Genomic DNA, 56,000 nt, shown 5'->3' on the forward strand with positions numbered 1-56,000 from the left:
CCGCGCGCTGGCGCCACGACAGCGCCGCTTCGGCCATGCGGAAGTCTCCGACTACGTGCGCCTGCTCGACGCGCTGCGCGCGCACGAGTCGGCCGACCTGCGCGTGGGCATCGCACTGCATTCGCTGCGCGCGGTGCCGGAAGTCGCCATGCGCACGCTGCTGGCCATCGGCGCGGCGCAGACCGGCCCGATCCACATCCACATCGCCGAGCAGCTCGGCGAAGTGCAGGACTGCCTCGCCGTGCGCGGTGCGCGGCCGGTGGAGTGGCTGCTCGATCACGCCGAGGTGGACGCGCGCTGGTGCCTGGTCCACGCCACCCATCTCACCGGCCACGAAACCTCGCGGCTCGCACGCAGCGGCGCTGTTGCGGGCTTGTGTCCGACCACCGAGGCGAACTTGGGCGACGGCCTGTTTCCGCTGGCCGATTACCTCGATGCCGGCGGCACGCTCGGCGTTGGCTCGGACTCGCACATCTCGGTGTCGCCGGTGGAGGAACTGCGCTGGCTCGAATACGGCCAGCGCCTGCTGACGCGCCATCGCAACATCGCCGCGCGCGGGGCAGGCGAGAGCGTCGGCGAGACCCTGTGGTCGGCCGCCCTGCACGGTGGTGCGCAGGCTGCCGGCCTGCCCATCGGTGCGCTGGAGGCCGGAAAGCGCGCCGACCTGCTGGTGCTGGACGACGAAGCGCCGCTGCTCGCCGCGCGCGACGCGATCTCGGCGATGGACAGCTTCCTGTTCGCCGGCAATGCGCCGCTGGTACGCCACGTGATGTGCGGCGGTCGCTGGGTGGTACGCGACTTCCACCATCACGACGAGGCGCGCATCGCGGCGCGCTATCGCCGGGTGGTCGAGCGGCTCGCGCGGGGCTGAGCCGCTTCGCTGTCTGCGTTCTGAACGCGTTCCCGGGCGCGGTCAGCCGGACATCGCGCGCGGCGTTTCCTGCAGCACCACCCCGCAAGGATTCCCGCCATGTTCCGCTGCTCCCGTCTTCTTCTCGCCGCCGCCCTGATCGGCGGCCTGGGCTCGCTTGCCGGTTGCGTCGTGGTACCCGCGCACGGCCACGCCCGCGTGTGGGTTCCGGGCTACTGGGCGCGGCCGCATGTCTGGGTCGAAGGCCACTGGCGCCATCGCTGAAACCGGCACTTTCGATCGCCGCGGGACTTGCGCCAAGTCATGCGGTGGGGTGGCCCGCCCCGCTAGCGTGAGCTCACCGCCGCCACGGCGCGGCGTTGTGAAGCAGGCACACGGATGGTTTCGGCCCGTCCCGCGGAAACAGCGAGCCCGGTGTTTCGCGCACGTGGACTCACCAAGACCTACCGCATGGGCGAGGTCGAGGTGGCCGCGCTGCGCGGGGTGGACCTGGATCTGTTTCGCGGCGAGTTCGTGGTGCTGCTCGGCCCTTCGGGCAGCGGCAAGTCCACGCTGCTGAACATTCTCGGGGGGCTCGATGCGCCCAGCGGCGGCGAAGTCTGGTACGAGGGCCACCATCTCACCGGTGCCACCTCGCGCGAGCTCACCCAGTTCCGGCGCGAGCACGTGGGCTTCGTGTTCCAGTTCTACAACCTGATCCCCAGCCTCACCGCACGCGAGAACGTCGCCATCGTCACCGAGCTGGCCGACGATCCGATGACGCCGGAGGAGGCGCTTGCGCGCGTCGACCTGGCCGATCGCATGGACCACTTTCCCGCCCAGCTCTCCGGCGGCCAGCAGCAGCGCGTGGCGATCGCCCGCGCCATCGCCAAGCGACCCGCGGTGCTGCTGTGCGACGAACCCACCGGCGCGCTCGATTCGGCCACCGGCGTGCGCGTGCTCGAGGCGCTGGAACGCGTCAACGCGGAGCTCGGCACCACCACCGTGGTGATCACCCACAACGTCGACATCGCGCGCATGGCCGATCGCGTGCTGGTGCTGGGCGACGGCCGCATCGTGCGCGAGGAGCGCCCGGCCAAACGGGTCCCGGCGCGGGAGCTGAGCTGGTGAGCGCGCTCACCCGCAAGGCGCGGCGCGATCTGTGGCACCTGCGCGGACAGGCGCTGGCGATCGCGCTGGTGATCGCCGGTGGCGTCGCCACGCTGGTGATGTCGCAGTCCACCTACGCCTCGCTGATGACCACGCGCGCGCAGTTCTATCGCGAGGGCGCGCTGGCCGACCTGTGGGCGCCGCTGGTGCGCGCGCCCGACACATTGACGCCGCGGCTGGCGGCGATCCCCGGTGTGCAGGCGGTGCAGACGCGCCTGTTGGCGCCGGGCACGCTCGCGCTGCCCGGCTTCGGTGAGCCGGTGCGGGCCGAGGTGGTGTCGCTGCCGATCGAAGGCGGGCAGCCGCGCCTGAATCGCGTGCAGCTGCGCAGCGGCCGGCTGCCGTCGCCGGATACGGACAACGAGGTGGTGGTGGGCGAGGCGTTCGCCTCGGCGCATGCGCTGCGCGTGGGCGACCGCGTGCAACTGACCCTGCGCGGACGCCAGCGCGCGCTGCGCGTGGTCGGCATCGGAAGCTCGCCGGAGTATGTCTACCAGAGCCCGCCCGGCGCGGTGTTTCCCGACTTCAAGCGCTTCGTCGTGCTGTGGATGAACCGCCACGCGATGGAGAAGGCGTTGGGCATGGACGGCGCCTTCAACAACGTGGTGCTGCAACTGGCCGGCGGCGTGTCGGCGGCGCCCACCATCACGGCGCTGGATGCGCTGCTCGCACGCTACGGCGGCGTCGGCGCGTACGGCCGGCACGAGCAGACCTCGGCACGCTATCTGGAAGAGGAGATGCGCCAGCTGCGCACCATGGCGCGGCTGTTCCCGGCGATCTTCCTCGGCGTGGCGGCGTTCCTGCTGCACGTGGTGCTGATGCGCCTGATCGGCACGCAGCGCGAGCAGATCGGCGTGCTCAAGGCGTTCGGCTATCCCGATTACCGCCTTGCCCTGCATTACTTGTCTATCGCCAGCGTCATCGCGCTGGGCGGGGCTTTGCTGGGCATCGGTGGCGGCGCGTTGCTGGGGAGCTGGCTGGCGCATGTCTACCAGGGCATCTACCGCTTTCCGTTTCTCGCCTATGCACTGGACGGGCGCGCAGTGACGGTGGCGTTGGCGGTGAGCCTGTCCGCTGCGGCGGGCGGCGCGCTGATGGCGCTGCGTGCGGCGGCGCGGCTGCCGCCGGCCGAGGCGATGCGCCCGCCGTCGCCGCCGCGGTTCGGGCCCGCGCTGGTGGAGCGGCTGGGCGTGCAGCGCTGGCTGTCGCCGTCCTCGCGCATTGCGCTGCGCGACCTGGCGCGTCGTCCGTGGCGCGCGTTCGCTACCGTGACCGGGCTGGCGCTGGCCTCCGCGGTGATGGCGGTGGGACGTTTCCAGGGCGATGCCATCGACTACATGGTCGATACCCAGCTGAGCCTGGCGCAGCATCAGGATCTCAGTGTCACCTTCATCGAGCCGGCCTCGCGCGCGGCGCTGTTCGAGCTGGCCGCGTTGCCGGGTGTGCGCGTGGCCGAGCCGGTGCGCATCGTGCCGGTGCAGCTGGTGCACGGCGCGCGTCGCTATCGCACGGTGATCGAGGGCCTGCCGCCCGATGCGGTGCTCAGTCGCCCGCGCGACACGCAGCTGCGCCCGCTGGTGCCGCGCGGCGACGGCGTGCTGCTCACCGACTACCTGCGCGACCGCCTCGCCCTGGCACCGGGCGACACCGTGCAGGTGCAGGCGCTGGACGGCCATCGTCGCCATCGCGAGCTGCGCGTCGCCGGCTTCGTGCCCGAGCCGATCGGCGCGCAGGGTTACATGGCGCTGGATGCGCTGAACCGCGCGCTGGGCGACGGCGACGTGATCTCCGGCGTGCTGCTCGGCGTGACCCCGGGGACGGAGCCCGCGCTGTATGCGCGGCTGGATCGGCGGCCGTGGGTGGCGGGCGTCAGTGCGCGCCGCGCCGGCATCCGCAGCTTCTACGCCACCATGGCCGAGAGCATGCGCGCGTTCACCTGGATCGCCGCGCTGCTCGGCGCGCTGATCAACGTGGGGCTGGTCTACAACGCCGCGCGCATCAGCCTGTCCGAACGCGGCCGCGAACTGGCCAGCCTGCGCGTGCTGGGCATGACCGAGGGCGAGGTGAGCGCGCTGCTGCTGGGCGAGCTCGGCGTACTGGTGCTGCTGTCGCTGCCGTTCGGTTTTGCGGCAGGCTGGGGGCTGTGCTGGCTGATGGTGCAGGGCTTCCAGTCCGAGCTGTTCCGCGTGCCGGTGCGGCTGACCACCGCCACCTACGCGTTCGCCGGGCTCACCGTGCTGGGCGCCAGCGTGTTCTCGGCGCTGCTGGTGCGCCGGCGCATCGCGCGGCTGGACATGATCGCCGTGCTCAAGACCCGTGAGTGAGGCCTGCCCGTGAAACGCTCCCATCTCGCCGTCGCCACTATCGTTGCCTGCGCCGCGCTCGCCGCGGTGGCGTGGTGGGCGTTGCAGGCGTCGCCGCGGCCGGTGGAGCTGGCGCGCGTCACGCGCGGCCCGCTGGTGCAGCGTTTCGAGGAGGAAGGCCGCACCCGGCTGCCACGGCGCTGGGTGCTCTCCGCGCCGATCGCCGGCACGCTGCAGCGCATCGACCTGCTGCCCGGCTCGCCGGTGCATGTCGGTCAGGTGTTGGCGGTGATCGAGCCGCTGCCGGCCGCGCTGATCGATCCGGCCAACCGCGTGCGACTGGAAGCCGAGGCGCAGGCCGCCGCGGCGGCTCGGCAGGCGGCAGCGCAGCGCCAGGCCGCCGCGCGCAGCGATGCCGCGCTGGCGCAACGCGACGTGGCGCGCATGCGCACGCTCGGCGCCGGCGGCGTGGTGAGCGTGGCCGCGCTGGACGAGGCCGAAGCGCGTGTGGATCGCGCGCAGGCGATGGCGGCGGCCGCGGCCGCCGAGCAGCAGGCCGCGGCGCAACAGCATGCGGCGCTACTGGCGCTGCTGCAGGGGCAGGGGCGCGCGGGCGGTCATGCCGTCGCGCTGCGCTCGCCGATCGACGGTGTGCTGCTGCGTCGTCATCAGGAAAGCGCGGTGGCCGTCGCCGCCGGCCAGCCGCTGCTGCAGGTGGGCGATCTGCGCACGCTGCAGGTGATGGTGCAGGCGCTGTCGCAGCAGGCGTTGCGGCTGCATCCGGGCACGCCGGCGCGGATCCTGCGCTGGGGCGGCGATGCGCCGCTGGACGCCCGCGTCGCCCGGATCGAGCCCGGCGCCTTCACCAAGATCTCCGCGCTCGGCGTGGAGGAACAGCGCACCGAAGTGTGGCTCGACATCACCTCGCCGCCCGCGCAGTGGGCCGCGCTCGGCGACGACTTCCGCGTGGAGGTGCAGTTCGAGGTGGCGCGCCAGGCGGACGTGCTGCAGGTGGCTTCGAGCGCGCTGTTCCGCGACGGCCGCCGCTGGGCGGTCTATCGCGTGGAAGGCGGGCGCGCGCACCTCGTTGTCGTGACGCCGGGGACCGAGGGTGATGGTGCGATGGCGATCGCCGCCGGCCTGCGCGAGGGCGACCAGGTGGTGGCCTATCCCGACGATCGGCTGGCCGACGGCCAGCGCGTGCGCGTGGTGGAGCCCTGACGCCGCGCACGTGGACGAGGCGTTTGTCCCATCGGGCTCGCGAAGACAAGGAAAGGGCGCCGGCTTGCACCGACGCCCCCGGGTGAGCGGCAGGTCCCTCCGCCGCGGCGGGTGTTACTGCGCCGAGCTGGTCGCGGGCGCCGGATGGCTCTGCTGGAACTCCTTCCACTGCTCGCGGCGGGCCTCGCGCTGGCTGCGCAAGGTGGCCAGCTGGGCCTTCTGCGCCGGGGTCAGCACGGCGTAGATCTGCGCCTCCAGCTTGGCGTGCTGCTCGATGCGGGCCTGGGTGGCCTGGCCTTCGGCCTGCGCCAGGCGGGCGGCCGCTGCCTGGTAGCCGACCTGGTCCGGCGTCATCTGCTCGAACGCCTGGCGCTGCGTGCGCAGGGCCTGCCACTGGTCCTTGTTCTGCGCGCGGGTGGCCTGGGTGATCTGCTTGATGCTGGCCTTCTGCGCGTCGGTGAGGTTGAGCTTGGCGAACGCCTCGTGCATGCCGTGATGGCCGCGGTGACCGTGACCACCGAAGTGGCGGCCGTCGTGGTCGCCGGTGGCGGCATAGGCTGCACCGGTGAGGGCCAGGGCCGAGGCCAGGATGAAACCGAGGGAAGTCGTCTTGCGCATGGTTGGCACCTTTTCGTGGGTGGGGACTCGTGAGCATTGGACGACACCGCCGCGTGTATGTTCTTTGCGCAAACGTAAAGATGGGTAAAGCCCGTGGCGCGCGCGCCGCGGACACACTGGAATGACCGTCATGCCACGCATCCTGATCGCCGACGACGACCGTGCCCTGACCCGCCTGCTGGCCGAGTACCTGCAGCGCGAGGGTTTCACCGTGGACGTGGTGCACGACGGCGAGGGCGCGCTGGCGCATTTGCGCGACAGCGCGCAGCGGCCGGACCTGTTGATCCTCGACGTGATGATGCCCGGCCGCGACGGCCTGGACACCCTGCGCGAGCTGCGCATGCAGCAGCGGCTGCCGGTGATCATGCTGTCCGCCCGCGGCGAACCGGTGGATCGCGTGATCGGGCTGGAACTGGGCGCGGACGACTACCTCGCCAAGCCCTGCCTGCCGCGCGAGCTGCTGGCGCGCGTGCGCGCGCAGCTGCGTCGGCAGAACCCCGAGGCGGCGGCCAACGTGCAGGTCGGCGTGCTGCGGCTGCAGCCGGGCGATCGCCAGGCCTGGGTGGGCGCGCACGAGCTCAACCTCACCGGCGCGGAATTCCAGCTGCTGCTGGCGCTGGCGCAGCGCGCCGGCGAGGTGGTGGACAAGGGCACGCTGACGCGGCTCTCGCTGGGCCGCGAGCTGGAGCGTTTCGACCGCAGCATCGACGTGCACGTGAGCCGCCTGCGCCACAAGCTGGCCGAGGCGTCGGACGCAGCGCCGCGGATCGAATCGGTGCGCGGCTCCGGTTATCTGCTGCTGGCGGGGGCGGCATGAACCCGCTGCGCAGCTCGCTCTACTGGCGCCTGCTGCTGGGCTTCTGCCTGGCCAACCTGGTGGTGCTGCTCGTCGGTGGCGCGCTGGCGCAGCGCTTCATCGAGTACTCCACCACGGTGGAGATCGACTGGCCCGCGCTGGCGCAGGATGCGCGCGACGCCTATCAGACCGGCGGCGAGCCGGGGCTGCAGGCGTGGGTGCAGCAGCAGCGGCACGAGGGCATCGAGGCGACGCTGTTCGAGGGCGGCCGCCCGCTGTCGCCGATGCGCCTGTACGGCCCGATCCAGCGCGACCTGCCGAACCTGCTGGGAGCCGGACACGATCTGCTGATGCAGCCGCGGCCCGGCATGTACCTGGCCGTGCAGGCGGTGGCCGGCGACGACGGCCGCAGCTACCAGCTGGTCGCGCTCAGCCGTTCGCACACGCGGCTGCGTCACCACGCGCGCCAGGGCATCCTGCTCAGCGTCCAGACGGCGCTGTCGCTGCTGCTGGTGGGCGCCATCGGCTGGTGGATCGCGCGCAGCGTGGCGCGGCCGGTGGCCGCACTGCGCGCGGCCACGCAGCGGATGGCGGCGGGCGAGCTGTCCGCGCGCGTCGGCTGGCGCGGCAGTTCGCGCCGCGACGAGCTGGCCCAGCTGGCCGGCGATTTCGACGCCATGGCCGAGCGCATCGAGGCGCTGGTCGCGCACGACCGCGGCGTGCTGCAGGATCTCTCGCACGAGCTGCGCTCGCCGCTGGCGCGGCTGCAGCTGATCCTCGATTTCGCCGAGCGCAGCAGCAGCCCCGCCGAAGCCGCCGGCTACTTCCGCCAGGCCGAGCAGGAGATTGCGCGGCTGGACCGCCTCACCGGCGAGATGCTCGCGCTGTCGCGGCTGGAAGGGGGCTTGCCGGGCATGCAGGCCGAGTCGGTGGATCTCGCCGCGCTGCTGCGCGATGCCGCTGCGCGCGCCACGCTGGAGGCCCGCGCGCGACACATCCAGCTCGACGTGCAGGCCGACGCCGAGGCGCGGGTCACCGGCAACGCGCAACTGCTGGAGCGCGCTATCGACAACGTGCTAGGCAACGCGATCAAGTTCGGCACGCCGGGCACGTCCGTACAGCTGATGCTCGATCGCGTCGATGTCCACCAGGTCGAGCTGACCGTGCGCGACCACGGCCCCGGCGTGCCGGAGGCGGAGCTGGCCATGCTGTTCCGGCCATTCTTCCGCGGCAGCAACGCGGCCCACGCGGACGGGCTCGGACTGGGGCTGGGCATCGTGCAGCGCGTGGTGCAGGTGCACGGCGGCAGCGTGCGTGCCGCGAACGCCGAAGACGGCGGCCTCGCGGTGACGCTGCGCCTGCCGCTGGCCGCTGCGGCGTTAAGCTAGCGCGCGCAGGCGCCCGGCCTGCATCGCCTGGCGATGCCTCCACAATGTCCACCTCGGCAACTCCCGCCGGCCCCGCGGCCGACGCCTCGTCCACCGCGATCCGCCACGGCACGCCGGCGTTCCACCGCACCAACCTTGCGCTGTTCGCCGCCGGCCTGGCCACGTTCGGCCTGCTGTACTGCGTGCAGCCGCTGATGCCGCAGTTCAGCCACGACTACGGTGTGAGCGCGGCAACCAGCGCGCTGTCGCTGTCTCTCACCACCGGCGTGCTCGCCTTCGCCATGCTGTTTGCCGGCGCGCTGTCCGATGCGGTGGGGCGCAAGTCGGTGATGGCCGCCTCGCTGCTGTCCTCGGCGGTGCTGGTGCTGGCCACCGCGCTGGTGCCGGACTGGCACATGCTGCTGGTGCTGCGCACGCTGCTCGGGCTCACCCTGAGCGGCCTGCCCGCGGTGGCGATGACATATCTGAGCGAGGAGATGCACCCCGATTCCATCGGCCTTGGCATGGGCCTGTACATCGCCGGCAACGCGATCGGCGGCATGGGCGGTCGACTGGTGGCCGGCGTGCTGGCCGATTACTTCGGCTGGCGCGTGGGCGTGGCCACGGTGGGCGGCATCGGGCTGGTGTCGGCGCTGCTGTTCTGGGCGAGCCTGCCGCCGTCGCGACATTTCGTGCGCCAGCCGCTGCACCTGCGCAGCCTGCTGGCGCGCTTCGCCGCGATGTTCCGCGACGCCGCGCTGCCGTGGCTGTTCGCCACCGGCTTTTTGCTGCTGGGCGCGTTCGTCACCGTCTACAACTACATCGGCTACCGGCTGCTGGCGCCGCCGTATTCGCTGAGTCAGACGCTGGTCGGCGCGATCTTCAGCGTGTACCTGATCGGCACCTTCAGCTCCGCGTGGATGGGCCACCTGGCTGGCCAGCTGGGACGGCGCAAGGTGCTTTGGACGGCGTTCGCGCTGATGCTCCTTGGCGTGGCGCTGACCGCGCTCACCTCGCTGTGGCTGATCGTGCTGGGCATCGTGGCGATCACCTTCGGCTTCTTCGGCGGCCACTCCATCGCCAGCAGCTGGGTCGGTCGCCGCGCGGGTGCGTCCAAGGCGCAGGCTTCGTCGATGTACCTGTTCTCGTACTACATGGGATCGAGCCTGGCGGGTGCCGGCGGCGGGCTGTTCTACGCGTCGCACGGGTGGCACGGCGTGGCTGCGTTCGTCGGTGCGCTGGTGCTGGCCGGGCTGCTGGTGGCGTGGCGGCTCTACCGTGTGCCGCCATTGGTCAACGTGGCGACGCCGCCCACGCCGACCAGTCAGGGGGCGATGCCCTGAGTGAGCTGTGCCTGCGGCGTGATCGGCGCGTCCACGCCGCGCTTCGCCGACCGCCATAGGCCCACGCTTCTCACCACACGCCACACGCCCTCTTGCCGTCATTCCCGCGAACGCGGGCTCGCGGAGGCAGGAGCCGAAGCGGACGCCGAAGGCGGTCCGAAGGACGACCGCAGGAGCGGTCGCCATCCACCTTGATCTTGACTCTTTTGCGCTAGGCCGGATCAAAAGCGAAGAGCATTTCGTCCTCCTGCGGAGGGCGAGTCACTTCTCTTTGCTTGGCCAAAGAGAAGTAACCAAGAGAAAGGCCACCCCGCTTCCGCGCCTCCCGGGCCGTTGGCCCGGGAGGTTCGCGTCCGGGCTGCGGGGTTTGTCGACAGGGCATCCTGCCCTGACGCCAAACTGGCCAGCATCCATGCCGGCCACCCTTCGGGCTTTTCCTCCGCCCGGCCGCCGCTGCAGAGGGGAGGGAAGGTCAAAAGCAGCGCGCTATGCGCGCCCAGGCTCGGCGATCGCTGACGCGATCACCATCGCTTTTGCCTGGGTCTGCGCCCTCGCCCTCGCCCTCGCGTTCGCGTTCGCTGTTGCCGTAGCCGTAGCCGTAGCCGCAGCCGCAGCCGCAGCTCTCACCTGTGCCCTTGCTGTCGCCTTCGCTTTGGCTTTGCCGTTGCCGTTGCCGTTGCCGTTGCTGTTGCTGTTGCTGTTGCTGTTGCTGTTGCCCCTGCTTTTGATCTCCACCTCCCTTGTGAGGCAGTGAGTCGTGGACGATCAGGCCCGCAGGGGCATCGGCAGGGATGCCGATGCCTTTTCGTCAGTGCATGGATGCACTGTCGAAAAGCCCGGCCGCGGCTCACGGACTTGCCGGGCGTAGCCCGGCAAGTGCCGAGGAGGGTCGCCTTCTCTTTGGTTACTTTCTCTTGGCGACCCAAGAGAAAGTGACTCGGGCGCCGAAGGCGCACGAAAGCCTTTGCTTTTCCCTTGCACGTTTACGAGTGGTGCCAGCGAGTTGTAACTAGAGCCCGCACGTCAAGAGGACCAGAGAGGTGAGCGACCACCTGCCATCACCGCCCGGTCTCGCGCGCCTCACCGCGCCCCCGGCGCCAACATCTCCTCCACCGCCCGGTAGTCCCCATCATTCGGCGCCGGCGTGATGTGCAGCAGGTGGGTCATCAGCGGATAGACGTCCACGTTCGGGAATTCCTGCACCACCAGGTGCTGGCGGAACGCCGGGCCGTGCGCCAGGAACAGTGCGCGCATCGCCGGATCGGCATTGTCGAAGCCGTGTTCGCCGTAGATCGGCTTGCCGTGGTGGAGCATCGTGGTGGTGTTGCTGGTGATCAGCCAGCCGACCTGGGCCAGGCAGAACAGCGGCGGTACGCGCGGGTTGTGTCCGTAGTGCAGGTGGGCGGGAATTTGCGCCTTCTTCCAGCACTGCATGTGCCTGTGCGGCTTGAGCAGGGCGGCCTCGACTTCCGCCTCGCGACCCGGCGCCGGGATGATTCCGGAGATCGCGCCCGTCGATACCACGCGCGCATGGCCCGGGGTGATCAGGTCGTCGAGGAAGATGCGCTGGTTCGGCGGCGTCGAGGCCATGCCGTGGTCGGCGACCACGATCAGGTTGATGCGATCGAACAGGCCGCGCTGCTTCAGCCCGGTGACCAGGCGGCTCAGCGCGCTGTCCACTTCGCCGATGGCGGCGTTGGTTTCCGGCGCATCGGGGCCGTAGTAGTGGCCGGCGGTGTCCACCGCCTCGAAGTACAGCGTGAGCAACTGCGGCCGCCTGGCGGCGGGAAGATCCAGCCAGGACAGCAGCTTGTCCACGCGCGCGTCGTACGGCATGTCGCCGTCGTAGGTGAGCCAGTGCTCGGGGCGTACGCCGTGGATCGCCGCCTCGGAGCCGGGCCAGAACATGGTGGCGGTGTGCAGCCCCTGTTTTTCGGCGGTGACCCAGATCGGCTCGGCCTCGTTCCACCAGCGGCCGTCGCCCACCGCCTGGCGATTGCCCAGGGTGAAGCTGCCCAGCGTCGGGTCATACATCGCGTTGTCGACGATGCCGTGGTTGTCCGGGTAGCGACCGGTGACCAGGGTGTAGTGGTTGGGGAAGGTCAGCGAGGGAAACGAAGGCTCCATCGCCTGCGCCCGCACGCCGTCGCTGGCCAGGGTGGACAGCGTGGGCGAGATGCCGCGATCGAGGTAGTCGGCGCGAAAACCGTCGATCGATATCAGCAGCAGTGGCGCGGGCGGTGCGGCGTCGGCCTGCACGGCCGGATGCTGCGTGGCGCAGCCGGCGAGGAGTGCCAGCGCGGCGCAGGAAATCCATCGGGAGAGCAAGTTCATGGTGGGGCAGGTCGGATGGGGGAGCGGCGCATGATGTGCGAGCACCTGCGCCGCGTCATTAGCCCGATTGGCCTATGGCGCTTCGATGTGCCGATGCGCTGCGCAGGCTTCGAGCCGCCCGCTCAGCGCGCCGCCGGCACCAGCATGTCCTTCACCGCGTCGTAGTCGCCGTCGTTCGCCGCCGGGGTGACGCCCAGCAGGTGCGCCATCAGCGGATAGACATCCACATTCGGGAACACCGCGTGCCGCACGCCGCGCTCGAACGCCGGACCGTGCGCCACGAACAGCGCCTGCATGTGCGGGTCGGCGTTGTCGTAGCCGTGTTCGCCGCGCATGTGGTCGTTCGGATGCCGGGCGAGGTAGTGACGCGTGGTGATCGTCCAGCCCACGTCGGCCAGGCACAGCAGCTGCGGCACGCGCGGGTTGCGGCCGTAGGCGAGGCGGGCCGGCACGCGCGTCTTGTCCCAGCACTGCATGTGCTGCTGCGGCTGCTCCATGCGCGCCTCGATGGCGGCGAAGTCCGCCTCGTGGCCGGCCTTGGGATTGAAGCCGGCGAGCACGCCGGTGGTGACGCGATCCACCCGGTCCAGCGGCAGCAGATCGTCGAGCACCACGGTGTGGCCCACCGGCACGTCGGCCATGCCGTGGTCGGCCAGCACGATCAGGTTCATGCGGTCGAGCAGGCCGCGCCGACGCAGGCCGGCGATCAGTCGGCCCAGCGCCTCGTCGGTGTCGCGCAGCGCCTGGTTCACCTGCGCCGAATCCGGGCCGTGGTCGTGGCCGGCGTGGTCCACCGCGTCGAAGTACAGCGTGAGGAAGGTCGGTCGCTGCCCGGCGGGAAGATCGAGCCAGGCCAGCACCCGGTCCACGCGCTGATCGGGCGTCACGCCGCCGTCGTAGGGCCGCCAGTGATCCGGGTGCATGCCGTGGATGTCGGCCTCGGTGCCGGGCCAGAACATGGTGGCGGTCTTCAGCCCCGCGCGGTCGGCGGTTTCCCACAGCGGCGTGGCCTCGGCCCACCAGCGGCCGTCGCTCACCGCGGCGCGATCCTTCAGCGCGAAGTGGCCCAGCGCGGGGTCTTCCATCGTGTTGTGCACGATGCCGTGGTGGTCCGGGCGCAGGCCGGTCACCAGCGTGTAGTGGTTGGGAAAGGTCAGCGAGGGAAACGAGGGCTGCATGCCGTCGGCCCGCACGCCGTCCTTCGCCAGCGCCGCGAGGGTGGGGCTGAGGCCGCGGTCGAGGTAGTCGTGGCGGTAGCCGTCGATGGAGATCAGCAGCAGCGGAACGTGCGAGGCCGGCATCGCCGCGCGCGGCACCGGCGCCTGGGCGCAGCCTGCGACAACCAGCAGCAGCGAGCTGGCGAGTAGACGGAACAGGAATTTCATGCGTTGGAACCTAGGATCACGAACATGGCAACGCGCCATGATCGCGCATAGGTGTGACGATGACATCTCGCAATCCTTTCATCTGGCCGCTTGCCGCGTCGGTTCTTGCGATCGCCGCCTGCGCACCGGCATGGGCGAGCCAGAACCAGCCCACCACGCCGCCGCCGCGACCGGTGCTGATCCAGCCCACCGCCGCGCAGCAGCGCTTCCGCCAGACGGTGCAGCAGAACCAAGTGCGCGACCAGCTGCGCAAGAACCAGGTGGAGCACCAGCTGCGGCAGGAATCGATTGAGCGCACCCGTCGCCCCGCGTCGAGCAGCAGCACCGCCAACGACCCGCAGGTCGACAAGGCACAGCAGGCCCAGGACCAGCTCTACCAGGCACAGCAGCGCGATCGCGTGCAGCGCTACAGCGACGCGCTGCTGCCGCAACCGGTGCCGCAGGCAACCAAGGCCAGTGCGCCGGCGCACAGCTCCAGCAACGGCGGCGGCTGATCGGCGGTCTACGCAGCCCCTCGCGCACTGGCGTCCCGTTGACGCGACGGCGGGCGAAAGAAGGGTTCAGCCGCCGCTGCGGCTTTCCGTGCGCCGCGGCATCACGGCCAGCACCAGCATCGCCGCCAGCGCGGCCAGATCGGCCCAGACGAACCAGTCGCCCCAGCGGCCATACAGCGTGTGCGTCTCGCGCAGCGGCAGCTCGCCCACCAGGTCGGCGTCGTGCTGCTCGCTCGACGCCTCGGCCATCACGCGGCCGCGGTCGTCGCTCAAGGTGAGGCGGCCGGAGCGCGCCGCGCGCGCGATCGCGAAGCCGCTCTCCACCCCGCGCATGATCGCCATGCGGCTATGCAGCCAGCCGTCGATGCTGAAATCCCACGCCGGCACCAGCAGCAGCTGCGCATCGCGCATCGCATACGCACGGCCGATGTCGTGAAAGTCCATGTCCTTGCAGATCGCCAGGCCGATGCGCGGCGTGCCGTGCAGCAGGCGATAGTCCTCGCCCGGCGTGTACTGCTTCTCGAAGCCCGGGATCAGGTGTTGCTTGCTGTAGGTGAGCGGCATCGCGGCACCCGGCGCGAACGCCATCGCCATGTTGCGTTCGGCGCGTGGATCGCCGGTGAAGTCGATGCCGGCGTCGAGGATGAGGCCGTGGCGCTGCGCGGCGTCGGCGAACGCGGGTACGGTCGCCTCAGCCGTGGCGAATGCGGTCTCGGGGATCACCACTACCTGCGCGCCGGCCGCCCCCAGGCGATCGATCGCCGCCATGTAGCGCGCCTGCAGCGCCTGTCCGTCGGCGTCGTGCAGGGCCGGCCGGATCGGTTTTTCCAATGAGACCAGCCCCACCCGCACGCGCGCCGTGGTCGGGGCCTGCAGCCGCCAACTGCCGAAGCCGAGCGTCGCCACGAGCAGCAGCACGCCAACTGCCGCCACCGCCATGCGCCCGCGCCGCGACACCTGCGGCGCGGCCAGCACCGCCACAGCGGCCGGCACCAGCAACAGCAGAAAGCTGATGCCCCACAGCCCGGTGAGCGCCGCCAGCTGCAGGATCGCCAGCGCATCCATCTGCGTGTACGCGATGCTGCCGAACGTGCCGTGCGGCGAGAGCTGCGTGTTGATGTATTCGATCGTCACCCACAGCGCGGGCGCCGCCAGCGCCGCGGCGATATGTCGACCGCGCGTGAGCAGGCGACGGAACAGCAGCACGCACAGCGCCAGCATCAGCCCCGGCCCGGCGACCGCCGGCACGATCGTCGACATCGGCAGGCCGATATAGCCGTGCAGGTAGCTCCACTGGTTCAGTCCACCCAGCGCGTACGCCGCGAATGCCGCCAGCGCGGCCCAGCGGCGGCGCACGCGCGGTGCCAGCAGCAGCACCGGCAGCGGCGCCAGCCAGGTCAGCCACCACTGCGGCGCCAGGCCGCTGCCGAACCACCAGCCCAGCGCCGACAGCGCTACTGCGGCCAGGCCCAGCGCCAGCCCCTTGCGATCAAGCCTTGATGCCATCGATCACCCTCCGCAGCGATGCGAGATAGAAGGCGCGGAACTGCGCCTCGTCGTAACTGAAGCGGCCGGCGCGATACAGCGCGATCAACCCGTGCGAGTGCGCCCACAGCGTCATCGCCACGTCCCATGGATCGTCCTTGCGCAGCACGCCGCGGCGCATGCCGTCGTCGATCGCATCGGCAATCACGGTGAGCGTGGGCGACTGGCGCTCGCGGAAATCTTCGGGAAATCGGCGCGCGTCGTCGCGGCGCAGCGAGAACGCGTGGTCGAACAGGTGCGGGTTGGCCAGCGCGTAGTCGAGGTAGGGGACGAGCAGCGCCTGCAGCCGCTCCAGCACGTCCGGGTGCGTCGCGTGGGCCGCCCACTCGTGTGCGATCGCCTCGAAGCTGTCGTCGGACAGGCGCTTGAGCAGCGCCTCGCGGCTGGGAAAGTGGCGGTAGATCGCCATCGGCGTGATGCCCACCGCGTCGGCCACGCGGCGCATGCTCACCGCGTCGGCACCGCCGCGCTCGAACAGCTTCAGCGCGGCGCGGCGGATTTTTTCGGCAGTGGTCAGGCGTGGCATGTATACACTGTATACGTGCAATTTCCGGGGCGTCAACGTGCCGTTCGGCACACGGCCGGCGGCGAGTTGCCGTCAACCGCCGAACAGGTCGCCCTGCGCCACGCGCCGTTCCATCGCCAGCAGGTACTGCTTCACCGGCAGGCCGCCGCCGAAACCGGTGAGGCTGCCGTCGGCGCCGATCACCCGATGGCACGGCAGCACGATCGGCAGCGGATTGCGCCCGTTCGCCGCGCCCACCGCGCGCACCGCCTGCGGCTCGCCGATGCGCCGCGCCACCTCGCCGTAGCTCTGCGTGGCGCCATAGGGAATGTCCGCCAGCGCGTGCCACACGGTGAGCTGGAACGGCGTGCCCACCGGATGCAGCGGCAGCTCGAATACCTGCCGCGTGCCGGCGAAGTATTCCTCCAGCTGCTCGCGCGCAAACTGCACCGCCTGCGGCGCGCGTACCCAATGCGGCGCGGCGCGCTTCGGGTGTCGTTCGGTCTCGAACCAGATCTGCCGCAGCCCGTGCTCGTCGGCCACCAGCCGCAGCGGGCCGACCGGCGAGGGCATCTCGTCGAACCAGATCGCGCCGCTCATCGCTTGGCTCCGGCGGCCACGGCGGCCTCGCCCACGCTGCGCCACAAATGCATCACGGCGTAGGCGCGCCACGGCCGCCACGCCTCGGCGCGTTGCTCCAGTGCGCGCGTGCTCAGTTCGTCCGCACCCGGCGCCGCCGCGCGACGCAGGATCAGGTCTGCCGCGGGGAACGCATCGGGGTGGCTCAGCGCGCGCATCGCCATGTAGTGCGCGGTCCACGCACCGATGCCCGGCAGCGCCACCCAGCGCTCCACGAACGTCTCCAACGGTTGCTCCGGGCGAAAGTCGATGCGCCCGTCCAGTAGCGCCTGCGCCACCGCGCGGATCGTTGCGATGCGCGCACCGGTGATGCCCAGCGTGCCCAGGTCCGCCTCGGCCAGTTGCGCCGGGGTGGGGAAGATCCGCTCCAGCCCCGGCAGCGGCGCATCCGCCAGCGGCGTGCCGAAGCGCTGCACCACGCGCGAGGCCAGCGTGCGCGCCGCGGCCACGCTCACCTGCTGGCCGAGGATCGCGCGCACCGCGATCTCGAAACCGTCCCAGCCGCCGGGCAGGCGCTGGCCCGGATGCTTTTTCGCCAGCGGCCCGAGCACCGCATCGCGCTTGAACACCGCGGCGATCGCCTGCGGCGAGGCATCCAGGTCGAACATGCGGCGCAGCCGCGTCACCACGCCGAGCAACTGCGCCGGGGCCACGCCGTGCAGTTCCAGCTTGAGCGCGTGTTCGCCCTGTGGCCACGCACTCAGCCGCAGCCACGACGGCTGTGCGGGGTCGCCGAACACGCGCGCATAGCCGCTGTCGTCCACCGCCTCCACGCCGGGCAGCGCACGGCCGCGCAGAAACGCCAGCAGCGCGGCGAAGTCGTACGGCGGGCGATAGCCCAGCCGCAGCACCAGCGGCGCGCCGAGCGGCGCACGCGGCTGCCGCCGCAGCTCGCGTGGTGCGAGCCGGTTCGCCTGCGCGAACGCCGCGTTGAACCGGCGCAGGCTGCCGAACCCCGCCGCCAGCGCCACCTCGGTCACCGGCATCGCCGTCTCGGTCAGCAGCTGCTTGGCGAACAGCAGGCGCCGCGTGGTGTGCACGCTCAGCGGCGGCACCCCCACGTGCTCCACGAACAGTCGCCGCAACTGCCTTGCGCCCAGCTCCACACGCGCGGCCAGTTCATCCACCGAACCGGTTTCCAGCGCGCCGTGCTCGATCAGCGTCAGCGCCCGCGCCACCACGTGGCCGCCGCGCTGCCAGTCGCCGTTGCCCGGCGCCAGCTCCGGCCGGCAGCGCAGGCACGGCCGGAATCCGTCCGCTTCGGCCGCCGCCGCGCTCGCGTAATAGCGCACGTTTGTCGGCTTCGGCGACGGTGCCGGGCACACCGGCCGGCAATAGATGCGCGTGCTGGTGACGGCGGTGAAGAACAGGCCGTCGAAGCGGGCGTCGCGACTCAGCCGGGCGCGCTCGCAGGTGCGCGCATCGGGCAGTGCAGAGGGCAGGGGAGTGTCCATGCCGCGCAGGCTAGCACCGCGCAGCGGGGCAAACTCGCCGTTTTCGGACATGGATGCTGATGGGCAGGCGGCCGCGGATTTCAGCTCGCTTCACGGCCTGTGGCATCGCACTCCCGGGCGACGCGGCGACACCGCATCATCCGCACCGCCACATCTACGGCGCCGCAGGACATGCCTTGTCCACGCCCTGCGAAAACGCTGCCAGCGCCGCTGCGTCCGCCGGTCGCCCGCCATCCCCGCCGTCGAACTGCACCCGCCACGCGCCGTCGCGTCCGCGCCGCCACACCGTGCTGAAGCGGCCGATCGCGGTCTGCGACTGCCCGGCCTTGTCCGTCGTGGTCAGACGGTACGGGCCGCTGGACAGCGCCAGCCGACCGTCCGCACTCACCACCTCGTTGGCCGGCTGCCAGTCCAGCTGCAGCTCCTTGCCCGCGATGATCGGCGCCCACGCCGCCGCGATTGCCTCGGCGCCGCGCACGGGATGTGCGGTGTTCGCGTCGAACACCGCGTCGGCGGTGAGGAACGTACGGAACGCCACCGAGTCGTGCTCGCGCACGCTGCGAGCGAACGCCTGTTCGCGCTGCCATACCGTGCAGCGCAGTGTGACGGGGGCGGCGGGCGCCGCGGCAGCGGCGAGCAGGGCGGCAAGCACGATCATGGCGGCGGCTCCTCGGTGACGGTGGCCGCAGCCTCCGTCGCACGCCCCTGCGACGCCAGTGCCGCTTGGGCCAGTGCGGGCGCTTCGGTCATCATGCGCCACGGGTCGGCACGGTGCCGGCCAGGAGTGCCCCGCATGATCGATTCCTCCAAACCGCCGTTGCCGCGCGGCATGCTCGCGCTGGGCTGGAGCGGCGTGCTGCCGTTCGCCGGCGCGCTGCTCGCCGCGTTCGTGTGGCCCGCGTGGGCCGGCTTCGCCGCGGCGGTGTTCGTGTCCTACGGCGCGGTGATCCTCAGCTTTCTCGGCGGCGCGCGCTGGGGCCGCGGCCTCGCCGGCGGCGTGTCGCCGCTGCGCTTCGTGGAATCGGTGATGCCCAGCCTGATCGGCTTCTCCGCGCTGCTGCTGCTGCACGCGCCGCTCTACGCGCTGGCGCTGCTCGCCGCGGGCTTTGCGATCTGGCTGGTGATCGACCAGCGCGATCCGTTATGGACGGCCCCCTACCGCCGCATGCGCCTGGGGATCAGCCTCGCGGTGCTGGCGCTGCACGCCGGCTGGCTGCTGGTGTAAGCCGCAGCGTTTCACGCCGCAACGATTTGCGAATCGACGCGGCTCCCGCCCGAACGGCTGGCGTCCCCCTTCGGCCCGGCGTACTTTCGACGCTTCACCAATGTCGAGGGAACGCCATGGGTCGCTGGATGCGATGGGTCGGAATACTGGTGGGGCTGCTCGGCGTGCCGGCCATGGGCATGGCGCAATCCGGGGCCGGATGGATCGTCACCGGCTCGGGTCGCACACACTATGTGGTGCAGGGCACCGGCGATCCGCGTGACGCGCAGGGCGCGAGTGTCACCCTGCGTGGCGACGATCCGCTGCCCGGCCAGTTCGGTGCCTCCGGCCTCGTGCTCAACGCGCTGCCGTATCGCGGCCACCGGCTCACGCTCACCGCGGATCTGTCCACCCGCGACGCCGCCCAGGGCGCGCTGATCTGGCTGCGCGTGGACGGTGGGCGACCTTCGGAGGCGTTCGCCAACTCGCAGCTGCAGCCGGTGTTCGGCACCACCGCCGCGGCGCATCGTGAAGTGCAGGTGGACGTGCCGGACGACGCCGAGAAGATCTTCCTCGGCACCGCGCTCACCGGGGCAGGGGAGGTCAGCACCACCGATCTGCGCCTTACCTCGCGCGTGTCGCCCGCGGTGCACATCACGCCGCTGAGCATGCTGAATGCCGCCATCGAGATCGTGCGCGCCCACGCCCTGCGCGCCGCGCAGGTGGACTGGCCCACGCTGGAACCCAAGCTGCGCGCCATGGTGCACCCCACCGGCGCGGCGGCCGACGCGTACCCCGCCATCCGCCAGTTGCTGGCTGCGCTGGGCGACCACCACAGCCACCTGCAGCCGGCCGCCACCGCACAGAAGCTCGAGCACGGCGGCTTCGCCTCCTCGTCGCCGAAGGTGCAGGCGCTGCCCGGCCAGCTCGGCTACATCGACATGCCCGGCTACAGCGGCATGCAGGGTGCGGCGCGGCGGGCCTTCGTCACCGGCGTCATCGGCGACATCACCCGCGTGCAGCCGCAGGCGCGCTGCGGCTGGGTGGTGGACCTGCGCCACAACCCCGGCGGCAGCATGTTGCCCATGCTCGCCAGCCTGCGTCCGCTGCTGGGCGAGGGCGTGCTCGGCGGGTTCCGCAACGCGCAGGGCCAGGTGTATCCGCTGCACGCCGCCAGCCCGCTCGATCCGGACCTGCCGAAGGGGCCGGCACTGGAGCACGCGCGAGTCGCCTTGCTGCTGGGGCCGCGTACCGCCAGCTCCGGCGAGGTGGTGGCCGTCGCCTTCCGCGGCCGGCCCGGCACGCGCTCGTTCGGCCAGCCCACCGCGGGCCTGAGCACCGGCAACAGCGGTTTCCGCCTGCCCGACGGCAGCGAGATCTTCCTCACCACCTCGGTCGACGTGGATCGCACCGGGCAGGCCTACGGCGAGCGCATCGCGCCCGATCAAACCGTACTGGCCGAGGCCACCGCCGAAGGCGACGCCACGCTCGACGCCGCGCGCCACTGGCTCGCCGGCGCGTGCGGTGCACTTGCACAACAGGTTGCCGCCAGCTCAAACCTATAACGGCGCGCCCCTTGCCGGGTATCGGGCAGGCGTGTCTGAGGCACGCCTGCCAGGGGCAGCGCATCGCAGGTTCTTTCGCCCTCGTGCCAGTGCGTCCCGGTCGCCCAAAACGCCACGCTTCGAAACGGCCGCCCTGCTATGTTCCGTCGCGGGGCCAACAGGGACAGGGGGAGCGCATGGCACGCAGGGGAAGAGTGGCGATGGCCGCGACCGTCGCGGCGACGCTGGCGCTGGCTGGCTGGTGGCTCCACGGAAGCGTGACTGCACCGGCAACACACCCCGCGCTCGCCAGCGCACCCGCTCAGCCACCGGCGGCCGCGTCCGCGGCTCAGCCACCCCCGCTGCGCTTTGAGCCGTTCACGCAGACCCAGGTGGATCAGTTCCTGAGCCAGGCCCGCAAGGTCGAAGCGATCAACGATCCGCTGCAGCGCTGCCTGGCCTACCCGGACCCTCCCGGCAGCCACTGGAACGCCGACGCGGTAAAGGCCTACTGCCACTACCGCTACCAGCCCGGCATCAGCTTCGACGAGGCGCGTCGCCTGATCGAGCGGGGTCACGCCGCGGAGCTGGATCGTCAGCTGGCCGATGCTCTGCACCAGCAGCTCACCGATCCCGCCGCGCGGGGCATGCTCGACCACATCTACCAGAACGCCTTCGACGACGGCTCGTTCGACATCCGCCCCACGCTCGACGCGTGGAAGCGGCAGTCGCCCAATAGCGCCTTTGCCTATGCCGCCAGCGGCATGGCCTATGCGCGGATGGCGGCCACGGCGCGCGGCGAAAAGTTCATCAGCGATACCCCGCCCGACGCGATCCTGTCCATGGATCGCCTGGCCCAGGAGGCCGATACCGATCTTCGCCACGCGATCGCGCTCGACCCGCGCCTCACGCCGGTCTATGCGTCCATGATGGATATCGGCCGCATGACGCTGGGGCGCGACTACGCGCTGCAGGCGCGCGAAGCCGGGCTGAAGATCGCGCCGGCCGACTTCCTTCTGTATGCCACGGCCAATGTGATGGCCGAACCCAAGTGGGGCGGCACACCGGGAGAGCTCGAAGCGTTGCGTCGCCTTGAGCTGTCGCACGCGGCGCAGAACCCACTGCTCTACCTCAACGCCACCGACGTGCGGCTGCGCGAATTCAACTTCTACAGCTGCCGCTGCGACACCCCGCCGGAGCTGGCCCTGATGATGCACACGCTGCAGGACGTGGCCTCGTTCGACCCGCTCGACTCTGCCGGCCAAAGCGCGGACACGGCGCAGCAACACACGCTGGCCGCGGTGTATTACGCCGAGGTGATCCGCTTTGCCAATCGTCCCAATGACCGGCTCAGCCGCGCATTTGCGCTGGTTCCGCTGGGCTACCCAAGCTGGGCGCGCGACGAGATCAGCGCCGTGGCGCCGCAGCTGCCGGGCAAGGGCGCCGTCTATCGCGGCCTGGGCTATGCCGACTTGGAGCTGGAAGAAAACACCCGGGCCACCGGCGAGCTCGAGCAGGCGGTGCGCCTCGACCCCACCGATAAATGGTCGTGGGAATCGCTGGGCCTGATCTATGGCGGCACCGGGCAGTGGGACAACGCCTGGGACGTCGCCGATCAGCTGATCCGTATAGAGCCCGATGCCCCCGATGGTTGGCAACTGCGCGCGCAGGTGCAGATGGAGCAGCCCCGCGCCGGGCTGGCCGACACGGTGCAGGCGTTTGCAGAACGCTTCGGCGATCGGCCCGACCAGCAGGCCGCGCTCAACCGCATGCGCGACGCGCTGGCGCACCTCAAGCACTGAGCCCTTGCCGCACTGCCGCTTTCCGCCCGGGGGAGCGGTGGCCACAATCGAGCTTTCCACCAGTTCCGCGAGCACGCCATGAACGCCCCCACCCGCATCGACACCACCCGCACCATCCGCGCACCGCGCGGCACCGAGCTCAGCTGCAAGAGCTGGCTCACCGAGGCGCCGTTCCGCATGCTGCAGAACAACCTCGACCCCGAGGTGGCGGAGAACCCGGCCGAGCTGGTGGTGTACGGCGGCATCGGTCGCGCCGCGCGCAACTGGGAGTGCTTCGACGCCATCCTCAAATCGCTGCGCGAGTTGAACGACGACGAGACGCTGCTGGTGCAGTCCGGCAAGCCGGTCGGCGTGTTCCGCACCCACGCCGACGCGCCGCGCGTGCTCATCGCCAACTCCAACCTGGTGCCGCACTGGGCCACCTGGGAGCACTTCAACGAGCTCGATAAGAAAGGCCTGATGATGTACGGCCAGATGACGGCCGGCTCGTGGATCTACATCGGCTCGCAGGGCATCGTGCAGGGCACCTACGAAACCTTCGTGGAGATGGGCCGCCAGCACTACGCCGGCAACCTCAAGGGCAAGTGGATTCTCACCGCGGGGCTGGGCGGCATGGGCGGCGCGCAGCCCCTGGCCGCCACCCTGGCCGGCGCCTGCAGCCTCAACATCGAGTGCCAGCAGAAGAGCATCGACTTCCGCCTGAAGACCCGCTACGTGGACGAGCAGGCCAGCGACCTCGACGACGCGCTGGCGCGCATCGCCAAGTACACGGCCGCCGGCGAAGCCAAATCCATCGCGCTGCTGGGCAACGCAGCGGATGTGTTGCCCGAGCTGGTCAAGCGCGGCGTGCGCCCCGATGCCGTCACCGACCAGACCAGCGCGCACGACCCGGTCAACGGCTACCTGCCGCGGGGCTGGACGGTGGAGCAGTGGTTCGAGCGCCGCAAGAGCGACCCGGCCGGCACCGCCAAGGCCGCCAAGCAGTCGATGAAAGTGCACGTGGAGGCGATGCTCGCGTTCCACGCCCAGGGCATCCCCACCTTCGACTACGGCAACAACATCCGTCAGATGGCCAAGGACGAAGGCTGCGCCAACGCCTTCGCCTTCCCCGGCTTCGTACCCGCCTTCGTGCGCCCACTGTTCTGTAAGGGCATCGGCCCGTTCCGCTGGGTGGCACTCAGCGGCGACCCTGAAGACATCTACAAGACCGACCAGAAAGTGAAGGAGCTGATCCCCGACGACGCTCACCTGCACCGCTGGCTGGACATGGCCAGGGAGCGCATCCGCTTCCAGGGCCTGCCCGCGCGCATCTGCTGGGTGGGGCTGGGGCTGCGCGACAAGCTGGGGCTGGCGTTCAACGAGATGGTGCGCAACGGCGAGCTGAAGGCGCCGGTGGTGATTGGGCGCGATCACCTGGATTCGGGGTCGGTGGCGTCACCGAACCGCGAAACCGAGGCGATGAAGGATGGGTCGGATGCGGTGTCGGACTGGCCGTTGCTCAATGCGATGTTGAATGTGGCCGGTGGGGCGACCTGGGTGTCGCTGCATCATGGGGGCGGGGTGGGGATGGGGTATTCGCAGCACTCGGGGGTGGTGATTGTGTGCGATGGGTCCGAGGAAGCCGATAAGCGGATTGGGCGGGTGCTTTGGAATGATCCGGGGACCGGGGTGATGAGGCATGCGGATGCTGGGTATGAGGTGGCGGTGGAGTGTGCCAAGGAGCAGGGTGTGAAGTTGCCGATGGTTTGACGTAGCGGCTTATCCATTGCCGTAGCGAATGCTTGAATGCCATATAACGTCCTGACCATTTCATTTCATCCATAGGTCTCATCAATAAAATGGAAAGTATTTCGATTCGCAATCTCCGGAGTCTCAAGGACACTGGTGACGTTGAGATAAAGCCTCTGACAGTTCTTCTAGGAAAGAATAGCGCAGGGAAAAGCACGTTCTTGCGGTCATTTCCTTTGCTTCGTCAGAGTTCAGAAGAAAAGACTCTGAACGATATTTTATGGTGGGGTGATTATGTTGATTTTGGGACGTTTTGGGAGTCATTGAACAACTCCGCTGGTGATCCAGTAATTGAGTTTTCATTTAGATTCTCTCATCCGCTGAGGCACATGTATTTTTCGATGCCTTCCCAGGCAAGAAGGCCAACCAGGGATCATCTAAATTCCCTGCTCGAATACAGGTTTCATCTTAAGCAGTCGGCCGAAGAGCATGATGTTAATAGCCCAATATTTTCGGAATATACCATTGAGCAAGACGGCAATGTAGCCTATGTATTGGTCGATCGAGAGCTGACTCTTAAAAAGCTGCAGGTAAATGGTGAGGATCTGCTGCCCCTGACACAGGTTCGGCAGGTAATACGTCAGGCGCGCCTGTTGCCGACGATTTTGGTTCACATTGATGACGATGAAATCATTGCGCGTATATTTAATGTCGTTAAATCATTTGCTCATCACAGGGTGGCTGATCAGACAATTCTAGACCTGATAGGTGGTTTAACTTATGGGCCAAGAAGTTCGATCATTACGCAACTAAAGAGCGCTGATCTCGGCGATGTCTGGCGGAGGCGTCTTCGTGCGTTGTCTGCTGATAGTGATGAGATTCGAGAAATTCATCGGGCGCTATTTGCGATAAGTTTTAATAACATATTCGATGTGGTGAACTCGGTTCTCACTGCATCTTTCTCCAACGTAAGATATATAACCCCATTGCGTGCTTCTGCGGAGCGTTACTACAGACAAAGGGCGATTGCCGTAGATGAGATTGCTCCTAATGGCGACAATTTGGCTATGTTTCTAAAAAGCCTGGGTGAGCCCGAGGCTAGGGCGTTTGCAGATTGGACGGCAGACAACATGGGGTTTTCTGTTTTGGTGGAAAGTCATGCTGGCCACGTAAGCATCTTGATTGAGGATGCGGAAAGGAAGACACGAGTCAACCTTGCTGACGTGGGCTTTGGATTCTCTCAGGTTATACCGATTTTGGCGCAGGTGTGGCAGGTGACCAGGCGCCGGCGCCGAAATTCGCCTGTCTTCAGTCAACGTGACTTTGCGGCGCAGGCTCCGGTTATTTTTCTCGTTGAGCAGCCGGAGCTCCATTTGCATCCTCGAATGCAGGGGAGGTTAATGGAGCTATTTTATAAGGTGCTCATCGGTGCTCGGCGGATAGGGGTTGATCTTCGCTTCATAATTGAAACACACAGCGAGACGATGGTCGCTAAAACCGGTCAGCTTCTCTTGGCGGAGGAGGATTTGCCGCTAGAAGATGTTGTGGTGTATTTATTTGAGCGCGATCCGTTATCTCCATCAAACGCAACGATTTCAAAGTCATCATTTGACGGTGAGGGGTTTCTTAGCAATTGGCCGTATGATTTTTTTGATGGGGTGGGGGGCTGAGTCATGCTTGTAATTATGGATGATTCACTCGATGACGTGTTGCGCGATCCCTCTAATTCTTCTCATGACTTGGCTTGCTCTGAGATAAATCGTCTTGCCGATGCGAGGGTTAGGGGAAGGTTGCTCATTTATGTCGACAGCCTCGCTGTTTTGGATTTAATCAGGAATTCTGAAAGATTTTCAAATCGCACAAAGTCGGTTTTCCTCGCTGTATCTCGCGCGAGAGCATTTAAGGGATCGCTGGTCTCCTCTCTAAAAGTAGTTGTTCGGCTTGTTGCTGGCGGTGGGGATGTTTCCGATCGAATGTCTAGTGGTCGCCGGGAGATAATCGTCCCGATTTGTAATGTGCCACATGGATTTTTCGATAATCCCGTGCTTTTGGCTGAAAATATAAATGATGCCAAGGCTTATTTGATTCTGGCGCGAGCGGCGATTGCTAGTGGGGGCTTTCAGCTGCCGCGGGTCCAGCTGAAAGCGGACGTTAGGGGTGGGGGCGGGAGTGCTATCGAGCATGAATACAAGAACATTAAAAGTGCTGCAGATAAATTAGTTCTGTCCATCGTTGACAGTGATGTTAGATATCCAGGTTGTGTTCCGAATGATTGGTCTCGGCGAATGGTCGAGGACGACATTGCTAACTCGTCGAGCTTGGCAAGGACCATCGTGATCGACGTGTATTCGATTGAGAATATTTTTCCGTTGGATCTGCATAAGCACATTTCGTCGTTCAGATCTGATCCGGCTAGGAGATTTTCTCTGGAGAGGGACGAAGGGATTTGGCGTAAGCACGTTGATAAGGATCATTGGAGATTTGTGCCGCTAAAGAGGAGTGTTCCTTGTGCTTTGTTGCGTGGGGCTGGCGATGGTGGTGCCTATTGGCAAGGTTGCGCGCAGCATTTCAACGACTATTCGTCAAAAAGTTGTACTCGCGATATTTATGCGTGTACGCACGGCTGTGAACGTCTCCCGAGGTATCCCGAGGACTACCTTGTGGAGTTTGTGAAAGAATTCGAGAAGGTGCCGAACGACGGCCTTCGAGATCTCTGTAGGTCACTCCCCGCATCTGTTAGGGATATGTTTGCTGAGCTTTCTAAGAGCGTTGTTTCGTGGTTTTGTGTTGGGCGTCCAATCGGTGCAGTTGGACGCGATTGATTTATGAACCGAACAAAACAAGGGTCAGGTTCGACTTTTCGATGAGCTTCGCGCCTTGCGCGGCCGCCCGATCTTGAGCGGGCTGGCCGGGCGCGCGAGTTGGGCTTCTATGGTGGCGCGGAAGCGGTCTGAGCCAAGCGCGTGCAGGCGCTGCAGATGCTGGCGAATCGCTGCGATGTCCTCGTCGGAAAGCGTTTCCCGTGCGATGACGCGATAGGCCGCACAGCGCTCCTCTGGCGATTCGCCAAGGCGCAGGTAAGTGGGGTGCGGGTGCATCAGGGCGTCGTGATGGCCCAGCGCGTTGGCAGCGTGGCTTGACCAGAGGTACTCGGCCGGATCGGCGCACATCATCGCGCGGACCGGGTTGAGTTCGATATAGCGGCAGCAGCGCAGCAGGTAGGTGTCGCGGTCGACCAGGGAGGATTTGTAGCGGCCCTCCCAGAGCGTGCCGGTGCGGCGGTAGCGATCATTGACGTATCGCACGTGGCGGCGTCCCAGCGCCTGCATGACGCGTGCAAGCTGGCCGCTGGCTTCGGGCGTCATCTGTAATAAAGGGGACGTGGCTAATTTAATCCGGCCGTCGTCTGACGTCCTATCCGACCACTAGGCCTCCACGCCACGCCCCGTCCTCCGCAGGATGCTCTAGCGCTTGGTGCGCACTCGCCTCTGCGCCGGAACATCCTGACCTTGCTCCGCCAGCTCGCGAGCAAGTGAAAACACTACGTCCAGGGACACGGACAGCTTGCTCGCCATACGCTGCATGGATTTCAACGAAGGATTGCGGCGGCTTCGCTCGATGCCGCTGACATACGTGCGGTCCAGGCCCGCGCTTAGAGCGAGCTGCTCCTGGCTGAGCGAGTGGCGCTCGCGCAGAAGTCGAAAGGCGGGGCCGACGTAGGGGGTGATGTCCACCGGACAGTCGCGTCCGGTGGACTTCAACGTGTTGCGAGGCGCTTGAGCATGTCGAGGTCTAGTAGATCGCCTAGTGGCACGCCCAGTGCCTGTGCGAGGAGCCCCATGTTGTCGATCGAAATGTTGCGCATCCCGCGCTCGACTTCTGAAACGTAGGTGCGGCTGAGGCCAGCCTGCAAAGCGAGCGCTTCCTGAGACAGATCCTGAAGGCGTCTTGCTCGCCGAAGGTTGCGTGCGAACACGAGGCGAGGCGATGCGTTGGCAGATGCTTTGCTCATTGGGCAAGCATCCGCGTGCATGAGATTGACGGCTACAAACTATAAGACTATAAACAACAACTATAAGTGACATATAGTCTTTTAGTAAGTTAAATTCGACCCGTAGAGAGTGCGGATAGGTTGAGAAATCAACCTGTCCGGCACGTTACCCAGGGAGAGACGCCATGACGCAGGATCGGCTTGCTTTCGGAGTCACAGTCAACCAGTTCGACCAACTCATTCGCTTGCTCCGCACGATCACGGCCAATGGAGACGTGATGACGGTGGGCGGGGCCGAGCCGCTGCATCGGCATACAGTATCGGTGCTGGGAGAGGGCATCTTTGAGGCTGCGCTTGAGGTGCAAGGGGTGCTCGATGAAGTGGAGGAGCAACGCCTGCCCAGAGAGCCGCGTACTGCAAACGCCCGCCCTCACCGCGGAGCCGCGTCGGCCAGTTGACGGGCAAACGCTCGTGCATCGGCGGCAGGCTCAGCAGAGCCGCGGCCCATCATTGCCCGTCGCCGCAAGCGAGGGCGATATTCCAGCAAGGAGACACGACCATGGATCGTGCATCGTCCCGTGAGCAAAGAACCGTCGACACGTCCGGCATTGCGCTCTCTCTGAGCAACTACGAGGCGCTGCGCGATCTCTGTGACGAGTTGCAGTTACTGGTGGCACTGACTGCCACCAGCCATCCGATCGATGACGAGATTCTCCCGGTGAATCTCAAACGCGCCGCGCTGGCTGGCTACCTAAGCGGGGTCGCCGAGCGCATCGTGAATGCACTGGAAGAGGGCGATGGCTCGCCTGAAGCGCATGCCGCGCATCTGGGCGTGCCGAGCTAGCAAATCGGCCTGCTCGTCATGCCGATCGCCCCGTAGAAAAAGGGGGAGGGCACCTGTCTCAGGGGCTGGAAATGAACCCGTCTCCGTTCGGTTGCCGTTGAGCAAGTCGTCGATGAGGCGACCTTTCGCTGGCAAGCCCTCAGCGTCGACACAACGACTCAATGCGCAGGCAGGTGGTCCGGAAAATCCGTTTGCTTCGCGAACGTGTCCACCCGATCTACGGTCAGCAACCCATGCGGATTGCCAGTGGCGGAGGGATCGAACGTCCCAGCCAGAGTCACGGTGAAGATTCGCAGGGACAGATCCATCGGATCGCCGGACAACGCCACATCGAACTGATGCGCCTTCAATGTCGGCGCCAATCCATCGGCAAACCGGAATCCCACGCTCACGCCCTTGCAGCCAGGGTCGATTAGCCTGGCGCCATGGCGCGCATCCATGATCGCTACCGAGGACAGGTGAACCCGATGCGCGCCAGACTCCGAACCGTACAGCTGGCACACGGTAGTTTCCGATGCAGGCGCTTGGGCGCGCACGCCGCACGCGGACACCAGCACCACAGCTAGAACGAGGGCAGGGAGCTTCACCATGCGCAATTGTAGCCACACCCAATAAAGGGGACGTGGCTAATTAAATCGGCTCGCGAAGGCTGGCTTGCCGCGGCCGTCCGCGGTAAGACAGGGGTCAGAGTGCACTTTCTTGAGGGGCACAAGGGAGCGGCGGCAGGTTGTTGTCCCACCGCCGCTGCCGTTACACAGATGGCGGCTTTAGTGCCGTTGCTTCCATCTTCACGCTGAGCCTTGTCTGCCCAAATTGCACACAAACGAAGCAGCTCACCGGAAGGTAGCTGCGCAACCAGCACAGTGCGTAGACCATTGACATGATCGGAGTCTCCAACGAATTACCTGGCTCGCTCCCCTATGCGCGAGATGACAAAGGCAAACAGCGTCATCCCAATCCTTTGGTAGACAACTGTCCTACGTTCCCAACGAAGCGATGCTTGCACGAGGCAACGCATGTTCTTTGGAAAGACCGGCAGGTTTTCGGACTTGCGGACATGGATCTTGCGATCCGCCTACTTGCTCCCGCTTCCCAGCCATTACTAGGCCAGTGCATGTTGGGCGCGTTCGTTTCCGCTTTACCGCTACGGGGTCAGTTCTGGAATTACGCCAGATTCCCTTTTAAGCCTCGTCGACAAAACCGTCTGACTAGGCACCGATGGCTCAACATATCGGTCATTATTGGGTAAGTCAACCCAACATGTTGTGGATAGGTCCATCGGCAATAAAAGGGTCTAAAACAGGGGGCAGAGTGAGGGAAACAGGGGGCAGGTTTGACTTTTCGATCAACGTTGAGCTTTGCGTGGCCGCCCGATCTTGAGCGGCCCGGCCGGCCGCGCGAGCTGGGCCTCGATGGCGGCGCGAAAGCGTCGGATCCGAGCGCATGCTGGCGCTGCAGATGCAGGCGGATCGCTTCGATGTCCTCGTCGGAGAGCGTTTCCAGTGCGATGGCGCGATAGGCAGCACAGCGTTCCCGGTGCGTGTCGCCAAGGCGCTGGTAGGTGGGGTGGGAGTGCACGAGAGCGTTGTGATGACCAAGTGCGTTCGCGCCATGGCTCGACCAAAACGGGGTCGGGTTCACTTTCTGACCATTGATAAGTGAACCTGACCCCGTTCGGTTGGCCTTCGCGAACGGATGATGGGCGTCCGGAGGCAGCGAAACGCTTTCGGGCACGGCCTGCCTGAGGCGATCGCTGCCACGAGGCAGCTTCCATCGGAAGCGGGGAGCAGCGCGCAACCTTCTGAAGCCAAGTGTTGCAGAGGGGTAACGCTGACTCCTCCTCTGGCTTTTCGGCATCTTTCAAGGGACGGATACGATGATTTTCTACAAGGCGGTGAATTCTGGATCGATGAGCGGAATCGTGCATCGCGGTTTGGACCCTAGCCCCAGTTCTGAGGAGCGTGTGCTTGGCTCGACCTCGATAGCGTCGTCCAGCAGTGGTCGATCGCCCTCGGAGGCGGACATCAGTATCCCTGGCCAATGTGTATCTGCGGACCTGTCCTACGCCTGCGACTACGTAACGCTGAACGGAGGCGATTGGATCGTCCTTGCGATTGAAGTGCCTGACGATGACTTTTCAGGTGTGGTCAACTCAAAGACCGGCGCCGCTGTGAGCCCGGAAGAGGCTGCCGAGTCGAAGGAGGTGAAGCTGTCGAAGATCATTCCCACCACCCGCTTGTGGTTCTTATATTCCACGGGAAAGTGGATGTCGGTTCGCGAATACCACAAGAACAGCAGAGCCGTGTGGCGTGAATCAGGCGGCAACAAAGCCAAAGAGTTCAAGGAAAAGAACATTGAGGCAGCCAAGCCGCTCTGGTGAACAAGCCAGGCCTGACCAAAAACAGCTAACGGGGTCAGGTTGGTCAGGTTCACTTATCCCATGTGCTGAAGTGAAGGTGGCCCAGCCTTTTGATCATGTTCTTTTCGGCAACTCAGGGACACATCATGAAAGCAAGGAATAAGGCAGCGGTCTTGACCATCCGCGGGAGCGCCGCTTTGCTGTCCATCGGAGGGGTACTGGGATGCTACGCAGGCGATCTGCCAAGCGATGCCCGTCAATACGGGGATTCTCTCATCTCTTGCTCGGAATGGACCCGCCTCTCTCATGACCCTTCCGTCGCTAGAATACCATGGTCTCAAAACGTCTTTTTCCGCTATGCCAGTTGGACAACAGGTTTCGTGTCCGGTGCGACGGCCATGAACCCACGTTTGCGTACAACGTCCGCTGCCGAGATCATCGAGAACGTGTCGAACTACTGCGTAAAGCATCCCGCAGATACGATTGAGCAGGCGAGTGCGGTGTATGTGGCCGCGCTGAGTCGCAAGTCCAGTTAACGGGGTCAGCTTCACTCATTTCAACGTTTGGACCGAAAATTAAAGGGGACGTGGCCAATTAAATCGGGGAAAAGCGAAACAGAGATCAGGGTGCACTTTCTTGAAGCGATCGCAGCAAAGTCTCGCTTCTGACTCTGGCTCTTGGCAATTTCTCGGCGACCAGCATGGATAAACCTCGCCCGCCAGGCTCACTGCAAAAGTATGTGGCCCGTCCGGACAGGAGGTCGGTGGCATGACCAAAGGAGCGACCCCAGGGCTATGAAATCGAATTGCAGTCTTTTGCCATCGGCCGTGGCGCTGCTGGTGTTGGCCACCGGAGCCCCGCCACAGGCACAGGCACAGGCACAGGCACAGGCACAGGCATACTTCGGCAAGCCGGTAGAGGGCACCTTGTGCCACGCCGGCGAAGCCGTGTTGATCGCTTGCCCTTCGTCACAGAAGCAGATCGCCGTCTGCGCCTCCCCCACGGTAGGCTCGCCGTTTGGTGTGCTTCGCTACCGCTTCGGCAGCAGCAGCCATACGGAGCTGGAGTTCCCCACCCGTCCCAAGCCCGCACGGGAGTACGCCAGCGGAAACAGCCTCGGCGATGGCGGACGGGGAGCCCTGGTCTATCTGCGCCTGAATGATGGCGACACCAGCTATACGGTTTACGCGGAGGCGGTCAGCCCCACCTATCAACGCACCGACGCAAGCGAACGCAGCGGCGTCGTCGTTGAAAGGCATGGCAAGTTGCTCGCCACCCGCAAGTGCGATTCGGAAGCGCGCACCTATTCGGGGATGCTGCTCGATCCGAAGTTTCTGGGTAATGCGGTGCCGTTTGACCCGAGAGTGCCGCCCGGCTTCCCGACCTACAAATAGCGCTGAAGCAATAAAAAACTGGGGTCAGGGTGCACTTTCTGCGGCGCCGCTGCCTTGAAAAGGCGACTCTGACCCCTGTTTTCGGTTCGCTTTGGAGTGAGAAACATGAAGCTTGGATGGCGTGCTGGCGCGGTTGTGCTCGCTATGTGCTCGGCTGCTTTTGCGCATGCGGGTCATAAGAGCCTGGATTCGCGGCTATGGGGTGTTTGGCAAGGTCGCCGCGGCAGTGTCGGCATCTGGGTTTGTTTCGATGCGTCCTTGGGCGCCGGTAGATATGTTGCGCAGGGCGAGGGCGAACCCATACCGCTGTTGCCTTCGGGGCCGGCGGAATTTCGGCAAGGTGATAGGTTAGGTGCGCAATGGAACATGCGCATCGCGAGCCAGGGCAGGCTGCTCGGAACGGTGACGGAAAATGGCGCGCCGCCGCTCACGCTTGATCTGGTGTCTGCCGACGCTATTGGCGAGCCTCACGCGTGTGCGGCGGAAAGCATGGCATCTGCGGTTGAGACCCCGGTGCAGCTTGTTGCTGGCCCTGTTCTGCACACAGGAGATCATCGCTACCGCGTCCTGCGGTTTGGCTGGCAGAAGACGTTGGAGCTTTTGGAGCCTGGCGCGTCGGTTGCAGCAGTGAACCAGCAACTGCTGGGCTTGCTGGACCGAAGTCCGCGTGCTCTGGAGGGCGTCTACTGGGTCAGACGACGGCAGCTCACCACGGACAGTCCGGTCGGTTACGACGACGTTGACGTTGAGCCGCTTTCCTGGGGAGGGCACTGGCTAACGGTGAACTTTTACCGATGGGCGGCCGGTATGGGTAAGAGTGGTATCAGCCAGGGCCAGGTGACCTGGAATCTCGATACTGGCGCCAAAGTGGATCTTTGGTCGTGGTTCGGCGGTGCGCAGGCTTACTCTGACGATCCTTTTGCGGCTGGGTTGGGTGAGATGCCTCCCAGACTCCATGCACTCGCCTTCAAGGGCGAAGACATTCCCGACGCATCCAACGAATGCGCAGGTAACTACCAGGCCGGTGCTCTCTTTCAGATTTCCTTGGAGTCTGGCGGCATGAGCTTTGCCCAGCCTCCGACCGGTGACGGGTGTGACCTAACGTTTACGCTTAGCTATGCGGAGCTGTTGCGCGTCGCCACCCCGCAGGGGACGCAGGCTATTCGTCGTGTCTTGCGAGAAGGACTGTAAGACCTAGCCAGCGGAATAAAGGGAATAAAGGGGACGTGGCTAATTAAATCGGCTCGCGAAGGCTGGCTTGCCGCGGCCGTCCGCGGGACCGGCAGGCGGCAGGGCGACCGAGCGTGGTTTCCACCATGTGCTGGAAGCGCTCATCGCCAAGGCCACGTTCCTGGCTCGGGTAGGCGCGCAGACGCTGCAGGTGATCGGGCGCGATGCCGGCGTTGAGCCACTGTCGGTAGGCATCGGCGCGTTCGTCTGGCGTGCTTCCCATCGCGAGGTAGAGTGGGTGGGGCGTGATGAGCGGATCACGTGCGCGGGCCAGGTGCGTGTGCACGCTGGACCATCGGTAGTCCTACGGCGCCTCGACCATGGCGGCACGCACGGGGTTGAGTTCGATATAGCGCATGGCAGGCGTCTGAAGTGATAGCGATCGTCCGCGTCGAGGAAGATCGCGCCCTTGTTGATGCCGCGTTGCGTGACGTGTAGCGGGATACCTGGCAGTTCGAGACGCGGTCGTCGTGGCATGGCCATCGCCGGTGGGGGATCCAGCGATTACCGTGCTGCGACGGAGCGGGACGATCTGTCGGCGGGTGTACCCGTTGCCGGTAGGCGAGCTCTTAATTGGTCACGTCCCCTTTCTTCGAGGCGGCTCATCAACGGTGCCGATCAGCCGTCCACTCAAATCTGGGAACTCCACGCTTTTCGCTTTTTTCTCTATCCTTTTTTTGGGGGGTGAGGGACGAATCATCCGTTTGGATGATGACTGAATAGGAAGGCTGGCGCCAAAATGCACGGCAAATATGTGCCGAGGGCGCTGATAAGCAGGCAATTTAAATTCATGGGCCCCAAGTTCGTGGGCACATCTTTTAGAAGGAGAGAATTGTAATGGATAAAATTACGATATCTGCTTACGAACTTGCGCAGAGATTTGTCGGGACAAAAGAGGTTCCAGGCGCCACTTCGAATCCTCAGGTTCTCGCTATGTTGCGGCTTGATGAGCCTGCGGTTGTAGACGATGCGGTGCCGTGGTGTTCGGCGTTTATTAACTACGTTGCTTGGCTTCTTCGCCTTCCGCGCTCAAAAAGCCTTATGGCTCGGTCATGGTTAACGGTGGGCCAGGTTGTTTCACTTGAAGAAGCGGAGCCAGGTTTTGACGTGGCCATTTTCAAGAGGGGAGATGGAGAGCAGCCTGGTGCGAATGTGATAGACGCTCCTGGCCATGTGGGCTTCTTCGCTGGTATTGAGGGGAATAAGATTCTCCTGTTAGGCGGGAATCAAGGGGATAGCGTCAGTGTTTCGCCTCAGAAAAGGAGTGATCTGCTCGGTATTCGACGATTAGCCTAGTACCCTCTGTGCGCCAAAGTAGGGCCGAAATTGCATAAGTTTCCCTTAACTCCCGCATGGAGGTTGGCCAAGTTCCACTTTTTTGACTAACTTGGCTGTTAAATAAGAATAGTGGTCTGAGTACACCTCCTCGTGGCGCCCGCTGTAAAGATTCATTTTGGCCCATGCTTTTAGCGGAATTGTAAGTCATCGAACTTTTTCGCATTCGTTTCGAAAATCGCAAGGGTGCTCATTTGAAGCGAGTCGAAGTTGCGCTCAACTTCACCTGCTTGTTTTTACATGAGAGTATATTTGATGGCGTCCCGTCCGGGAGTTGCGATGGAGGTACTTCAACGACTTCAGGTGTTGCCTCAAGGGTCCAATAGGGAGGGGCCGAGTATGAAGGCTGCAATGGTTTTCGTTGTCTCTAGCGCGATCGTGCTCTGCGGGTGCGCGCAAACGGTCAAATGGCCTTGGGCTGGCGACAGCGGCAACGCCGCCTCGCCCTGCCCAACGGGGACCTGCACGGTAGCGGATGCCACAGCTGCGCTCACTCAAGCCAGTGAGTTTTGTCGCGGGGTGCAAAATTACTACGAGGGCAATGGAAATCGCACCAGTGGGTGGAGGCTGTTCACTGCCATTTCCGGCACTCTTGCTGGCGCCGTGGCCGCACCGCTGGCGAAGGGCTCCGCCAAAGACGCTTGGTCTGGCTTGTCAGGCTCGGCCAACGGTCTGCAGCAGGAGGTGGACGGTGCGTTCAATGGCGTGCTTAACGCCAAGCGCCGTGCGGCGGTAATGCAGGCGTACACCGACTCGCTCACCGAATTCAAGGCCTCCAACGATGCAGATGTGAATGTCTCCGTGGCCGTTAGCATGGCAGCCAAGTGCGCCATGGCACCCGCCGAAGTGGATGCTGCTGGCTTACAGAGCTTGCTGACTACCGACACCCATGACATCACAAGGAAGAATATCGACACAGATACAAAGGCCGAACGAGCGCAGAAAGCACTGCAGCGATTTCAGCCCGAGCAGCTGGAACCGCAGCAGCCAGACACCGGCGCGCGGGCCGCCGCGCCGCCGCCCACGCCTAGCGTGAAGTGACAAGAAGAGGCAAAACAGGGGGCAAGTTCGACTTTCTGATCGGTTTTGAGCTTTCCGTGGCCGCCCGATCTTGAGTGGCCCGGCGGGTCGGGCGAGTCGAGCCTCGATGTTGGCGTGGAAGCGCTCGGACCCTAGCGCATGCTGGCGCTGCAGGTGTACCGGATCGCCTCGATATCCTCGTCGGGCAGCGTCTCCATGGCGATGGCGGCCTAGGCGGCGCAACGCTCCTCCCTCGTGGCTCCAAGCGCACGGCGGTTTGGGTGGGGGTGGACGAGCACATCGTCACGCCCGAAGGCGTTGGCCGCATGGCTGGACCAGGGGTAGTCGGCCGGATCGGCACACATGCGCGCGCGGACCGGGTTCAGCTCGATGTAGCGGTAGCAGCGCAGAAGGTAGGTGTCGCGATCGACGAGGGAGGATTTGTCGCGACCTTCCCATAGCGTGCCGGTGCGGCGGTAGCGATCGTTGATGTAGCCAGCAAATGGGGTCAGGTTCACTTATTCCATAGTTGGAAGTGAGCCTGACCCCGTTTGATCAGGATGCCGGTTGGATGCGATCGGGCCGGCTTGCGGATGGCGCGGGTGACGTCGCCTGGTTCCGCAGGGCGGAGTCAATTCACGGCAGCTTTCCGAGAATCTGATCCATTTCGTCGGCCGCGTATGCCCGCATCGACTGCGAACGGATATTGCCCTGCATGCTGACCGCCAGGTTGAATGCCGCCAGCGCCTGCTCGTCTTTGGACTCGAGCACGCAGACCATGTCGTACTTGCCCATGGTCCAGAATATTTCCCGCATGTCGACGCCATGTTTCTTCGCCAGCGCTTTGGCGGCGGCCGCGCGCTTGGTGGTGTCCTTTACCGCGTGGATCCCCTGATCGGTGAATCTCATCAATCCGATATAAGTGAACATGATGCTCTCCTCGATGGATGGATCGGCAGGGACGAGATCACGGGGTCACTTATCACTTCTGTGGAAGTGAAACTGCCCCCGTTCTTGGGGCCTGCATCATGGAATCGGGCTGGGATTCGGGTTGTCAGGCAGCGGTGGGATCGCGCTCAGGTATTCATAGATCGCGCGCAGGTCCCGGTCGGTTTTCTTGCCGAATGCCGGCCACGGCATGATCTGCAGCAGGGAACCCGGCGGGTCGAGCGGGTTGTGTCCGGTGCGCATGGTTTGGATGAATTGATCCAGCGTCAGGCCCGCGGGCTTGCCGGTGGCATCGGGCGTGAGATTGGCCGACTTGAACGGGGACGGCGGGAACAAGCGGCCGCCGGCCATGAATTCGGCTACGTTGATCTGTTCCAGCTGACCGAGATAGGGGTCGCCGCCGGGGGCGAACGACGGATTGGTATGGCAATCGTTGCAGCCCCCCGTGTTGACGATGTAGCTCCCGAGGCCGACCAGTGCAGGATTCTTTCCCATGAGGTTGAGCGGCACGGGGCTTATGGCGAACCCCTGCCTGATCTGGCTCGCGTTGTCCTGGGCATGCAGCGCTGCGATGGGCGTGGTGGCGACCGCGACGCCAAGCAGCATGGACCGGGTAAACCTCGTGCTATGGGCTGGACGTTTCATCTTGGTTCTCCTCGTCGGCATGGGAGCAAACGACGCGGTCTCCGTTTCGTGCTTCCGTCTTCTGGACGAGGACAAGAAGGCGTTGGCGTGATCACGTCAGGTCAATCGACGGCTGACCGCTGCCGGTAGTCCGGCGGCGGCGCGGTGGCTCGAGGGCCAGCGTGACGCTGAACCTGAGCATGTAAGCGCCCGGTGAGGGCTGCGAGAAAAACTGGGAAAAAAGCGAACGGGGTAAAACGAACGGGGTCAGGTTCACTCGTCCTGGCGACGGTTGGTGAGTCGGGCGGATGCCGGCGAAGCGCTGGATTTTGGCCTCCCATATGGAGTGCGCATTGGCATGTCACGCGCTTGAAAAGGGTTCTGCCCCGTCAAGGCGACGCCCACCCGCAAGGATCCGGGCCATCACTCGATCCGGTGCCGCAACCTGATGCGCCAGTGCGCCTACCAGGGCGCCCTGGATGCGCTGGGTGCATTCTTGAAGCGAGCCTTGTAGAAGGTTCACCTTGATCCGCGTTTTCAGTTGTTTCCCATCGCACAGGCAGCCTGGACATGACGATCGAATCCGCCGGCACCCCGTTCCTGTATGCGGCGTTCACCCTGCTGGTCCTCGTTTTGCTGGCGGTGGATTTCCTCGTGCTGCGAGCCGAAGGCGCCCATCGGGTGAGCGTGAAGGAGGCCGCCGCGTGGACGGTGGTGTGGGTGCTGGTTTCGCTCGCATTCTGCGGCTGGCTCTGGTGGTACCTCGACGGTCGGTTCCCGCGGGAAGTGGCGAACAAGAAGGCGCTGGAGTACCTCAGCGGCTACCTGATCGAGAAGGCGCTGGCGACCGACAACGTCTTCATGTGGATCACCTTTTTCCAGTTCTTTGCCGTGCCGGCGGCCTACCAGAAGCGCGTGCTGCTGTATGGCGTGCTCGGCGCGATCGTCATGCGCGCGGTGTTGATCTTCGTCGGGGCGGTGCTGCTGGCGCGCTTCCACTGGGTCCTTTACGTGTTCGGCTTCATCCTGCTGCTGACCGGCGGCAAGATGCTGCTGTTCGCCGGCAAGGAGGTGTCGCTGGATGCCAACCCTGTACTGCGCTGGATGCGTCGCCACATGCGGATGACCGACGAGCACCACGGCGAGAGGTTCTTCGTGGTGAAGCAGGGGCTGCGCTACGCCACGCCGCTGTTCGTGGTGTTGATCCTGGTGGAGGTGACCGATCTGATCTTCGCGGTGGATTCGATTCCGGCGATCTTCGCGGTCACCAACGACCCGTTCATCGTGTTCACCTCGAACATCTTCGCGATCCTCGGGCTGCGGGCAATGTACTTCCTGCTCGCGGACATGGCCGAGCGCTTCCACCTGCTCAAGTACGGGCTGGCGGTGATCCTGCTTTTCATCGGCGTGAAGATGCTGCTGCTGGACATCTACAAGATCCCGGTCGGCATCGCGCTGGGTGTGGTCGGGTTGATCCTCGCGGTGTCGGTGGTGGCGAGCCTGGTGACGTCGCGCCGGGCCGATCCGGGCGGCTGACCCGGTGACCCGGGCGGGCCGGTGGCGCCGCTTTGTGCCGGCGATCACGTTGCGGGGCTTGCACTGGCCGGATTGGCGCTGGCTGTGTGCGTGCGAACCGCCGGGTGCCTGCTCCAAGCCCCTGTCAGAGCAAGGTATTTTCCCGGTTGGAAGGGCGGGCCGCTGATGCGGCGGGGGATTGCTGGCAGGGCGTGCCGCCGGCTAGCCTCGTGTCGCCACTGCGGGTTCGGGGAGTCGACGGTGGCACCACCTGGGGAGGATGGATCATGAAGACACGTCGTTCGAATACGGGCTCGTGCCGCGCACCGGCGCTCTCGCGCCTGGGCCTGGCGTTGTGTGCGGCGGGCATGCTGGTGCCGGTCGTGACGCTGCATGCGCAGCAGGCCGATGCGTCGGCGGCCAACCCGAAGAAGGTCACCGAGCTGCAGGGCGTGCAGGTGATCGGTTCGCGTGCCAAGGAGCGCACCGCGGCGGAGACGCCGGCACCGGTGGACGTGATCGGTCGCGAGCAGCTGGAGAACGCCGGCGTTACCGAGGTGGGCCAGGCGCTGCAGCTGCTGGAGCCGAGCTTCAATTTCTCGCGGACCTTCGTCAGCGATGGCACCGACATCATCCGCCCGGCCACGCTGCGCGGCCTGGGGCCGGACCAGGTGCTGGTGCTGGTCAATGGCAAGCGCCGTCATCAGCAGGCGCTGGTGAATGTGCAGCAGACGATCGGCCGCGGCTCGGCCGGCACCGACATCAACGCCATCCCGATCTCCGCCATCGAGCGCATCGAGGTGCTGCGCGACGGCGCGGCGGCGCAGTACGGCTCCGATGCGATCTCCGGCGTGATCAACATCGTGCTGAAGAAACAGACCGACGTGACCTACGTGTCCTCCAGCGTCGGCCAGACTTACAAGGGCGACGGCCTGGTCAAGCAGGCCAGCGCCAACACCGGCTTCAAGCTGGGCAAGGATGGCGGCTACCTCAACCTGACCGCCGAGTACCGCGACCGCGGCGAGACCAACCGCGCTGGCCCGGACACCCTGCGCGTGAATCCGCCGCGGGTCACCCAGCACCTGGGTGATGCCAAGGCGAAGAACACCTACTTCTGGTTCAACGGCGGCCTGCCGATCGGCCACGGCGAGCTGTACTGGTTCGGCGGGTTGTCCCGGCGCACCGGCAGCTCGTACGGCTTCTTCCGCTCGCCCGGCGACAACCGCACGGTGCCGGCGCTGTATCCAGACGGCTTCCTGCCGAACATCGCCACCACGGTGAAGGACGCCTCGATCGTGGCCGGTTACCGCACGCCGATCAGCGACACCTGGGATCTGGACTTCTCGATCGACCGCGGCCGCAGCACGTTCGGCTTCGACGAGAAGCACTCGGTCAACGTGAGCTGGTGGTACGAGCCCGATGGCAACGGCGGCATCTACGCCAGCTCGCCGACCTCGGCCAACACCGGCACGCTGAAACTCAACGAGACCGTGGCCAACCTGGACATCCGTGGCCCGATCGACTGGGGCATCGGCAACGACAAGCTCGACCTGGCCACCGGCCTGGAGTGGCGCCGCGACACGTACGCGATCACCCCGGGCGACCTGGTGTCGTACGCCTACGGCCGCACCAACGACCGCAGCATCCCGATCTACGGCCAGACCGGCGACATCGCACAGCCGGGCATCCAGGGCTTCCCCGGCTTCTCGCCGAGCGAGGCGGTGAACGCCGGACGCAGCAACTGGGCGGCATACGTGGACGCCGAGTCGCAGGTCACCGAGCGGCTGCTGCTGGGTGCGGCCGGTCGCTACGAGCACTATTCCGACTTCGGCGGCACCACCACCGGCAAGTTCTCCGCCCGCTTCGACGCCAGCAGCCAGTTTGCGGTGCGCGGCACGTTGGCCACCGGGTTCCGCGCGCCGGGCGTGCAGCAGAAGTACTACAGCCAGCGTTCGACCAACCTCAACCCGCAGGGCGTACTGACCGACACGCTGACCGCGCGCCAGGACAGCAGCGTCACCCGCGCGTTCGGCATCCAGCCGCTCAAGCAGGAAACCTCGCGCAGCGGGTCGCTGGGCTTCGTCTACACGCCGACCAACGACCTGACGATGACGCTGGACCTGTTCCGGATCGACATCAAGAACCGGATCATCTTCTCCAGCAACATCGTGCCCGAGGTGGTGGGCACCGACGGCCAGCCGTGCACGGCAACCAACTCCAACTGCCCGATCGCGGCGATCCTCAACCCGATCGGCGTCGGCCAGGTGCTGTTCTTCACCAATGCCATCGACACCCGTACCACCGGTGCCGACCTGGTGGTGCAGAAGGGCGTCGCGTTCGACGGCGGCTCCAGCCTCGATCTGACCGCGGCGATGAACTACAACAAGACCGAGGTGACCAAGCGCAAGTCCGAGTCGCCGATCCTGAGCCCCACCCAGCTGTTCGACGACACCCAGGTGACCCTGGTCGAGCAGGGCCAGCCGCGCCAGCACCACATCCTGCAGGGCGTGTACCACGACGGTCCGTGGGACCTGACCCTGCGTGCCAACTACTTCGGCTCGGTGACCGGCCAGGGCTTCACCCCGGGCATCAAGCAGACCTGGGGCGGCAAGTGGCTGGAGGACGTGGCCGTCGCCTACCGCTTCTCGCCGCATGCGCGGGTGACGGTGGGCGCGGACAACGTGTTCAACACCTACCCCGACAAGTGGAATCCGCAGACCGGCTTCCCGTTCCCGCAGCTGGGCTTCACCTACGGCTGGGAGACACTGCCGTTCGGCATCAACGGCGGCTACTACTACGCGCGGGTGGACTTCCAGTTCTGACCGTCCGCACGTAGCACCGCGTGAACCGACGCCGCGCAGCGAACCTGCGCGGCGTTGTCCTGACCGGGATCGGGGCGCTTCGTGGCGAACGACGAACGCGTCCGGTCCGGGCCTGTCGATCTGGCCAGTGCGGCCCCGCGCCCGCCTCCCGACTCGTGGACTGCCGCTGCTGCGCGGCCCGGATCGGGCCGGCCGCCACATCGGCGCTTCTGCATCCCGTCGCCCTATTGTTCCGCCCGCGGTGATCGCGGATAAAGCGGAACCGCCGGCGCTGTACCGGCGTCCGGATCCACCCAACCCAAGGAAGTACATCCGCATGATGCCAGGAGCACTTGCTGTCAGGACCATGGCTGCCGTTGCCGTCGCGGCCTGTTTCTCACTGGGCGGCTGCAAGGCGGTGGAGCAAGGGGGCACGGCCAGCGCGGCGCCCGCGGCGCAACCGGCAAGCACGGACGAATCGAGTCGCGAGCCGATCTTGCTGCACGCACGCATCGAGTACACCGGCGCGACCGACCTGAGCTCCGCCGGCAGCAGCAACGGCAGCCACTTCTCGCTCGAGTTGCAGCAACCGGCCTTCCGCTCGGGAGAGGGCGCCAGTGCGACGTACGAGGTCGACAACGATCAGCCCAGCCAGGTCATCGGTTCCGTGCATGGTTATGGTCAGGCGCACATCGTTTCCGATGCGGGCACGCTGACCGAGCGCTATGACGAGTGGGCGCGCTGGCCGCAGCCGGCCACGCCGACGCAGGGGTTGTTCAGCATCGTCATGCCGGTGCCATCGGAGATCGGCGATGGCCTCGCCGTGCAGCTGAAGGTGCATGCGGCGGTGGAAGGCAGCCGGACCGCGCACATGCAGTCGAAGGACGTTTCCGCGGATGTCGAGCCAAGCATCTCGATTCCCGCGATGTGCGGGTCGAACAGCGAGTACCGGAACGATCACGGCGAAGCCTGCGGCTTCGACCTGAGCCTGGACGCCAGTCCCACTGCCGCGAAAAGCGCCGCGGGCGCGGTATTGCTGCCGACCATCCAGCAGGGCCTGGCGGCGCCCAACGGCGAGTGGAGCATGCTCGGCACGGGACAGCTCTACGGTGCGACCACGACGTATCGCGAGCACGGTCACTTCGTGCTGAGCTACCACCGTGCGCTCACGCTGGCCGAGAAGGACGGCAGCCTGAGTCACGAGTTCAAGGTCGTCGTCTGGTCCACGGGCCGCAACGAAGACTGGAAGCCGGCCGATCTGCCGCCGCTCGAGGTCAGGTGATTCCGGGTTACGCCCCCACTCCGATTCCTTCGGAGTGGGGGCGGCCGTCGATGGCCTGTAGCCCGACCGGCGGCGCAGGCCGCTCGCGGCAGGTGTTCAGCCGTGCGGCGGGAGAGCGTTGGGGTCCATCCACATCACTTCCCAGATGTGGCCATCCGGGTCCTCGAAGCTCCGGCCGAACATGAAGCCATAGTCCTGCACGGGCGTGGGGTCCGCCTTGCCACCGGAACCGCTCGCCCGATCGACCAGGCTGGACACCTCTTCGCGGCTGTCCGCCGACAGGCACAGCAGCACCTGGGCGTCCACGTGCGCGTCGACGATCCGCTTGCTGGTGAACTGACGCCACTTCGCATGAGTGAGAAGCATCGCGTGGATCGTGTCGGAGAACACCATGCACGCTGCGGTGGCATCGCTGAACGCGGGATTGTTGACTGCGCCCACGGCGGCATAGAACGCCTTCGACCGTTCCAGGTCGGTCACCGGCAGGTTGATGAAGATCAGTTTGCTCACTGTGCTTTCCCTTGGATATGTGAACCACGACGGGATCATCGCGGCATCGTGTCGACGAGCGGGAGATGGGGAATTCGACACGAGCCGCCCGGAGCGCGATGCACCGGCGGCCGGCAAGAACCGAACAAGGTCAACCAACCGCACAGGATCAGGTTCACTTGCTTACCCGCGCGGCGGCCGGTGAGCCAGCTTCAGGTAGTGCCGTGGAGCCGTCACGTCATGGGCGATGGCGCGCAACCCGCCGCATAGCCGTGGGAATACCCAGCGTCTCACTTCCTTTTCCGAACGGGTATCTACCCGGAAGCCCCCGCGATCGTGAACGGGAGGCGGGGAGCCCCGAGCGATGGAATGCGCTGCCTGCCAGGCGAAAACGAGTTGTGGATCGACGCGGGACAAGGTCATGGCTGATCTGTGCAGAAACCGCTGGGTCATGGCGCGGGTTCACCGGGATCCGAAGCGCTGCTTCGCTTCGTCCGTGATCGGCGTGTACAGCGCCACGAGGGTCCCCTCGGGATCGCGGAACTGGGTCGTGAGGTTGCCCCAAGGCATCATCCTGGGTTCCAGGACGACCTCGACGTCATGCTTCAGTCGCTCGAATTCCGCCTGGACATCGTCGACCTGGAACTCGATCACGGCAGTCTGGTTCGCGGCCGCCTGCAGTGAGTCCTTCTTGAACAGATTGACGGTTTCGAGGCTGCCGATTGCCAGCGTCGCCCCCGGCGTGACCACTTCTGCAAAGACAGGGGCGAGCCATTCCGCCTTTTGCCCCGTCACCTTTTCGTAGAAGCCGACGACGGCCTTGATGTCCCGAACGATGATCCGGATGGAAGCGAGCTTCATGTCTTCGTGCTCCGGCATGGGCAGTTGAGGAAACGGAGTCGGCGAAGCATGGCGGCCCGCTGCTGACACGTTCTGTCAGCAGTGTTTTCTCGCATTTCGTTTTCCAGTGCGCAGATCTCGAAATCTCGCGCCGCGCCGGGGGCGCGCGCAGCAGAAGCGATAACGGGGTCAGGTTCACTTATTTCGCGCAGGGAAGTGAACCTGACCCCGTTCGGTTGAACAGGAATGGCCGCGCGAACCGTTGAAAACAGGCCGAAAACTGAGGTCGCCCTCTCGCCGCCGGGCTCAGATGGCACCGGTGAGTGGTGCCTGCTTCCGCACCAGATCAATCAACGCGCGCAACCCGGCCGGCACGTGGCGGTGGCCGGAGTAGTAGAGGCGCAGGCCGGGGAACGACGGGCACCAGTCGTCCAGCACGCGCACCAGCTCGCCGCGGGCGAGCGCATCGGTGATGTGCCATTCGGAGAGGAAGGCCAGTCCCATGCCCGCGCACGCGGCCTGTCGAATCAGCGTTGCGTCGTCGAGGATGATCCGCGCGGGCACGTCCACCGTTATCGCCGTGCCGTGGCGTTCCAGCTCCCAGCGATACAGGCCGCCGTGCGAGAGCCGGGTCAGGATGCCCTCGTGCGTGGCCAGATCGGCCGGCGACTGCGGCACGCCGTGCGCGGCGAGATAGTCCGGTGAGCCGACCACCACCAGCCGCAGGTCGGGGCTCAAGGGGACGGCGATCATGTCCTGCGGCACCGCTTCGGCCAGCCGGATGCCCGCGTCGAAACCCAGCGCCACGATGTCCACCAGGCGCGCTTCGCTGACGATCTCCACCTTCATCTGCGGATAGCGGCGCAGGTATTCGAGTATCAGCGGCTGGAAGATCATCTGCGCCGCGCCCACCGAGGTGTTGATGCGCAGCGTGCCGGCCGGGGAGAGCGGATCGCCGTGCAGCTCTTCGGAGGCGCGGTGGATTTCCGCGATGGCCGGCGCGATGCGCGCCACGTAGCGCTGGCCCGCTTCGGTGAGGGCGACGCTGCGGGTGGTGCGATGGAACAGCCGCGTCTCCAGCCGCGCCTCCAGTCCGGCGACGGCGTTGCTGATGGCCGAGGTGGATATGCCCAGTTCCTGCGCGGCGGCGCGAAAGCTCGCGCGTCGGGCCACTGCGAGGACGGCATCGAGCTCGATGAGGGCAGAGCGTTGCATGGCGATTGTCCCGATTTCTTGAATGCCCCATGCACGATACAACGGCTTATCGGGATGGTCGGCGGCACCCACACTGCTGGCCTGGCCGACAAGGCTCCACCCTCCCGAGGACCGATTCCATGGAACGTATCGAACACTGCTACATCAACGGCGCCTATGTGATTCCGCAAGGTGATGAATGGTTTGACCTGTTCAATCCCGCCACCGAAGAGGTGATCGGCCAAGTGCGCTTAGGCGACGCCCGAGATGCGCGCGCGGCGATTGCCGCCGCCAAGGCGGCCTTTCCGGCGTTCTCGCGCACGACCCGGGACGAGCGCCTGGCGATGCTGCGCAGGATGCAGGCGGCCATGGCCGCCCACGAGGAGGCGCTGTTCGAGGCCATCGTCACTGAATACGGCGCGCCGGTTTCGCGCGCGCGCTGGATGGCGGCGTATGCGCACCAGGTGATCGGCGAGGCGGCCGATACGCTGGCGCACTATCCGTTCGAGCGCGCCGCGGGCGCGGCCCAGGTGGTGATGAAGCCGCTGGGTGTGGCCGGCCTGATCACGCCATGGAACAGCGACGCGGGCTTCATTTGCGGCAAGCTCGCCATGGCGCTCGCCGCGGGATGCACCGCGGTGATCAAGCCCAGCGAGATGAGCGCCATCCAGACCCAGTTCGTGATGGACGCGCTGCACGAAGCGGCATTGCCGCCAGGTGTGTTCAACATCGTCAACGGCCGCGGCGACACGGTGGGTGCGGAGATCACGGCGCACCCGGACGTGGCGAAGATCTCCTTCACCGGCTCCACCGCGGTGGGGCGCGCCATCCTGCGCGGCGGCGCGGACACCTTCAAGCGCATAACGCTGGAACTGGGCGGCAAGTCGCCCACGGTGATCCTGGACGATGCGGATGTTTCCACCGCCGTGCCCTTGGCGGTGCAGGCCGGCTTCATGAACAGCGGGCAGGCCTGCATCGCGGGCACGCGCATCCTCGTCCCGCGTTCGCGGCTGGCGGAGTTCGAGGCGGCGATCGCCGCGGAGGTGGCCGCGACGCGTGCCGGCGATCCGCGCGATCCGGCCACGGCCATCGGCCCGATGGTCAGCCGCCGGCAGTGGGAGCGCGTGCAGGGTTACATCCGCCGGGGCGTGGAGGAGGGGGCGCGGCTGCTGGTCGGTGGCGAAGGGCGCCCGGATGCGATGGAGCGCGGCTGGCTGGTGCAGCCCACCGTCTTCACCGACGTGCGCAACGACATGGCCATCGCGCGCGAGGAGATCTTCGGCCCGGTGCTCGCGATTCTGCCGTACGACGATGAAGCCGATGCAATCGCCATCGCCAATGACACCGCGTACGGCCTGCATGGCTACGTGCTCACCGGCGACAACGCTCGCGGCGCGCGGGTGGCGGCGCAGATCGATGCCGGTCGCGTGCTGGTCAACACGCTCGTGCACGAGCCGAAGGCGCCGTTCGGCGGCTTCAAGCAGTCGGGCATTGGCCGCGAAAACGGCAGCTACGGACTGGAGGCTTATCTGGAGCCGAAGGCTGTGCTGGTGGGATAACCACGTGGCGCCGTCCGGAAGCAGGGCCGGTAAAACAGGGGCGGCGTGCACTTTGTTGAGGCAAGGGTTGTAGAAAATCGAAGCAAAACGGTGTCAGGTTCACTTGTTTCGCGCAGGGAAGTGAACCTGACCCCGTTCGGTTGGCCTCGCTTCTCGCGGTGTATCCAGTTGCGCGTCGACTTTGGAAAGTAGATCCCACTCCCGGTCTTGCGCCAGGCGCAACGCCGGGATGGTCGGTCAACGATGTCGACTGGCGTCCCATGAACCTGATCCCTTTGTTGCCCTTTCGACCTATGGCGCGGCCGCCGTCAATCCGTACCTGGCGGCCAGTGTCGTGATGTCCGGGTCAAGCGCGCGGGCAGCCGCCAGATCGGCACGGCCTGCGTCCGTCTGGCCGCTGTGGATTTTCGCCAGGCCCAAGCCGTAGCGTGACCACGCGGACTGCGGCTTTTGCGCGATGGCCTGCTCGTAGGCCTTGATGGCTTCGGCATCATGTCCAAGTCGCAACTGCACCAGGCCGAGACTGTCGAGGTAGGCCGGTTGTTCGCCGTCGCGCCGGATCGCCTTGCGGCAATCCTTCAGGGCATCGTCGAGCATCTGGTTGCTCAGGGCCCGCGCCCAGCAGCGCTCGTTGAGCGCAGAACCCAGCAAGGCGTCATTCCTGTGCATGTGAATCCAGTCGTCGAGGATGGGCAGCGCCGCCGCGGGTTGACCCAGTTGTTCGACATACAGGTCGGCAACGGTACGCGCCTGCGTTGATCCCGCGGGCGCCAGGGCGCTTGCCGCCATCACGTCGGCGTTCGCCCCTGCGCGGTCCTTGTGCGCGAGGCGAAGTGCAGCGCGCAGCAGCAAGGTATCGACGTTTTTTGGATCCAGGCCGAGGGACTTGTCCAGATCGGTGAGCGCCGCATCGGGCTGATCATCCGCAAGGCGCGCCCGCGCGCGGGCGGCATAGTAGTCGGCTTGATCGGGCGCCAGGCGGATCGCCTGATCCAGATCGGCGATGGCAGCTTTCGGCTTGCCGCGAGACAGGTTCGCCACGCCACGCCGGGCATACTCCGGCGCGGTCGGAAGTGCCGTGCTGCTGGCGCCAGAAGCACTGTCGGCACCGGGTTTGTCTTCGTCGTCCGGTGCATTGGCAAAGGAAAATACGCGCCCGCCGTTGTAGGTGAAATAGATTTTTTTCTGGCTGTTGGCGATGTACATGTGATGGGCAAGAAAAAAATCCACGCCGAGCAGCATGTCGGTATCGCCCATGTCTCCATCCAGGACCATCATCTTGCTGTGCTGGATGGTTTCCGTTCCGACGGAGTAGGAGTCGACCGGCGCCATCCACGTCCTGACCGACTTGCCGCCAACGCCGATGGCGTCGTCAGCCTTGGCATCCGCGTCCTTCAGGTCGATGCCGACGCGCTCGGCGGCCCGGCGGCTGAGCGAGGTGGCGTAGGCCCCCGAATCGAGCAAGGCACGCAACGGTTTGCCGTTGACGGTCACTTTGACAAAAGTGCGCCGGTCCTGCTCGCCGCCCGGCGAGTCGATTTCGGCGACTTCGTAATTGCCGTCCTTGGTCCAGTACGCCAGCGCGGCGTTCTTGCAGTGATCCGGCTTGAAAAGGGTCAACTTGCCATGCGCAAGATCGGCTTCCAGGTCGGCGACATCGAGCAGATTGGCGCCGAGCAGGCCATAGCCCATATCCGTACCACCGACGAGAAAGGCCACGCGCTTGAACGTGGTATCGAGGACTCCGAACGACTTGACCTCGGCGAAATCGACACCCACCGAACCTCCCACGCCGCCCATGCGAAACCCGAACGGTGCAGGCCGCAGCCTGAGCTCCAGCGACAATGCAGTGGCACGCGACATGAAATTGAAGGCGGCACCGGTATCGAGGACGAAGCGTGTATCGCTGCCGTTGATCTTCACCATGGTCGTGGCTTGACCATTGAGCATTTCTACCGGAAGCGTGCCGTAATCCCCCAATTTGCAGCCGCCCGCCCATGCCTCTGATGCCAGCAGGGCGAAGATGCCCAGGCAGCCCAAACGCAAAATCCTTTTCATAGCCGCCCCCTTGCATGCCGAGGCCGTGGAATGTGGGCCTCGCGATCGAGCGCCGGCTGGTACGGGCTCTCGAAGGAGCATGGCGAAAATGTTGGAGTCGCTCAAGGAGTGATTCGGCTGCATCTCCCAAGGAATGGCGTCAGGGGCCACTGTGGCGTGGCGGGCGTTTGACTGGTCGCACGGCGATTCCAAACGGGGTCAAAACGGGGTTAGGTTCACTTTCTGACCATTGATCAGTGAACCTGACCCCGTTCGGCCCTTTTACTCCTTGGGTGAAAACAGGAGTGAGCTGACTCCTGTTCTCACCTGTTCCGCAACAGTAGCTTTCGGGTTCGCCTCTGTGGCTTACAGAGGAGCGGTGGAGAGCGCGTCAGCGGTTACACCTGCGCCTGGCCACCATCGACAAAAAGCTCGGTGCCGTTGACGAAGCTGGCGTCATCGGAGGCGAGGAACACGGCAGCGCGCGCGATCTCGATCGGCTCCCCCACGCGGCCCAGCGGTACCTGCGTGGCGAGGAAGTCGAGCAGCCCCTGCTGCTGGGCCGCATCCGGTCCGGCGAGGTCGACCAGGCCCGGGGTGCGCGTGGGGCCAGGGCTCAGCGTGTTGAAGCGAATCCTGCGGCTCTTGTCGACGTCGAGAATCCAGTTGCGGACGAACGACCGAACGGCGGCCTTCGATGCGCCATAGACGCTGAAAGCAGGCGTGCCGGTGGTCGCGGCGGTGGAGCCGGTCAGGATGACGGAGGCCCCTTCGCCCAGGATGGGCAGCAAGGTCTGCACGGTGAACAAGGTGCCCTTGACGTTGCGGTTGAAGGTGTCGTCAAAGTGTTCCTCGGTGATGTCCCCCAGCGGCAGCATGGAGCCGCCACCTGCGTTGACGAACAGCACGTCCACTCGCCCCTGTTCGCTCTTGATGCGGTCGACGAGGTGCTGAAGGTCGCCGAGCTTCGCCGAGTCCACCGGGACGGCGATGGCCTGCGGGCCGATGGAGGCCGCCGCGGCATAGAGCTCTGCCTTGCGGCGACCGGTGATGTAGACAGTGGCGCCCTCCAGGGCGAACTGGCGGGCGGTTTCCAGACCGATGCCGGTGCTTCCGCCGGTGACGACCGCGATCTTGTTTTCGAGCTTGCGTGACATGGGTAGTACCTATGGGTTGGTGACTGATGGCGAAAAGGTATCGACGAAGGGCATGTAACTAAATAGAATCAAATGAAATACATCGTTGCAAAATTGACATGTCAAAGCTGCCGGACTTTGAAGGACTCGCCCTGTTCGCCAAGGTCGCCGAATGCCGCTCCTTCCGGGCCGCGGCACGCGAGCTCGATCTTTCGGTGCCGACGCTTTCGCGGGGAATCGCCCGGCTGGAAAAGCGACTGGGCGCGCGCGTGTTCAATCGGACGTCCCGCCAGCTCGCGCTGACGGCTTTCGGTACCAGTCTGCTGGGGCGGGCGACGCAGCTTTACCGTGATGCCGAGGAGGCCGAGGCACTGGCGCGGGATCAGTCCGCATCCCCGCGCGGGACGGTGCGTCTTGCCGTGCCGATGACCTTCGGCGTGCGTTGGGTCGCCCCCTTGCTCCCAGGGTTGCTCGAGCGCTATCCGGAGTTATCTGTAGACCTGCATTTGTCCGATGCCGTGGTGGACGTCGTTGGCGACGGCTTCGACGCGGCCCTGCGCATTGCGTCACTGCCCGATTCGTCGCTGGCCGCAAGACTGCTTTGCAAGGTATCGCGGTTTACCGTGGCGGCGCCGGCTTACGTAAAGCGCTACGGCACGCCGAAACACCCACGTGACCTGGACCCTTCTCACTGCCTTGCCTACGCGTTTCGTGCGGGAAGCGACGCGTGGCGCTTCCGCAACGGCCGCAAGGAAGAAGTGGTCCATCCGATGGGGCGGCTGCGCGCGACCAATTCGGAGGCACTGCTACCGGTGTTGCTGGCCGGCCAGGCTGTCGCCGCGTTGCCCGAGTTCATGGCCGCCGAGTATCTGCGTGATGGCCGCCTGCTGCCGTTGCTTGCGGACTGGCAGCAGCCTGGCGGCGGCCTGTACTTCGTGTCGCCAACCACACGCAATCGACCGGCGAAGGTGGAAGTGGTGGCCAATTACTTCACTGAAGTGCTCAGCGACCCGGTCTGGCGGTGGCCGAGTCGGTCGAAAAAATGATCCTGGAGGAGGGCAGGACTCAGGAAAAAACGGGGTCAGGTTCACTTATTCCCTGGTTGAAAATTTACCTGGCCCCGTTTGGTTTGGCGTTCTGAAATGAATCCGCCCCCGTTCTTGCATGCCCGGATAGTGGCCGGGATCGAGAATCAGATCGCAAGGGCGATATGGATAGCCCCATTTTGACCTATTGAGGCGACAAAGGTCCCGTGCGGATGAGGGCGTTCAACTACCAGCCGCTTTTGATTCAGTGTGCCCACCAGCGTATTGAACGCACCAGAGATTTCGGGGCTTTCGGAGTTTCGCCAGAGATCGATGCAACCGAATAAGACGATTTCGTCGGGTGCTGGATCCCCGATGTATTGCTCCACAAACGACGCATTGAGTGCGTCGAATTTCTTGTTGTTCGATATCATGACGAGATGTACGGCTTTTAGAACATTGCCATATCGCGCCACAACGCCTATGCATGACGTGAATGGCGAAAATTTTATCTCGGCTCCCTCGGCAAATTTTGCTTCGGTAAGATTATCTGCATTACCTTGCTTGATAGGATATGGCACGCCAGACCTCCAAAGATTGCTGGTTGAGTTGCTTGGTAAATTCCATTTGTGGTGCACGCCAATCTTTGTAGATTAGGGCGCCCCGCGGCCTCGGGACCAACTGCAGCGTCGCTTTTTTTGATAGCGGGGTCGGGCTCACTTATCTAGCGTTCTGAAGTGAATCTGACCCCGTTCTTCTATTCGTTAGTGCGTATTCGGGCTTTGAACTTAGTCAAGACCAGATAACGGTTTGTCAGGTTCACTTGCGAACACACGGAAGTGAGCCCGGCCCCGTTTGTCGAAGTTCTGACCCATGTTCTGGTTGTTGCGGTCTGACGAGGCGCGCCGGACAAGTGACCGCGGGCCCGGCTTGTAAACCCTGTTCGGCTACGATGCCTGCCCCATGAATGCACTCTCTACCCCCAAAACCGTGGGTCTGCTCGCCTACGACGATATGCAGGCGCTGGACCTTGCCGGCCCCCTGGACGTGTTCGGTGGCGCGAATGCGTGCGCGCCTGGTGCGTCGCCCTACGAGCTTTGCGTCATCGGCATGCAGGCGCGGGCGGTGCGTGCGGAGAACGGGCTATCCATCGTGCCCGAGTACGCGCTGGAAGACGCGCCGCCGCTGGATACGCTGCTGATACCCGGCGGCATCGGCGCGCGCCTGGCTCTCCCGGGCGAAGCGCGCCTGCTCGACTGGCTGCGCGAGCGCGCCAGGGATACGCGGCGCATGGTGTCGGTTTGCACCGGGGTGTACGTACTGGCGGCAGCCGGTTTGCTCGATGGCCGCCGCGTCACCACGCACTGGCGATATGCCGACGACCTTGCGCGTCGTTTTCCCGCGCTGCAGGTCGAAACGGATCGGTTGTTCCTGCGTGACGGCTGCTTCGCCACGTCCGGCGGGCTGACAGCGGGTATGGACCTGGCGCTCGCGCTGGTGGAAGAAGACCTCGGCGCCCCCGTCGCCCTCGACGTGGCGCGGCAACTGGTGATGTACGTGAAGCGGCCCGGCAGCCAGGCGCAGTTTTCCGCGCCGCTCGCCGCGCAAGCGCAGGGCAGCGGCCGCATGGGCGCGCTGGTGGATTGGTTGCTGGGCCACCTGGACGAACCCATCGACATCGAGCGCATGGCCGGGCAGGTGGCGATGAGCACGCGCCATTTTCGTCGGATGTTCGCCGACACGTTCGGCACGACACCGGCACGTTTTGTCGAGAAGCTGCGGCTGGAACAGGCTTGCATCCGATTGACCCAGGGCCGTGCCCCGATCGGGCGCATCGCCTCGGGCGTGGGCTTCAACAGCGCCGATGCCTTCCGCCGCGCATTCCGTGCCCGATATGGCGTGACGCCAAACGACTACCGCGATCGATTTACCGGCTGACCGCTGGCCGGAATCGTCGTTTCTTTGTCCTTCGCGGATTGCATCCAGGCAGGAGAATCCCATTGCCCTTTCTGTCGGAGAACACCCGTGCTGTTGAAGCCGCTTTGCCTGCTGCTGAGTGCCGTGATGGCGACCACTTCGTTCGCCGCGACCGCCGATGATCAGGTCGCGGTGGATCCGCATGGTCCGGCCTACACCGCTGATGGAAGGTTGATCGCGCCTGCGGACTATCGCGAGTGGGTATATCTCAGCTCCGGTCTGGACATGAGCTACAACCCGAAGGCCATGGCTTCGCCCAGCCCGATGTTCGACAACACCTTCGTCAATCCCGAAAGCTACCGGGCTTTCGCGAGCACCGGCCGCTGGCCGGACAAGACCGTGATCGTGCTGGAAGTGCGTGGCTCGGCGGGTAAAGGCTCGATCAACCAGCGCGGCCACTACCAGAGCGGCGGTGTACAGGGCATGGAAGTGCACGTGAAAGACACCGCGCGGTTTCAGGGCGGCTGGGCGTTCTTCAGCTTCGACGACGGTGCCGCGCCGGCGAAGCAGATCCCGGTTGCCGAGGCCTGTTACACCTGCCACAGCGCGCATGCCGCCGTCGACACCACGTTCGTGCAGTTCTATCCGACGCTGTTGCCCATCGCGCAGCAGCATTCCACGCTGAGCGCGGCATACCTGAAGGACACGGCGGAACTGGTTGGGTCGCCAGCAAGGTGAGCGCGAAACAGCGAAACAGGGGTCAGGTTCGACTTTTCGATCAGTTATGAGCTTTACGTCAGAAACAACCGAACGGGGTCAAATTCATTTATCTAGTCTGTGGAAGTGAGACTGACCCCTGTAATGACCCAGCGGTCCCTGCACAGGTCGGGCCGCTAAAGCAGAAGCCTCGGCGGGTGTCCTCGTGCCCGGTTACTGGTGTGGGCGCCGGTGGTTTTACAGCGCGATCTGAAGCAGGGGGAAAGGTGGACCTTCTTGAAGCGAGCGCCGTGAAACTTCGACGCTGACCACCGGCTTTTCGGGTGGCTATCATGGCGAAGGTCTGCGGGCTTACGCCGGCCTCTATTTCGCACGTCCATTGTCACCAAGGAGCCGACGCGTGGTGAGGAAGACATCGCTGACAGAAGTCCTGAAGACGCTTCAACATCTGCCCGACCGGACGCCGGAGATGGCGTTCACCGGAGAGGCGGACGCAGCGTTTTCGGACATCGCTCCCTATCGGGATGGCGTGATAGCGGTTGGCTTCTACTCGGGCAGCAGCGAGTGGGAGCGCCATCCCGACGGGGACGAGATTGTGATGGCGATCGAGGGGCACACGACGCTTGTGTTGCTGGAACAGGGCGAGCGACACGTCATCCCGCTAGGCCCGGGGGAATTGGTGGTTGTGCCTCAGGGTTGCTGGCACCACTTCGAAAGCGCGGCGAACCTGAAAGTCATGAGCGTCACGCCGCAACCGACCGAGCATACGCTGCACGACCCGACAGCTCAGAAGGAAGCAGGGGTCAGGTTACTCTGACCACTTTGACCCTTGTCTCCGCTTGACACACGAAACGGCTTTTAGGTTTCCAGGGGAGCGCAATCTGGCACCGTCAGATAGCTTCAATCCGGACAACCGAACGGGGTCAGGGTCACTTATCCGCGCGTGGCGGTCGGTGAGCCGGGCGGATGCCGGCGAAGCGCCGGGTTTTGGCCTCCACCATGGCGCGGAAGTCGTCGCGGCCCAGCGCGCGTTGCTGTTTCAGGTAGGTGCGTATCGCGGCGAAGTCGTGGTCGGACAACACTTCGCGCAGCAGTTGTCGGTAGGCCTCGGGGTAAAGGGGACGGGGGCAATTCACTTTGGCTAACTCTCTCTGTTCCCTTTTCGCGTGCCGTAGCTTCCGATCACCTGTTGTGCGATGGTCTTTGCGCCGAAGATGGTGTCCGACGCGGCAGCGCTCATGACACGCAACAGGGAAAGGTGGTCGTGATGGGAAGAAGCCTTGAAGTGCTGTTGCGCCGGCTGTCGGTGCGGCAACGGATGATGGCTATCGTCGCGCTTCTGTTGCTGCCGCTTGCCGTGCTCAGTGGCGTAAGCATGGTGGTGTTGAACGAACAGGAGATGGCCTTTCGCGATTCGGTCGAGGAGTCGGTGCATGGGTTG

General features: G+C 65.4%; 54 protein-coding genes, 1 pseudogene and 1 riboswitch (2 of these 56 running past the window's edge). Of the genes and pseudogenes, 32 read left to right on the forward strand and 23 right to left on the reverse strand.

Going from position 1 to position 56,000, the window contains the following annotated elements; translation table 11 throughout:
- The 5 genes from ISP17_RS14825 to ISP17_RS14845 all read left to right on the forward strand — a co-directional run.
- Nucleotides 1–871, forward strand: partial view of a formimidoylglutamate deiminase gene (locus ISP17_RS14825; RefSeq protein ID WP_404634534.1) — the 3' portion only. 503 nt of this gene lie to the left of the window's left edge; only the last 871 of its 1,374 coding nucleotides appear in the window; its start codon lies off the left edge, out of view; it ends in the stop codon at nt 869–871.
- Between the two features lie 99 nt (nt 872–970).
- Nucleotides 971–1,135 (forward strand): hypothetical protein, encoded by a 165-nt coding sequence (locus ISP17_RS14830; protein ID WP_404634536.1) that lies wholly within the window; start codon nt 971–973, stop codon nt 1,133–1,135.
- A 150-nt stretch (nt 1,136–1,285) separates the two neighbouring features.
- Complete coding sequence (locus ISP17_RS14835) at nt 1,286–1,981, forward strand: ABC transporter ATP-binding protein (protein WP_404634538.1); 696 nt, start codon at nt 1,286–1,288, stop codon at nt 1,979–1,981.
- Nucleotides 1,978–4,344 carry an FtsX-like permease family protein gene (locus tag ISP17_RS14840; protein WP_404634540.1) on the forward strand — a complete coding sequence of 789 codons (2,367 nt, stop codon included), beginning with the start codon at nt 1,978–1,980 and terminating at the stop codon, nt 4,342–4,344. The genes ISP17_RS14835 and ISP17_RS14840 overlap by 4 nt, the downstream gene beginning before the upstream one ends.
- A 9-nt stretch (nt 4,345–4,353) precedes the next feature.
- Nucleotides 4,354–5,544: an efflux RND transporter periplasmic adaptor subunit gene (locus ISP17_RS14845; RefSeq protein WP_404634542.1), complete on the forward strand. Its 1,191-nt coding sequence runs from the start codon at nt 4,354–4,356 to the stop codon at nt 5,542–5,544.
- A 114-nt stretch (nt 5,545–5,658) separates the two neighbouring features.
- On the opposite strand, the gene ISP17_RS14850 is transcribed toward ISP17_RS14845, so the two are convergent.
- A complete protein-coding gene (locus tag ISP17_RS14850) occupies nt 5,659–6,162 on the reverse strand; it encodes a Spy/CpxP family protein refolding chaperone (RefSeq protein WP_404634544.1) in 504 nt (167 codons plus the stop codon).
- Between the two features lie 130 nt (nt 6,163–6,292).
- On the opposite strand from ISP17_RS14850, the gene ISP17_RS14855 reads away from it, so the two are divergent.
- The 3 genes from ISP17_RS14855 to ISP17_RS14865 are packed head-to-tail and all read left to right on the forward strand — an operon-like array spanning nt 6,293 to nt 9,668.
- The gene (locus ISP17_RS14855) at nt 6,293–6,979 is read left to right on the forward strand and encodes a response regulator (protein ID WP_404634546.1); all 687 of its coding nucleotides are present in this window, start codon (nt 6,293–6,295) and stop codon (nt 6,977–6,979) included.
- The gene (locus tag ISP17_RS14860) at nt 6,976–8,346 is read left to right on the forward strand and encodes a sensor histidine kinase (protein ID WP_404634548.1); all 1,371 of its coding nucleotides are present in this window, start codon (nt 6,976–6,978) and stop codon (nt 8,344–8,346) included. The genes ISP17_RS14855 and ISP17_RS14860 overlap by 4 nt, the downstream gene beginning before the upstream one ends.
- 44 nt (nt 8,347–8,390) lie before the next feature.
- Entirely contained in the window at nt 8,391–9,668 is a 1,278-nt protein-coding gene (locus tag ISP17_RS14865) for an MFS transporter (protein WP_404634550.1), read from the forward strand.
- 1,080 nt (nt 9,669–10,748) lie between these two features.
- Here ISP17_RS14865 and ISP17_RS14870 read toward each other — a convergent pair.
- Nucleotides 10,749–12,002, reverse strand: coding sequence for an alkaline phosphatase family protein (locus ISP17_RS14870; RefSeq protein ID WP_404634552.1), 1,254 nt, complete (start codon nt 12,000–12,002; stop codon nt 10,749–10,751).
- A 122-nt stretch (nt 12,003–12,124) separates the two neighbouring features.
- Nucleotides 12,125–13,387 carry an alkaline phosphatase family protein gene (locus ISP17_RS14875; RefSeq protein ID WP_404634554.1) on the reverse strand — a complete coding sequence of 421 codons (1,263 nt, stop codon included), beginning with the start codon at nt 13,385–13,387 and terminating at the stop codon, nt 12,125–12,127.
- Between the two features lie 59 nt (nt 13,388–13,446).
- On the opposite strand from ISP17_RS14875, the gene ISP17_RS14880 reads away from it, so the two are divergent.
- Nucleotides 13,447–13,881: a hypothetical protein gene (locus ISP17_RS14880; protein ID WP_404634556.1), complete on the forward strand. Its 435-nt coding sequence runs from the start codon at nt 13,447–13,449 to the stop codon at nt 13,879–13,881.
- Nucleotides 13,882–13,947: 66 nt separating this feature from the next.
- Here ISP17_RS14880 and ISP17_RS14885 read toward each other — a convergent pair whose 3' ends face one another.
- The 5 genes from ISP17_RS14885 to ISP17_RS14905 all read right to left on the reverse strand — a co-directional run bounded on the left by ISP17_RS14885 (nt 13,948) and on the right by ISP17_RS14905 (nt 18,682).
- Nucleotides 13,948–15,387 (reverse strand): nitrilase-related carbon-nitrogen hydrolase, encoded by a 1,440-nt coding sequence (locus ISP17_RS14885; RefSeq protein WP_404634558.1) that lies wholly within the window; start codon nt 15,385–15,387, stop codon nt 13,948–13,950.
- The gene (locus ISP17_RS14890; protein ID WP_404634560.1) at nt 15,371–15,952 is read right to left on the reverse strand and encodes a TetR/AcrR family transcriptional regulator; all 582 of its coding nucleotides are present in this window, start codon (nt 15,950–15,952) and stop codon (nt 15,371–15,373) included. Before ISP17_RS14890 ends, ISP17_RS14885 begins: the two co-directional genes overlap by 17 nt.
- A gap of 72 nt (nt 15,953–16,024) precedes the next feature.
- Nucleotides 16,025–16,531: a methylated-DNA--[protein]-cysteine S-methyltransferase gene (locus ISP17_RS14895; RefSeq protein ID WP_404634562.1), complete on the reverse strand. Its 507-nt coding sequence runs from the start codon at nt 16,529–16,531 to the stop codon at nt 16,025–16,027.
- Complete coding sequence (locus ISP17_RS14900; protein ID WP_404634916.1) at nt 16,528–18,024, reverse strand: AlkA N-terminal domain-containing protein; 1,497 nt, start codon at nt 18,022–18,024, stop codon at nt 16,528–16,530. The genes ISP17_RS14895 and ISP17_RS14900 overlap by 4 nt, the downstream gene beginning before the upstream one ends.
- Nucleotides 18,025–18,178: 154 nt before the next feature.
- Nucleotides 18,179–18,682, reverse strand: a complete 504-nt coding sequence (locus ISP17_RS14905) for a YybH family protein (protein WP_404634564.1) — start codon at nt 18,680–18,682, stop codon at nt 18,179–18,181.
- A gap of 135 nt (nt 18,683–18,817) precedes the next feature.
- Here ISP17_RS14905 and ISP17_RS14910 point away from each other — a divergent pair, with 135 nt between their 5' ends.
- From ISP17_RS14910 to ISP17_RS14935, 6 genes are all read left to right on the forward strand, one after another.
- Nucleotides 18,818–19,249, forward strand: coding sequence for a DUF3429 domain-containing protein (locus ISP17_RS14910; protein ID WP_404634566.1), 432 nt, complete (start codon nt 18,818–18,820; stop codon nt 19,247–19,249).
- 116 nt (nt 19,250–19,365) lie between these two features.
- Nucleotides 19,366–20,793 carry a S41 family peptidase gene (locus tag ISP17_RS14915; protein WP_404634568.1) on the forward strand — a complete coding sequence of 476 codons (1,428 nt, stop codon included), beginning with the start codon at nt 19,366–19,368 and terminating at the stop codon, nt 20,791–20,793.
- Between the two features lie 200 nt (nt 20,794–20,993).
- Nucleotides 20,994–22,574 (forward strand): tetratricopeptide repeat protein, encoded by a 1,581-nt coding sequence (locus tag ISP17_RS14920; protein WP_404634570.1) that lies wholly within the window; start codon nt 20,994–20,996, stop codon nt 22,572–22,574.
- A gap of 78 nt (nt 22,575–22,652) precedes the next feature.
- Complete coding sequence (gene hutU, locus ISP17_RS14925; protein ID WP_404634572.1) at nt 22,653–24,323, forward strand: urocanate hydratase; 1,671 nt, start codon at nt 22,653–22,655, stop codon at nt 24,321–24,323.
- A gap of 89 nt (nt 24,324–24,412) precedes the next feature.
- Nucleotides 24,413–25,972 (forward strand): DUF3696 domain-containing protein, encoded by a 1,560-nt coding sequence (locus tag ISP17_RS14930; protein ID WP_404634574.1) that lies wholly within the window; start codon nt 24,413–24,415, stop codon nt 25,970–25,972.
- 15 nt (nt 25,973–25,987) lie between these two features.
- Entirely contained in the window at nt 25,988–27,124 is a 1,137-nt protein-coding gene (locus ISP17_RS14935; RefSeq protein ID WP_404634576.1) for a hypothetical protein, read from the forward strand.
- A 24-nt stretch (nt 27,125–27,148) separates the two neighbouring features.
- Here ISP17_RS14935 and ISP17_RS14940 read toward each other — a convergent pair whose 3' ends face one another.
- The 3 genes from ISP17_RS14940 to ISP17_RS14950 all read right to left on the reverse strand — a co-directional run bounded on the left by ISP17_RS14940 (nt 27,149) and on the right by ISP17_RS14950 (nt 28,314).
- Complete coding sequence (locus tag ISP17_RS14940; protein WP_404634578.1) at nt 27,149–27,667, reverse strand: transposase; 519 nt, start codon at nt 27,665–27,667, stop codon at nt 27,149–27,151.
- A 99-nt stretch (nt 27,668–27,766) separates the two neighbouring features.
- Nucleotides 27,767–28,036, reverse strand: a complete 270-nt coding sequence (locus ISP17_RS14945; protein WP_404634580.1) for a helix-turn-helix transcriptional regulator — start codon at nt 28,034–28,036, stop codon at nt 27,767–27,769.
- Nucleotides 28,037–28,059: 23 nt separating this feature from the next.
- Entirely contained in the window at nt 28,060–28,314 is a 255-nt protein-coding gene (locus ISP17_RS14950) for a helix-turn-helix domain-containing protein (RefSeq protein ID WP_404634582.1), read from the reverse strand.
- Nucleotides 28,315–28,478: 164 nt separating this feature from the next.
- Here ISP17_RS14950 and ISP17_RS14955 point away from each other — a divergent pair, with 164 nt between their 5' ends.
- Both ISP17_RS14955 and ISP17_RS14960 read left to right on the forward strand, forming a co-directional pair.
- Nucleotides 28,479–28,751, forward strand: a complete 273-nt coding sequence (locus ISP17_RS14955; protein WP_404634584.1) for a hypothetical protein — start codon at nt 28,479–28,481, stop codon at nt 28,749–28,751.
- Nucleotides 28,752–28,852: 101 nt separating this feature from the next.
- A complete protein-coding gene (locus ISP17_RS14960; RefSeq protein WP_404634586.1) occupies nt 28,853–29,137 on the forward strand; it encodes a hypothetical protein in 285 nt (94 codons plus the stop codon).
- A gap of 158 nt (nt 29,138–29,295) precedes the next feature.
- On the opposite strand, the gene ISP17_RS14965 is transcribed toward ISP17_RS14960, so the two are convergent.
- Nucleotides 29,296–29,640, reverse strand: coding sequence for a hypothetical protein (locus tag ISP17_RS14965; protein WP_404634588.1), 345 nt, complete (start codon nt 29,638–29,640; stop codon nt 29,296–29,298).
- A gap of 514 nt (nt 29,641–30,154) precedes the next feature.
- A riboswitch (cobalamin riboswitch) is annotated at nt 30,155–30,372 on the reverse strand.
- A gap of 208 nt (nt 30,373–30,580) precedes the next feature.
- On the opposite strand from ISP17_RS14965, the gene ISP17_RS14970 reads away from it, so the two are divergent.
- The 4 genes from ISP17_RS14970 to ISP17_RS14985 all read left to right on the forward strand — a co-directional run bounded on the left by ISP17_RS14970 (nt 30,581) and on the right by ISP17_RS14985 (nt 34,081).
- The gene (locus tag ISP17_RS14970; RefSeq protein WP_404634590.1) at nt 30,581–30,799 is read left to right on the forward strand and encodes a hypothetical protein; all 219 of its coding nucleotides are present in this window, start codon (nt 30,581–30,583) and stop codon (nt 30,797–30,799) included.
- A 214-nt stretch (nt 30,800–31,013) separates the two neighbouring features.
- A complete protein-coding gene (locus tag ISP17_RS14975; protein WP_404634592.1) occupies nt 31,014–31,517 on the forward strand; it encodes a hypothetical protein in 504 nt (167 codons plus the stop codon).
- 773 nt (nt 31,518–32,290) lie between these two features.
- Nucleotides 32,291–32,890 (forward strand): hypothetical protein, encoded by a 600-nt coding sequence (locus ISP17_RS14980; protein ID WP_404634594.1) that lies wholly within the window; start codon nt 32,291–32,293, stop codon nt 32,888–32,890.
- A gap of 105 nt (nt 32,891–32,995) precedes the next feature.
- The gene (locus tag ISP17_RS14985) at nt 32,996–34,081 is read left to right on the forward strand and encodes a hypothetical protein (RefSeq protein WP_404634596.1); all 1,086 of its coding nucleotides are present in this window, start codon (nt 32,996–32,998) and stop codon (nt 34,079–34,081) included.
- Between the two features lie 43 nt (nt 34,082–34,124).
- Here the strand turns inward: ISP17_RS14985 and ISP17_RS14990 are convergent, their stop codons facing one another.
- On the reverse strand, nt 34,125–34,406 hold the full coding sequence (locus ISP17_RS14990; protein ID WP_404634598.1) for a hypothetical protein: 282 nt from the start codon (nt 34,404–34,406) through the stop codon (nt 34,125–34,127).
- Between the two features lie 551 nt (nt 34,407–34,957).
- Between ISP17_RS14990 and ISP17_RS14995 the strand changes: the two genes are divergently transcribed.
- Nucleotides 34,958–35,416 carry a TIGR02594 family protein gene (locus ISP17_RS14995; protein ID WP_404634600.1) on the forward strand — a complete coding sequence of 153 codons (459 nt, stop codon included), beginning with the start codon at nt 34,958–34,960 and terminating at the stop codon, nt 35,414–35,416.
- A gap of 378 nt (nt 35,417–35,794) precedes the next feature.
- Entirely contained in the window at nt 35,795–36,496 is a 702-nt protein-coding gene (locus ISP17_RS15000) for a hypothetical protein (RefSeq protein WP_404634602.1), read from the forward strand.
- 209 nt (nt 36,497–36,705) lie between these two features.
- On the opposite strand, the gene ISP17_RS15005 is transcribed toward ISP17_RS15000, so the two are convergent.
- The 3 genes from ISP17_RS15005 to ISP17_RS15015 form a co-directional block, all read right to left on the reverse strand.
- Nucleotides 36,706–36,993 (reverse strand): transposase, encoded by a 288-nt coding sequence (locus tag ISP17_RS15005; protein ID WP_404634604.1) that lies wholly within the window; start codon nt 36,991–36,993, stop codon nt 36,706–36,708.
- 118 nt (nt 36,994–37,111) lie between these two features.
- On the reverse strand, nt 37,112–37,405 hold the full coding sequence (locus ISP17_RS15010; protein ID WP_404634606.1) for a GYD domain-containing protein: 294 nt from the start codon (nt 37,403–37,405) through the stop codon (nt 37,112–37,114).
- Nucleotides 37,406–37,501: 96 nt separating this feature from the next.
- Nucleotides 37,502–38,068 carry a hypothetical protein gene (locus ISP17_RS15015; protein WP_404634608.1) on the reverse strand — a complete coding sequence of 189 codons (567 nt, stop codon included), beginning with the start codon at nt 38,066–38,068 and terminating at the stop codon, nt 37,502–37,504.
- A gap of 555 nt (nt 38,069–38,623) precedes the next feature.
- Here ISP17_RS15015 and ISP17_RS15020 point away from each other — a divergent pair.
- From ISP17_RS15020 to ISP17_RS15030, 3 genes are all read left to right on the forward strand, one after another.
- A complete protein-coding gene (locus ISP17_RS15020; RefSeq protein WP_404634918.1) occupies nt 38,624–39,583 on the forward strand; it encodes a TerC family protein in 960 nt (319 codons plus the stop codon).
- Between the two features lie 266 nt (nt 39,584–39,849).
- Entirely contained in the window at nt 39,850–42,384 is a 2,535-nt protein-coding gene (locus ISP17_RS15025) for a TonB-dependent receptor plug domain-containing protein (protein WP_404634610.1), read from the forward strand.
- Nucleotides 42,385–42,625: 241 nt separating this feature from the next.
- The gene (locus ISP17_RS15030; protein WP_404634612.1) at nt 42,626–43,645 is read left to right on the forward strand and encodes a hypothetical protein; all 1,020 of its coding nucleotides are present in this window, start codon (nt 42,626–42,628) and stop codon (nt 43,643–43,645) included.
- A 96-nt stretch (nt 43,646–43,741) separates the two neighbouring features.
- Here the strand turns inward: ISP17_RS15030 and ISP17_RS15035 are convergent, their stop codons facing one another.
- The 3 genes from ISP17_RS15035 to ISP17_RS15045 all read right to left on the reverse strand — a co-directional run bounded on the left by ISP17_RS15035 (nt 43,742) and on the right by ISP17_RS15045 (nt 46,189).
- A complete protein-coding gene (locus ISP17_RS15035) occupies nt 43,742–44,155 on the reverse strand; it encodes a VOC family protein (RefSeq protein ID WP_404634614.1) in 414 nt (137 codons plus the stop codon).
- Between the two features lie 441 nt (nt 44,156–44,596).
- Entirely contained in the window at nt 44,597–44,995 is a 399-nt protein-coding gene (locus tag ISP17_RS15040) for a VOC family protein (protein ID WP_404634616.1), read from the reverse strand.
- 285 nt (nt 44,996–45,280) lie between these two features.
- Nucleotides 45,281–46,189 carry a LysR family transcriptional regulator gene (locus ISP17_RS15045; RefSeq protein WP_404634618.1) on the reverse strand — a complete coding sequence of 303 codons (909 nt, stop codon included), beginning with the start codon at nt 46,187–46,189 and terminating at the stop codon, nt 45,281–45,283.
- Nucleotides 46,190–46,308: 119 nt separating this feature from the next.
- Between ISP17_RS15045 and ISP17_RS15050 the strand changes: the two genes are divergently transcribed.
- Complete coding sequence (locus tag ISP17_RS15050; protein ID WP_404634620.1) at nt 46,309–47,727, forward strand: aldehyde dehydrogenase family protein; 1,419 nt, start codon at nt 46,309–46,311, stop codon at nt 47,725–47,727.
- A 291-nt stretch (nt 47,728–48,018) separates the two neighbouring features.
- Here ISP17_RS15050 and ISP17_RS15055 read toward each other — a convergent pair whose 3' ends face one another.
- Entirely contained in the window at nt 48,019–49,785 is a 1,767-nt protein-coding gene (locus tag ISP17_RS15055; RefSeq protein ID WP_404634622.1) for an aspartyl protease family protein, read from the reverse strand.
- A gap of 377 nt (nt 49,786–50,162) precedes the next feature.
- Nucleotides 50,163–50,921, reverse strand: coding sequence for an SDR family oxidoreductase (locus ISP17_RS15060; protein ID WP_404634624.1), 759 nt, complete (start codon nt 50,919–50,921; stop codon nt 50,163–50,165).
- Nucleotides 50,922–51,019: 98 nt separating this feature from the next.
- On the opposite strand from ISP17_RS15060, the gene ISP17_RS15065 reads away from it, so the two are divergent.
- On the forward strand, nt 51,020–51,946 hold the full coding sequence (locus tag ISP17_RS15065) for a LysR family transcriptional regulator (protein ID WP_404634626.1): 927 nt from the start codon (nt 51,020–51,022) through the stop codon (nt 51,944–51,946).
- Between the two features lie 146 nt (nt 51,947–52,092).
- Here ISP17_RS15065 and ISP17_RS15070 read toward each other — a convergent pair whose 3' ends face one another.
- Nucleotides 52,093–52,563 carry a hypothetical protein gene (locus tag ISP17_RS15070; RefSeq protein WP_404634628.1) on the reverse strand — a complete coding sequence of 157 codons (471 nt, stop codon included), beginning with the start codon at nt 52,561–52,563 and terminating at the stop codon, nt 52,093–52,095.
- A gap of 325 nt (nt 52,564–52,888) precedes the next feature.
- Between ISP17_RS15070 and ISP17_RS15075 the strand changes: the two genes are divergently transcribed.
- The 3 genes from ISP17_RS15075 to ISP17_RS15085 all read left to right on the forward strand — a co-directional run bounded on the left by ISP17_RS15075 (nt 52,889) and on the right by ISP17_RS15085 (nt 55,376).
- A complete protein-coding gene (locus tag ISP17_RS15075) occupies nt 52,889–53,863 on the forward strand; it encodes a GlxA family transcriptional regulator (protein ID WP_404634630.1) in 975 nt (324 codons plus the stop codon).
- A gap of 24 nt (nt 53,864–53,887) precedes the next feature.
- Nucleotides 53,888–54,580 carry a cytochrome P460 family protein gene (locus tag ISP17_RS15080; RefSeq protein WP_404634632.1) on the forward strand — a complete coding sequence of 231 codons (693 nt, stop codon included), beginning with the start codon at nt 53,888–53,890 and terminating at the stop codon, nt 54,578–54,580.
- Nucleotides 54,581–54,962: 382 nt separating this feature from the next.
- The gene (locus ISP17_RS15085) at nt 54,963–55,376 is read left to right on the forward strand and encodes a cupin domain-containing protein (RefSeq protein ID WP_404634634.1); all 414 of its coding nucleotides are present in this window, start codon (nt 54,963–54,965) and stop codon (nt 55,374–55,376) included.
- Between the two features lie 112 nt (nt 55,377–55,488).
- Here ISP17_RS15085 and ISP17_RS15090 read toward each other — a convergent pair whose 3' ends face one another.
- On the reverse strand, nt 55,489–55,695 hold the full coding sequence (locus ISP17_RS15090) for a hypothetical protein (RefSeq protein WP_404634636.1): 207 nt from the start codon (nt 55,693–55,695) through the stop codon (nt 55,489–55,491).
- 263 nt (nt 55,696–55,958) lie between these two features.
- On the opposite strand from ISP17_RS15090, the pseudogene ISP17_RS15095 reads away from it, so the two are divergent.
- Nucleotides 55,959–56,000 (forward strand): annotated as a pseudogene (locus tag ISP17_RS15095) (diguanylate cyclase domain-containing protein) (it continues 1,124 nt past the right edge of the window).

The organism is Dyella ginsengisoli (genome assembly GCF_044904665.1).
Classification (GTDB): Bacteria; Pseudomonadota; Gammaproteobacteria; order Xanthomonadales; family Rhodanobacteraceae; genus Dyella_A; species Dyella_A ginsengisoli.

Excerpts from the sequence above, each read along its gene's own strand:
- ISP17_RS14830 (WP_404634536.1), top strand. The coding sequence starts at position 971 with ATGTTCCGCTGCTCCCGTCTTCTTCTCGCCGCCGCCCTGATCGGCGGC.
- ISP17_RS14850 (WP_404634544.1), bottom strand. The coding sequence starts at position 6,162 with ATGCGCAAGACGACTTCCCTCGGTTTCATCCTGGCCTCGGCCCTGGCC.
- ISP17_RS14855 (WP_404634546.1), top strand. The coding sequence starts at position 6,293 with ATGCCACGCATCCTGATCGCCGACGACGACCGTGCCCTGACCCGCCTG.
- ISP17_RS14860 (WP_404634548.1), top strand. The coding sequence starts at position 6,976 with ATGAACCCGCTGCGCAGCTCGCTCTACTGGCGCCTGCTGCTGGGCTTC.
- ISP17_RS14865 (WP_404634550.1), top strand. The coding sequence starts at position 8,391 with ATGTCCACCTCGGCAACTCCCGCCGGCCCCGCGGCCGACGCCTCGTCC.
- ISP17_RS14870 (WP_404634552.1), bottom strand. The coding sequence starts at position 12,002 with ATGAACTTGCTCTCCCGATGGATTTCCTGCGCCGCGCTGGCACTCCTC.
- ISP17_RS14875 (WP_404634554.1), bottom strand. The coding sequence starts at position 13,387 with ATGAAATTCCTGTTCCGTCTACTCGCCAGCTCGCTGCTGCTGGTTGTC.
- ISP17_RS14880 (WP_404634556.1), top strand. The coding sequence starts at position 13,447 with ATGACATCTCGCAATCCTTTCATCTGGCCGCTTGCCGCGTCGGTTCTT.
- ISP17_RS14885 (WP_404634558.1), bottom strand. The coding sequence starts at position 15,387 with ATGGCATCAAGGCTTGATCGCAAGGGGCTGGCGCTGGGCCTGGCCGCA.
- ISP17_RS14890 (WP_404634560.1), bottom strand. The coding sequence starts at position 15,952 with ATGCCACGCCTGACCACTGCCGAAAAAATCCGCCGCGCCGCGCTGAAG.
- ISP17_RS14895 (WP_404634562.1), bottom strand. The coding sequence starts at position 16,531 with ATGAGCGGCGCGATCTGGTTCGACGAGATGCCCTCGCCGGTCGGCCCG.
- ISP17_RS14900 (WP_404634916.1), bottom strand. The coding sequence starts at position 18,024 with ATGGACACTCCCCTGCCCTCTGCACTGCCCGATGCGCGCACCTGCGAG.
- ISP17_RS14905 (WP_404634564.1), bottom strand. The coding sequence starts at position 18,682 with ATGATCGTGCTTGCCGCCCTGCTCGCCGCTGCCGCGGCGCCCGCCGCC.
- ISP17_RS14910 (WP_404634566.1), top strand. The coding sequence starts at position 18,818 with ATGATCGATTCCTCCAAACCGCCGTTGCCGCGCGGCATGCTCGCGCTG.
- ISP17_RS14915 (WP_404634568.1), top strand. The coding sequence starts at position 19,366 with ATGGGTCGCTGGATGCGATGGGTCGGAATACTGGTGGGGCTGCTCGGC.
- ISP17_RS14920 (WP_404634570.1), top strand. The coding sequence starts at position 20,994 with ATGGCCGCGACCGTCGCGGCGACGCTGGCGCTGGCTGGCTGGTGGCTC.
- hutU (WP_404634572.1), top strand. The coding sequence starts at position 22,653 with ATGAACGCCCCCACCCGCATCGACACCACCCGCACCATCCGCGCACCG.
- ISP17_RS14930 (WP_404634574.1), top strand. The coding sequence starts at position 24,413 with ATGGAAAGTATTTCGATTCGCAATCTCCGGAGTCTCAAGGACACTGGT.
- ISP17_RS14935 (WP_404634576.1), top strand. The coding sequence starts at position 25,988 with ATGGATGATTCACTCGATGACGTGTTGCGCGATCCCTCTAATTCTTCT.
- ISP17_RS14940 (WP_404634578.1), bottom strand. The coding sequence starts at position 27,667 with ATGACGCCCGAAGCCAGCGGCCAGCTTGCACGCGTCATGCAGGCGCTG.
- ISP17_RS14950 (WP_404634582.1), bottom strand. The coding sequence starts at position 28,314 with ATGAGCAAAGCATCTGCCAACGCATCGCCTCGCCTCGTGTTCGCACGC.
- ISP17_RS14955 (WP_404634584.1), top strand. The coding sequence starts at position 28,479 with ATGACGCAGGATCGGCTTGCTTTCGGAGTCACAGTCAACCAGTTCGAC.
- ISP17_RS14960 (WP_404634586.1), top strand. The coding sequence starts at position 28,853 with ATGGATCGTGCATCGTCCCGTGAGCAAAGAACCGTCGACACGTCCGGC.
- ISP17_RS14970 (WP_404634590.1), top strand. The coding sequence starts at position 30,581 with ATGCTGGCGCTGCAGATGCAGGCGGATCGCTTCGATGTCCTCGTCGGA.
- ISP17_RS14975 (WP_404634592.1), top strand. The coding sequence starts at position 31,014 with ATGATTTTCTACAAGGCGGTGAATTCTGGATCGATGAGCGGAATCGTG.
- ISP17_RS14980 (WP_404634594.1), top strand. The coding sequence starts at position 32,291 with ATGAAATCGAATTGCAGTCTTTTGCCATCGGCCGTGGCGCTGCTGGTG.
- ISP17_RS14985 (WP_404634596.1), top strand. The coding sequence starts at position 32,996 with ATGAAGCTTGGATGGCGTGCTGGCGCGGTTGTGCTCGCTATGTGCTCG.
- ISP17_RS14995 (WP_404634600.1), top strand. The coding sequence starts at position 34,958 with ATGGATAAAATTACGATATCTGCTTACGAACTTGCGCAGAGATTTGTC.
- ISP17_RS15000 (WP_404634602.1), top strand. The coding sequence starts at position 35,795 with ATGAAGGCTGCAATGGTTTTCGTTGTCTCTAGCGCGATCGTGCTCTGC.
- ISP17_RS15010 (WP_404634606.1), bottom strand. The coding sequence starts at position 37,405 with ATGTTCACTTATATCGGATTGATGAGATTCACCGATCAGGGGATCCAC.
- ISP17_RS15015 (WP_404634608.1), bottom strand. The coding sequence starts at position 38,068 with ATGAAACGTCCAGCCCATAGCACGAGGTTTACCCGGTCCATGCTGCTT.
- ISP17_RS15025 (WP_404634610.1), top strand. The coding sequence starts at position 39,850 with ATGAAGACACGTCGTTCGAATACGGGCTCGTGCCGCGCACCGGCGCTC.
- ISP17_RS15040 (WP_404634616.1), bottom strand. The coding sequence starts at position 44,995 with ATGAAGCTCGCTTCCATCCGGATCATCGTTCGGGACATCAAGGCCGTC.
- ISP17_RS15045 (WP_404634618.1), bottom strand. The coding sequence starts at position 46,189 with ATGCAACGCTCTGCCCTCATCGAGCTCGATGCCGTCCTCGCAGTGGCC.
- ISP17_RS15050 (WP_404634620.1), top strand. The coding sequence starts at position 46,309 with ATGGAACGTATCGAACACTGCTACATCAACGGCGCCTATGTGATTCCG.
- ISP17_RS15055 (WP_404634622.1), bottom strand. The coding sequence starts at position 49,785 with ATGAAAAGGATTTTGCGTTTGGGCTGCCTGGGCATCTTCGCCCTGCTG.
- ISP17_RS15060 (WP_404634624.1), bottom strand. The coding sequence starts at position 50,921 with ATGTCACGCAAGCTCGAAAACAAGATCGCGGTCGTCACCGGCGGAAGC.
- ISP17_RS15065 (WP_404634626.1), top strand. The coding sequence starts at position 51,020 with ATGTCAAAGCTGCCGGACTTTGAAGGACTCGCCCTGTTCGCCAAGGTC.
- ISP17_RS15075 (WP_404634630.1), top strand. The coding sequence starts at position 52,889 with ATGAATGCACTCTCTACCCCCAAAACCGTGGGTCTGCTCGCCTACGAC.